Annotated in this window: 52 protein-coding genes and 1 tRNA gene (1 of these 53 cut by a window edge); 19 read left to right on the top strand and 34 right to left on the bottom strand. The window is 69.5% G+C overall.

Going from position 1 to position 55984, the window contains the following annotated elements:
- The 3 genes in view from MKK88_RS28925 to MKK88_RS28915 are tightly spaced (at most 2 nt apart) and all read left to right on the top strand, a layout consistent with a single transcriptional unit that may run on beyond the window.
- Window positions 1–217 carry the 3' portion of an ABC transporter permease gene (locus MKK88_RS28925; protein WP_244006062.1) on the top strand. It extends 578 nt beyond the left edge of the window, so the window shows 217 of its 795 coding nt (coding positions 579–795); the start codon falls outside the window, past its left edge; the stop codon is at window positions 215–217.
- Complete coding sequence (locus MKK88_RS28920) at window positions 214–1293, top strand: ABC transporter ATP-binding protein (protein ID WP_244006056.1); 1080 nt, start codon at window positions 214–216, stop codon at window positions 1291–1293. The genes MKK88_RS28925 and MKK88_RS28920 overlap by 4 nt, the downstream gene beginning before the upstream one ends.
- A gap of 2 nt (window positions 1294–1295) precedes the next feature.
- Window positions 1296–2153: a phosphodiesterase gene (locus tag MKK88_RS28915; protein WP_244006054.1), complete on the top strand. Its 858-nt coding sequence runs from the start codon at window positions 1296–1298 to the stop codon at window positions 2151–2153.
- 307 nt (window positions 2154–2460) lie between these two features.
- Here the strand turns inward: MKK88_RS28915 and MKK88_RS28910 are convergent.
- The 4 genes from MKK88_RS28910 to MKK88_RS28895 all read right to left on the bottom strand — a co-directional run bounded on the left by MKK88_RS28910 (window position 2461) and on the right by MKK88_RS28895 (window position 6700).
- Window positions 2461–2535: transfer RNA gene (locus MKK88_RS28910), tRNA-Gln, on the bottom strand.
- Window positions 2536–2595: 60 nt separating this feature from the next.
- A complete protein-coding gene (locus MKK88_RS28905; RefSeq protein ID WP_244006259.1) occupies window positions 2596–4173 on the bottom strand; it encodes an aldehyde dehydrogenase (NADP(+)) in 1578 nt (525 codons plus the stop codon).
- Window positions 4174–4222: 49 nt separating this feature from the next.
- Window positions 4223–5893, bottom strand: coding sequence for a thiamine pyrophosphate-binding protein (locus MKK88_RS28900; RefSeq protein WP_244006052.1), 1671 nt, complete (start codon window positions 5891–5893; stop codon window positions 4223–4225).
- A gap of 117 nt (window positions 5894–6010) precedes the next feature.
- Window positions 6011–6700: a GntR family transcriptional regulator gene (locus MKK88_RS28895; protein WP_244006051.1), complete on the bottom strand. Its 690-nt coding sequence runs from the start codon at window positions 6698–6700 to the stop codon at window positions 6011–6013.
- Window positions 6701–6879: 179 nt separating this feature from the next.
- Here MKK88_RS28895 and MKK88_RS28890 point away from each other — a divergent pair, with 179 nt between their 5' ends.
- The 6 genes from MKK88_RS28890 to MKK88_RS28865 all read left to right on the top strand — a co-directional run bounded on the left by MKK88_RS28890 (window position 6880) and on the right by MKK88_RS28865 (window position 12553).
- Window positions 6880–7599, top strand: a complete 720-nt coding sequence (locus MKK88_RS28890; protein ID WP_244006049.1) for a ribonuclease activity regulator RraA — start codon at window positions 6880–6882, stop codon at window positions 7597–7599.
- Window positions 7600–7653: 54 nt separating this feature from the next.
- On the top strand, window positions 7654–9000 hold the full coding sequence (locus MKK88_RS28885; protein ID WP_244006042.1) for an MFS transporter: 1347 nt from the start codon (window positions 7654–7656) through the stop codon (window positions 8998–9000).
- Window positions 9001–9016: 16 nt separating this feature from the next.
- Window positions 9017–10747 (top strand): L-arabinonate dehydratase, encoded by a 1731-nt coding sequence (gene araD, locus MKK88_RS28880; RefSeq protein WP_244006041.1) that lies wholly within the window; start codon window positions 9017–9019, stop codon window positions 10745–10747.
- Window positions 10748–10788: 41 nt separating this feature from the next.
- A complete protein-coding gene (locus MKK88_RS28875; RefSeq protein WP_244006039.1) occupies window positions 10789–11793 on the top strand; it encodes an SMP-30/gluconolactonase/LRE family protein in 1005 nt (334 codons plus the stop codon).
- A 131-nt stretch (window positions 11794–11924) separates the two neighbouring features.
- The gene (locus tag MKK88_RS28870) at window positions 11925–12212 is read left to right on the top strand and encodes a DUF6516 family protein (RefSeq protein ID WP_244006038.1); all 288 of its coding nucleotides are present in this window, start codon (window positions 11925–11927) and stop codon (window positions 12210–12212) included.
- The gene (locus tag MKK88_RS28865; protein ID WP_244006036.1) at window positions 12209–12553 is read left to right on the top strand and encodes a helix-turn-helix domain-containing protein; all 345 of its coding nucleotides are present in this window, start codon (window positions 12209–12211) and stop codon (window positions 12551–12553) included. The genes MKK88_RS28870 and MKK88_RS28865 overlap by 4 nt, the downstream gene beginning before the upstream one ends.
- Window positions 12554–12682: 129 nt before the next feature.
- Here MKK88_RS28865 and metH read toward each other — a convergent pair whose 3' ends face one another.
- The 8 genes from metH to MKK88_RS28825 all read right to left on the bottom strand — a co-directional run bounded on the left by metH (window position 12683) and on the right by MKK88_RS28825 (window position 24385).
- Window positions 12683–16435: a methionine synthase gene (gene metH, locus MKK88_RS28860; RefSeq protein ID WP_244006257.1), complete on the bottom strand. Its 3753-nt coding sequence runs from the start codon at window positions 16433–16435 to the stop codon at window positions 12683–12685.
- 170 nt (window positions 16436–16605) lie between these two features.
- On the bottom strand, window positions 16606–16803 hold the full coding sequence (locus MKK88_RS28855) for a hypothetical protein (protein WP_244006034.1): 198 nt from the start codon (window positions 16801–16803) through the stop codon (window positions 16606–16608).
- A 97-nt stretch (window positions 16804–16900) separates the two neighbouring features.
- Window positions 16901–17821, bottom strand: a complete 921-nt coding sequence (gene metF, locus MKK88_RS28850) for a methylenetetrahydrofolate reductase [NAD(P)H] (protein WP_244006032.1) — start codon at window positions 17819–17821, stop codon at window positions 16901–16903.
- 45 nt (window positions 17822–17866) lie between these two features.
- Window positions 17867–18877, bottom strand: a complete 1011-nt coding sequence (locus MKK88_RS28845) for an ArsR/SmtB family transcription factor (protein WP_244006021.1) — start codon at window positions 18875–18877, stop codon at window positions 17867–17869.
- A 175-nt stretch (window positions 18878–19052) separates the two neighbouring features.
- The gene (locus tag MKK88_RS28840) at window positions 19053–19949 is read right to left on the bottom strand and encodes a bestrophin family protein (RefSeq protein ID WP_244006015.1); all 897 of its coding nucleotides are present in this window, start codon (window positions 19947–19949) and stop codon (window positions 19053–19055) included.
- 100 nt (window positions 19950–20049) lie between these two features.
- Window positions 20050–21807: a hydrogenase maturation protein gene (locus MKK88_RS28835; protein ID WP_244006013.1), complete on the bottom strand. Its 1758-nt coding sequence runs from the start codon at window positions 21805–21807 to the stop codon at window positions 20050–20052.
- Window positions 21808–22085: 278 nt separating this feature from the next.
- Entirely contained in the window at window positions 22086–23012 is a 927-nt protein-coding gene (locus MKK88_RS28830; protein ID WP_244006011.1) for an ROK family protein, read from the bottom strand.
- Window positions 23012–24385: a dicarboxylate/amino acid:cation symporter gene (locus tag MKK88_RS28825; protein WP_244006005.1), complete on the bottom strand. Its 1374-nt coding sequence runs from the start codon at window positions 24383–24385 to the stop codon at window positions 23012–23014. Before MKK88_RS28825 ends, MKK88_RS28830 begins: the two co-directional genes overlap by 1 nt.
- 248 nt (window positions 24386–24633) lie before the next feature.
- Here MKK88_RS28825 and MKK88_RS28820 point away from each other — a divergent pair, with 248 nt between their 5' ends.
- On the top strand, window positions 24634–25062 hold the full coding sequence (locus tag MKK88_RS28820; RefSeq protein ID WP_244006003.1) for a L,D-transpeptidase: 429 nt from the start codon (window positions 24634–24636) through the stop codon (window positions 25060–25062).
- Window positions 25063–25176: 114 nt separating this feature from the next.
- Here the strand turns inward: MKK88_RS28820 and MKK88_RS28815 are convergent, their stop codons facing one another.
- The 3 genes from MKK88_RS28815 to MKK88_RS28805 all read right to left on the bottom strand — a co-directional run bounded on the left by MKK88_RS28815 (window position 25177) and on the right by MKK88_RS28805 (window position 28174).
- The gene (locus MKK88_RS28815; protein ID WP_244006001.1) at window positions 25177–26181 is read right to left on the bottom strand and encodes a hypothetical protein; all 1005 of its coding nucleotides are present in this window, start codon (window positions 26179–26181) and stop codon (window positions 25177–25179) included.
- A gap of 320 nt (window positions 26182–26501) precedes the next feature.
- Window positions 26502–26912, bottom strand: a complete 411-nt coding sequence (gene msrB / locus MKK88_RS28810; RefSeq protein WP_244005995.1) for a peptide-methionine (R)-S-oxide reductase MsrB — start codon at window positions 26910–26912, stop codon at window positions 26502–26504.
- A 68-nt stretch (window positions 26913–26980) separates the two neighbouring features.
- Window positions 26981–28174, bottom strand: coding sequence for a YihY/virulence factor BrkB family protein (locus MKK88_RS28805; RefSeq protein WP_244005989.1), 1194 nt, complete (start codon window positions 28172–28174; stop codon window positions 26981–26983).
- Window positions 28175–28302: 128 nt separating this feature from the next.
- On the opposite strand from MKK88_RS28805, the gene MKK88_RS28800 reads away from it, so the two are divergent.
- The 3 genes from MKK88_RS28800 to MKK88_RS28790 all read left to right on the top strand — a co-directional run bounded on the left by MKK88_RS28800 (window position 28303) and on the right by MKK88_RS28790 (window position 30308).
- Window positions 28303–29376, top strand: a complete 1074-nt coding sequence (locus tag MKK88_RS28800; RefSeq protein WP_244005983.1) for a UV damage endonuclease UvsE — start codon at window positions 28303–28305, stop codon at window positions 29374–29376.
- A 46-nt stretch (window positions 29377–29422) separates the two neighbouring features.
- Complete coding sequence (locus MKK88_RS28795; RefSeq protein WP_244005981.1) at window positions 29423–29977, top strand: RBBP9/YdeN family alpha/beta hydrolase; 555 nt, start codon at window positions 29423–29425, stop codon at window positions 29975–29977.
- A gap of 106 nt (window positions 29978–30083) precedes the next feature.
- On the top strand, window positions 30084–30308 hold the full coding sequence (locus tag MKK88_RS28790; RefSeq protein WP_244005979.1) for a hypothetical protein: 225 nt from the start codon (window positions 30084–30086) through the stop codon (window positions 30306–30308).
- A 3-nt stretch (window positions 30309–30311) separates the two neighbouring features.
- Here MKK88_RS28790 and MKK88_RS28785 read toward each other — a convergent pair whose 3' ends face one another.
- The 8 genes from MKK88_RS28785 to MKK88_RS28750 form a co-directional block, all read right to left on the bottom strand.
- Window positions 30312–31337 (bottom strand): YcjF family protein, encoded by a 1026-nt coding sequence (locus tag MKK88_RS28785; RefSeq protein ID WP_244005977.1) that lies wholly within the window; start codon window positions 31335–31337, stop codon window positions 30312–30314.
- Between the two features lie 31 nt (window positions 31338–31368).
- Window positions 31369–32814, bottom strand: a complete 1446-nt coding sequence (locus MKK88_RS28780) for a YcjX family protein (protein WP_244005975.1) — start codon at window positions 32812–32814, stop codon at window positions 31369–31371.
- A gap of 85 nt (window positions 32815–32899) precedes the next feature.
- On the bottom strand, window positions 32900–34015 hold the full coding sequence (locus MKK88_RS28775; protein ID WP_244005974.1) for a hypothetical protein: 1116 nt from the start codon (window positions 34013–34015) through the stop codon (window positions 32900–32902).
- A 148-nt stretch (window positions 34016–34163) separates the two neighbouring features.
- Entirely contained in the window at window positions 34164–34952 is a 789-nt protein-coding gene (hisN, locus tag MKK88_RS28770; protein ID WP_244005972.1) for a histidinol-phosphatase, read from the bottom strand.
- Window positions 34953–35059: 107 nt separating this feature from the next.
- Window positions 35060–37129, bottom strand: a complete 2070-nt coding sequence (locus MKK88_RS28765) for an AI-2E family transporter (RefSeq protein WP_244005965.1) — start codon at window positions 37127–37129, stop codon at window positions 35060–35062.
- 113 nt (window positions 37130–37242) lie between these two features.
- Window positions 37243–38697 carry an MmgE/PrpD family protein gene (locus MKK88_RS28760; protein ID WP_244005963.1) on the bottom strand — a complete coding sequence of 485 codons (1455 nt, stop codon included), beginning with the start codon at window positions 38695–38697 and terminating at the stop codon, window positions 37243–37245.
- Between the two features lie 115 nt (window positions 38698–38812).
- Window positions 38813–40105, bottom strand: coding sequence for a nicotinate phosphoribosyltransferase (gene pncB / locus MKK88_RS28755; RefSeq protein ID WP_244005961.1), 1293 nt, complete (start codon window positions 40103–40105; stop codon window positions 38813–38815).
- Between the two features lie 122 nt (window positions 40106–40227).
- Window positions 40228–40731, bottom strand: a complete 504-nt coding sequence (locus MKK88_RS28750) for a pyridoxamine 5'-phosphate oxidase family protein (RefSeq protein ID WP_244005960.1) — start codon at window positions 40729–40731, stop codon at window positions 40228–40230.
- A gap of 147 nt (window positions 40732–40878) precedes the next feature.
- On the opposite strand from MKK88_RS28750, the gene MKK88_RS28745 reads away from it, so the two are divergent.
- On the top strand, window positions 40879–41169 hold the full coding sequence (locus MKK88_RS28745) for a hypothetical protein (protein ID WP_409566726.1): 291 nt from the start codon (window positions 40879–40881) through the stop codon (window positions 41167–41169).
- An 11-nt stretch (window positions 41170–41180) separates the two neighbouring features.
- On the opposite strand, the gene MKK88_RS28740 is transcribed toward MKK88_RS28745, so the two are convergent.
- Together MKK88_RS28740 and MKK88_RS28735 are read right to left on the bottom strand one after the other, a co-directional pair.
- Window positions 41181–41705 carry a GNAT family N-acetyltransferase gene (locus tag MKK88_RS28740; protein ID WP_244005956.1) on the bottom strand — a complete coding sequence of 175 codons (525 nt, stop codon included), beginning with the start codon at window positions 41703–41705 and terminating at the stop codon, window positions 41181–41183.
- A complete protein-coding gene (locus MKK88_RS28735; RefSeq protein ID WP_244005936.1) occupies window positions 41702–42019 on the bottom strand; it encodes a DUF1778 domain-containing protein in 318 nt (105 codons plus the stop codon). The genes MKK88_RS28740 and MKK88_RS28735 overlap by 4 nt, the downstream gene beginning before the upstream one ends.
- A 168-nt stretch (window positions 42020–42187) precedes the next feature.
- Between MKK88_RS28735 and apbC the strand changes: the two genes are divergently transcribed.
- A complete protein-coding gene (apbC, locus tag MKK88_RS28730; protein WP_244005934.1) occupies window positions 42188–43336 on the top strand; it encodes an iron-sulfur cluster carrier protein ApbC in 1149 nt (382 codons plus the stop codon).
- Window positions 43337–43340: 4 nt separating this feature from the next.
- A complete protein-coding gene (gene mobA / locus MKK88_RS28725) occupies window positions 43341–43943 on the top strand; it encodes a molybdenum cofactor guanylyltransferase MobA (protein ID WP_244005932.1) in 603 nt (200 codons plus the stop codon).
- Window positions 43944–44076: 133 nt separating this feature from the next.
- Here mobA and MKK88_RS28720 read toward each other — a convergent pair whose 3' ends face one another.
- From MKK88_RS28720 to MKK88_RS28695, 6 genes are all read right to left on the bottom strand, one after another.
- Entirely contained in the window at window positions 44077–44535 is a 459-nt protein-coding gene (locus tag MKK88_RS28720) for a peptidylprolyl isomerase (RefSeq protein WP_244005931.1), read from the bottom strand.
- Between the two features lie 78 nt (window positions 44536–44613).
- Window positions 44614–45111, bottom strand: a complete 498-nt coding sequence (locus MKK88_RS28715; RefSeq protein WP_244005929.1) for a hypothetical protein — start codon at window positions 45109–45111, stop codon at window positions 44614–44616.
- Window positions 45112–45118: 7 nt separating this feature from the next.
- On the bottom strand, window positions 45119–45667 hold the full coding sequence (locus MKK88_RS28710) for a peptidylprolyl isomerase (RefSeq protein WP_244005927.1): 549 nt from the start codon (window positions 45665–45667) through the stop codon (window positions 45119–45121).
- Between the two features lie 18 nt (window positions 45668–45685).
- Entirely contained in the window at window positions 45686–46189 is a 504-nt protein-coding gene (coaD, locus tag MKK88_RS28705; protein ID WP_244005925.1) for a pantetheine-phosphate adenylyltransferase, read from the bottom strand.
- Window positions 46190–46238: 49 nt separating this feature from the next.
- Entirely contained in the window at window positions 46239–48986 is a 2748-nt protein-coding gene (gene gyrA, locus MKK88_RS28700) for a DNA gyrase subunit A (RefSeq protein WP_244005923.1), read from the bottom strand.
- 190 nt (window positions 48987–49176) lie between these two features.
- Window positions 49177–49527, bottom strand: a complete 351-nt coding sequence (locus MKK88_RS28695; RefSeq protein ID WP_244005921.1) for a hypothetical protein — start codon at window positions 49525–49527, stop codon at window positions 49177–49179.
- A gap of 215 nt (window positions 49528–49742) precedes the next feature.
- On the opposite strand from MKK88_RS28695, the gene MKK88_RS28690 reads away from it, so the two are divergent.
- Window positions 49743–50603 (top strand): S49 family peptidase, encoded by an 861-nt coding sequence (locus MKK88_RS28690; RefSeq protein WP_244005919.1) that lies wholly within the window; start codon window positions 49743–49745, stop codon window positions 50601–50603.
- 363 nt (window positions 50604–50966) lie between these two features.
- Here the strand turns inward: MKK88_RS28690 and MKK88_RS28685 are convergent, their stop codons facing one another.
- Window positions 50967–52685: a methyl-accepting chemotaxis protein gene (locus MKK88_RS28685; protein WP_244005917.1), complete on the bottom strand. Its 1719-nt coding sequence runs from the start codon at window positions 52683–52685 to the stop codon at window positions 50967–50969.
- A 96-nt stretch (window positions 52686–52781) separates the two neighbouring features.
- Window positions 52782–53651, bottom strand: a complete 870-nt coding sequence (locus MKK88_RS28680) for an NAD(P)-dependent oxidoreductase (protein WP_244005915.1) — start codon at window positions 53649–53651, stop codon at window positions 52782–52784.
- Window positions 53652–53761: 110 nt separating this feature from the next.
- Here MKK88_RS28680 and MKK88_RS28675 point away from each other — a divergent pair, with 110 nt between their 5' ends.
- Window positions 53762–54796, top strand: a complete 1035-nt coding sequence (locus MKK88_RS28675) for a P1 family peptidase (protein ID WP_244005912.1) — start codon at window positions 53762–53764, stop codon at window positions 54794–54796.
- Between the two features lie 17 nt (window positions 54797–54813).
- Here the strand turns inward: MKK88_RS28675 and MKK88_RS28670 are convergent, their stop codons facing one another.
- Window positions 54814–55152, bottom strand: coding sequence for a hypothetical protein (locus MKK88_RS28670; RefSeq protein WP_244005910.1), 339 nt, complete (start codon window positions 55150–55152; stop codon window positions 54814–54816).
- 105 nt (window positions 55153–55257) lie between these two features.
- On the opposite strand from MKK88_RS28670, the gene MKK88_RS28665 reads away from it, so the two are divergent.
- Window positions 55258–55542: a hypothetical protein gene (locus MKK88_RS28665; RefSeq protein WP_244005908.1), complete on the top strand. Its 285-nt coding sequence runs from the start codon at window positions 55258–55260 to the stop codon at window positions 55540–55542.
- Window positions 55543–55984 lie beyond the last annotated feature (442 nt).

Here is a 55984-nt window from a genome sequence, read left to right as displayed (position 1 = left end):
CACCGTGGTGACGCTCTCCGTCGGCGAGTTCAACCTGACCTGGATGATGCACACCCCGATGACCAAGACCCTGCCGGTCGGTCTCGCGGACGCCTACGCGTCGATGCGCCTGGAGATCGCCTCGGCCTACACCCTCGTCTTCCTCGTGATGATCGTTCCCCCGCTCGTCGGCCTGCAGATGGTCGCGGGCCCCAGACGCGAGCGCCTCGGACCATGACCCTCACGGCGAACGCCGCCCCTCCGCGCGGTGCGGCCATCACGGCGCGCGGCCTCAGCAAGTCCTTCCACGGCACCACCGTCCTGCACCCGACCGACCTGCACGTCCCGGCCGGCGAGATTCTGGTGCTGCTCGGGCCCTCCGGCTGCGGGAAGACCACCCTCCTCCGCCTGATCGCCGGGCTCGAGCGGCCGGACGGGCCGGACATGCTCCGGTTCGACGGGGAGGACGTCTCCGCGCTACCGATCGAACGGCGCAATGTCGGGATGGTGTTCCAGTCATACGCCCTGTTCCCGAACATGACGGTCGCCGAGAACGTGGCCTACGGCCTGAGAGTGCGCGGGATGCCCTCGGCCGAGCGAAAAGCGGAGGCCGCGCGCCTGCTCGCGCTGGTCGGCCTCGAGGAGCACGCCGGCAAGCGGATCACGGCGATCTCCGGCGGGCAACGGCAGCGTTGCGCGCTCGCCCGCGCGCTCGCGATCAAGCCGCGCGTCCTTCTCCTCGACGAGCCCCTGGCGGCCCTCGACGCGGTGCTGCGGGAGCGGCTCCGGGCCGAGATCGGCTTGCTGCTGCGGGAGTTCGGCATCACGGCCGTCTACGTGACGCACGATCAGGCCGAGGCGATGGCCATCGGCGACCGGATCGCCGTCATGCAGGCGGGCAGGATCGCGCAGATCGACCGGCCGGAGGTCATCTATCACCGGCCCCGGAACGATTTCGTCGCCGATTTCGTCGGCACGATGAACCGCCTCGCCGGCCCGGTCCGCGAGGGCCGCCTCATCCTCGACGGGGGTGATGAGACACGGGCGGACCTGCCGGCCGGTGGGCCGGACCGACCGGCGATCCTCTGCTTCCGCCCCGAGGCGGCGCGCCCCCACGCCGGGCCGGGCGAGGAGGCCATCCGCGCCCGCATCACCGCCACCACCTTCTTCGGCGCGACACAGCGGCTCCTCGTGGAGGTGGCCGGGCAGCCGTTGCGCCTCGATCTGCCCTCCGGGCTGGCCTTCAGCCCCGGCCAGCTCGCCGCCTTCACCATCGAGGGCGCTGCGCTCCTGGAATTCCCGCGGACCGTCTGACCATGCTCATCGCCCAGATCTCCGACCTCCATATCCGGCCGCGTGGGGCGCTCGCTTACGGTGTCTCGGCGACGAACCTGTTCGCCGAGCACGCGATCCATGCGCTGCTGCGCCTTGCGCCGCGGCCGGATTGCGTGCTCGTCAGCGGCGACCTCACCGATTGCGGCCTGGACGAGGAATACGCCCTCCTCCAGGAACTGTTCGCCCGGCTGCCGATGCCGGTCTTCGCCGTGCCCGGCAACCACGACCGGCGGGAGCCCTTCCGCCGCACCTTCGCCGGAGGCGGCTACCTGCCTGCGGCGGGCTACCTCAACTTCACGGTGGACCGGGGGCCCGTCCGGATCGTCGGCCTCGACAGTCTCGTGGCGGGCGAGAGCCATGGCGCGCTCGCCCCCGAGACACTGGATTTTCTCGATTCGGCCCTGGCGGCCCGGCCGGAGGCGCCAACCCTGGTGATGCTGCACCACCCGCCCTTCGCGACCGGCATCGGCCACATGGATGCCCTGCGCCTCTTCGACGGTGCGGCCGAACTCGGCACCCTCGTCGCGCGGCATCCCCAGATCGCGCGGATCCTGTGCGGCCACGTCCACCGCTCGATCCAGACCGTGTTCGGCGGGCGCACCTGCCAGATTGCCCCCTCGGTTGCCCACCAGGTCGCCCTGGACCTGCGGCCCGACGCCCCCTCGTGCTTCGTGCTGGAGCCGCCGGGCTTCCTGCTCCACGCCGTGACGGATGGCGCCGTCGTCACCCATGCCGCGACGGTCGATCGTGCCCCGGGGCCGTTCCCGTTCATCTTGCCGGCCGATTACCCTGGCCAAGCCCGTCGAGCCGAGCCGGACGCAGGGGCGATCCGACCCTGATCCCGGGGTCCATCCTCGCGGAGGGCGGACGGATCGGGCGTGGCGACTGGGTCAATAGCGTCAGAGCCGCTCCCGCCATCCGAGCTAAAGACGCCGACAGGGGACCGGCCATACGCGTCGGATCGGGCGGCGCCAACGGGCATCATCCTCGCGCCGCGCATCGGTATGGGGTGGCAGCTATATGACGCGCCATGCACTGCCTGCGGCCGCCTGTGACGGCGATCATGGCAGCGGGTTGAAGCAACGACCCGATCCACCAGGATGGCGGATTCGGAACGCGAGCCTTGTCAGTGATGCACGGAGAATTTGGCTGGGGCGCCAGGATTCGAACCTGGGAATGGCGGTACCAAAAACCGCTGCCTTACCACTTGGCGACGCCCCAAGACACGCGGTCGCTGTCTAGACGGCGGCGCCCCGCCTGACAAGCGGTTCGCCGGGCGCCTCAGCGGTGTTCCAACACACCGTCGATCCGGCGGGGCAAGCCCAGCGGATTATCCCCCTGGAGCGCGGGCGGCAGCAGCGCATCCGGGACGTCCTGATAGCTCACCGGGCGCAGGAACCGGTCGATCGCGAGGCTGCCCACCGAGGTCGTGCGCCCGTCCGAGGTCGCCGGATAGGGGCCACCATGCACCATGGCGTGCGCAACCTCGACGCCCGTGCCGAATCCATCCACCAGGATGCGGCCGACCCGCCGCTCCAGGAGGGGCAGCAGGGCGCGCGCATCCGCGTGATCGGCCGGGGCGAGGTGGAGCGAGGCGGTGAGCTGGCCCTCCAGATGCTGCAGCACCGCGCGCATCGCCGCGAGATCCGGGCAGCGGACGACCAGCGCCGAGGCGCCGAACATCTCCTCCTGCAGGGCGGGATCCGCCAGGAAGGCTTCGGCCTCCGTGGCGAACAGGGCGGCGCGCCCCTGGGTCGCCGTGCCCTCCGGCCCTTCCGCCAGCAGGGTGACGGCGTTGTGATCCGCGACCCGGGCGACGCCCTCGCGATAGGCCCGCTTGATGCCCGGGGTCAGCATGGTGGCGGCCGCACTCTCCTTGAGCGCCGCCGTGGCGGTCTCCAGGAAGGCGTCGAGGCCCGGTCCGGGCTGGGCCAGGATCAGGCCGGGATTGGTGCAGAACTGGCCCGCGCCCAGGGTCAGCGAGGCCGCAAAGGCCCTTCCGATCGCCGCACCGCGTTCGGCAAGAGCGCCGGGGAATAGGAGAACCGGGTTGATGCTGCTCATCTCGGCATAGACCGGGATCGGGTGCGGGCGCCCGGCGGCGATCGCCATCAGGGCCGTGCCGCCCCGTCGCGAGCCGGTGAAGCCTACGGCGGCGATCCGGGGATCGGCCACCAGCGCCTGCCCGATCGACTGGCCGGCATCGAACAGCAGGGAGAAGACCCCCGCCGGCAGGCCGCAGGACGCGACCGCTTTCTGGATCGCGCGCCCGACCAGCTCCGAGGTGCCGGGATGGGCCGGGTGCGCCTTGACGATCACCGGGCAGCCCGCCGCCAGCGCCGAGGCGGTGTCGCCCCCCGCCACCGAGAAGGCCAGTGGGAAGTTCGAGGCCCCGAACACCGCCACCGGCCCGACCGCGATGCGCCGCAGGCGCAGGTCCGGGCGCGGCAGGGGCTTGCGGTCCGGCAAAGCCGGGTCGATGCGGGCCTCCACGGCGCTGCCCTCGCGCACCACGCCGGCGAACAGGCGGAGCTGCCCGGCGGTGCGGGCGCGCTCGCCCTCGATCCGCGGGCGTGGCAGCCCGGTCTCCGCCATGCAGCGGGTGACGAGTTCGTCGCCGATCTCGAGGAGGTTGGCCGCGATCGCTTCGAGGAAGCGGGCCCGATTCTCCGGATCGGTCTCGCGGTAGGTGTCGAAGGCTGCCTCCGCCAGGGCGCAGGCCCGGTCGAGATCGGCGCGGCTGGCGCCCGGGAAATCGGGCTCCAGGGCCGTGCCGGTGGCCGCTTCCACGGCCCGGAAGGAAGCTTCGGTGCCGCGCCGGGCCTCGGCGCCGATCAGGTTCTCGCCGCGCAGGGTCATCGCGTGGTCCATCGGCTGGTCCTCTTCGTCTCGCTGCGGGGCCGGCGGATCAGGTCCGCTGCGCCGCCTGGGCCTTCTCGCGGATCGCCGCGAGGGTCATGGTCGGGGTGAGCGCCTCAGGGTCGACGCGGCAATGGATCAGCGCCGGCAGGTTTGAGCCGAGGCTGCGCTCGAAGGCGGGGGCGAAATCCTCGGTGCGTTCGACGGTCTCGCCATGCCCGCCGCAGGCCCGGGCGAGGGCCGCGAAATCGGGATTGCGCAATTCGGTTGCCGAGACCCGGCCGGGATACTCGCGCTCCTGGTGCATCCGGATCGTGCCGTACATGCCGTTGTCGAGGACAACCACCACGATGGGCACGTCGTACTGCACGGCGGTGGCGAATTCCTGCACCGTCATCATCACGTCGCCGTCGCCGGCGAGGGCCACGACGATCCGCTCGGGGTGGCTGCGCTTGGCCATCACGGCGGCCGGCAGGCCGTAGCCCATGGAGCCCGACGTCGGCGCGAGCTGCGTGCCGAAGGCGCGGAACCGGTAGTAGCGGTGGATCCAGGTGGCGAAGTTGCCGGCGCCGTTGCAGATCACCGCGTCCGGCGGCAGACGCTCGCGCAGCCACGTGATCGCCTGACCGTACTGGAACGCCCCCGGCTTCGGCTCCGGCGTCTCCGACCACGCGCGGTAGGCGGCGTGGGCCGCGGCGGCACGGCCCGAACCGGTCGGCGCGAAATCCGGCAGGGCCGCGCAGAACGCCGCCGGGCTCGCCTGGATCGCCAGGGTCGGCTGGTAGACCCGGCCGAGTTCCGCCGGGTCAGGGTGGACATGGACCAGCGGCAGGCCGGGATCAGGGATGCCGAGCAGGCCGTAGGATTGCGCCGGCATCTCGGACAGGCGCCCGCCCACCATGAGCAGCAGGTCGGATTCCTTGATCCGGGCGAGGAGGGCCGGGTTCGGGCCGATCCCCAATTCGCCGGCGAAGTTCGGGTGGTCGGCGGGGAAGAGCTGCGCCCGCCGGAACGAGACCGCCACCGGCACGTCGTGGCGCTCCGCCCAGGCGGCGAAACCCGCGCAGGTCTCTCCGCTCCAGCGCGAGCCGCCGAGCAGCGCCACCGGGCGCCGCGCCTCCGCCAGCATGGAGCGCAGGCGCTCCGCGTCGGCCTGGGACGGGGCGGGCTCGGCAGGCTCTACTCGAGGGGCGTCGCCAACCGCCGCCACGTCGTCCAGCATGTCCTCCGGAAGGGCGATCACGACCGGGCCGGGCCGGCCCTGCATCGCCACCCGGAAGGCCCGGGCGAGGATCTCCGGGATGCGGGCCGCATCGTCGATCTCCACGGCCCATTTGGCGACGCCGCCGAACATCTGGCGGTAATCGATCTCCTGGAACGCCTCGCGGTCGCGCATGCCCCGGGCGATCTGCCCGACGAACAGGATCATCGGCGTCGAATCCTGGCGGGCGATATGGATGCCCGCCGACGCGTTGGTGGCGCCGGGGCCGCGCGTGACCATGCAGATCCCCGGGCGTCCGGTCAGCTTGCCGGCGGCCTCCGCCATGATGGCGGCACCGCCCTCCTGCCGGCAGACCAGCACGTCGATGCCGCTGTCGCGCAGGGCGTCGAGGACCGCGAGGTAGCTCTCGCCGGGGATACAGGTGACGCGCTCGATCCCCTGCGCGAGCAGCTGGTCGACGAGAATCCGCGCGCCGGTGCGTGGGGGCAATCCGCTCAAGCCGTCCTCCCTGGCGATCCCGCCGTGCGGCCCTTGGCCGTAAAGGCCCATGATCCGGTTTGAGATACCGGTGATATCTCAGTTGAGGATAGTAGCCCGCGGGTCGCCGTCAACCTGTCAGACGAGCGGCCGGCGGTCGAGGGCCCTGCGCGTCATCTGATCGAGAAAGTCGAACAGGGTCCCGATACTGGCAACCGCCGTCTCGGCGTCGCGCGCCACCACGCCGGCCACGATGCCCGCGTGGATCCGGGCGCAGTCGAGGAAGCTCGCGGTCGGCTCGTAGGTGTACCAGAAGCGCCGGGACTGGGCGTGGAGCGCCGCCATGGTGCTGGTCAGCGTGGCGTTGTGGGCGGCGTTGACCATCGCCTCGTGCAGCACACGCTTGGTCCGGAAATAGGTCTCCCGGTCCCGGGCCCCGGCGGCGGTGAGCAGCCCGGCAACGCCCTTTCCCAGGGCGGCGAGATCCTGGTCCGTGCCGCGCGCGATCACGCAGCGCGCCACCGTCTCGTCCAGGGGGCGCCGGACCTCGAGGAGTTCGAGGTGCGTGATGATGTCGACGGGCGTGACGAGGACGCCGCGGCGCGGATGAACCTCGACGAAGCCGATGGACTTCAGCCGGGCCAGCGCCTCGCGGACCGGTGTGCGGCCGAGTGCCAGTTCCTCGCCGAGCTCGCCCTCTGACACCATCGCGCCGGGGGCGAGGCGGCGGCTGATGATCATCTGCTCGATGGCGTCGTAGGCGGTCTCCGCGAGGGAGCGCGGCCGTTCCGCCACGGTGAGGCCATTCAGGCCCGATCCTGCCGACACAAGTTTCGCTCCAGACAATAGACGCGCCGCGGGCTTCAAGACTTGTCTGACGCCAGACCGAGGCATTGACAATGGCGAGGAACCGCGTGCTACTCAACCCCTGAGATATCAGTCGGCGCTCACGCCGGTTCCTGGGAGCCGTGCAGAGGAGCGACACGGCCACCAGGGAGGATGAGCGGATGTCGGGCCTGTCGCAGGAGACGCGCGCCAAGCTGAAGACCGTCAGCACGGCGACGCTGATGACCGCCCTGTACAAGCGCGGCTTCCGCAATCAGATGATCCAGGGCGTCCTGCCCCTGAAGAAGGGTGGCCCCGTCATGGTTGGCGAGGCCTTCACGCTCCGCTACATGCCGGCCCGCGAGGACTTGAACCCGATCACCGTGTTCCGCGACCGGGCGCATCCGCAGCGCAAGGCCGTGGAGGAATGCCCGCCCGGGGCCGTGTTCGTGATCGACAGCCGCAAGGATGCCCGCGCCGCCTCCGCGGGCTCGATCCTGGCGACGCGGCTGATGGTACGCGGCTGCGCCGGCCTCGTGACCGACGGCGGGTTCCGCGATGCCGACGAGATCGCCGCCCTCGACATGCCGAGCTACCACGCCCGCCCCTCGGCGCCGACCAACCTCACCATCCATCAGGCGATCGACATCAACGTGCCGATCGGCTGCGGCGACGCCCCGGTCTTCCCGGGCGACGTGATCGTGGGCGACGGCGACGGCGTGGCGGTGATCCCTGCCCATATCGCCGACGCGATCGCCGACGAGGCGGTCGAGATGACGGCCTACGAGGATTTCGTCACCGAGGAGGTCCGCAAGGGCCGCTCGATCCTCGGCCTCTACCCGGCGACCGACGAGCAGAGCCTCGCCGACTTCGCCGCGTGGCGGACGCAGACCGGCCGCTGAGCGCAGACCCCGTTCGCGGGCGCAGACAGGCACGATCAGAACAAGGAGGGCGCCATGGCGGCGGGCATTCCAGCGGTCGCGGCATCGCCGGAGATCGAGCGGCGGACCATTTCCAGGGTCTCGTGGCGGCTCCTGCCGCTGATCGTGGTGGTCTATTTCGTCGCCTACATGGACCGGACGAATGTCGGCTTCGCCTCCTTCGGGCTGAACCGGGAGTTCGGCTTCTCGGCGACGCTCTACGGCTGGGGCGCGGGCATTTTCTTCCTCGGCTACTTCCTCTTCGAGGTGCCGAGCAACGTGCTCTTGGAGCGCACCGGGGCGCGGATCTGGATCGCCCGGATCATGATCACCTGGGGGCTGATCGCGGGCGGCATGGCGTTCATCGCCGGGCCGATCAGCTTCCTGGCGATGCGCTTCCTGCTCGGCGTCGCGGAGGCCGGGTTCTTCCCGGGCATGATCCTGTACTTCACCTACTGGTTCCCGCGGAAATACCGGGCCCGGGTGGTGGCGGCCCTGTTCCTGGCGGTGCCGGGTTCGAACGCCCTGACGGCGGTGATCTCCGGGGCGCTGCTCCAGCTCGACGGGGTGCTCGGCTTCCACGGCTGGCAATGGCTGTTCATGGTCGAGGCGGTGCCCGCGATCATCCTCGCCTTCGTGGTTCTCGCGATGATGACCGACCGGCCCGCCAAGGCGACATGGCTCGCCGAGGACGAGCGCCGCTGGCTGGAGGACACGCTGGAGGCCGAGCGCCGCAGCACCGTGAAGGCGCATGGCCACTTCACACTCAGGCAGGCGCTGACCGATTCCCGGGTCCTGACCCTGGCGGGGATCTACTTCACCATTGTCACCGCGACCTACGGGATCACCTTCTTCCTGCCGCCGATCCTCAAGAGCCTGAAGCTCACCGACTGGCAGACCGGACTCGCGACCGCGGTCCCGTACATCGTCGGCACCATCGGCATGGTCTCGTGGAGCTGGTCCTCGGACCGGCGCAACGAGCGGCGCTGGCACTTCGTCATCGCGGCGATCGTGGCCGCCATCGGGTTGATCGCCTCAGGTCCGCTGCTCGGCAGCCTCTGGGCGCTCGTGGCGATGTCGGTGGCGACGGTGGGGCTCTACGGCACCAAGCCGGCCTTCTGGCCCCTGCCGGCGGAGTTCCTGTCGGGATCCGCGGCGGCCGGCGGCATCGCGCTGATCAACTCGATCGGCAATCTCGGCGGCTTCGTCGGCCCCTACGTCCTGGGCTGGCTGAAAGACACCACCGGCACCTACGAGGCCGGCCTGTACTTCCTGGCGGGCTGCGCCCTCGCCTCGGCGGCCCTCGCCTTCGCGACGATCCGCGGGCAGGCTACCGCCGTTGACACGGCCGGCGCGGTCCGCCCCGCCCGCCCGAACGCGTGAGACCGGAGAGATCGCGATGACCGCCCACAGAAAGACCCTGGGCGAGCTGCGCAGCCAGCGCTGGTTCGGCGCCACCGACCTGCGCAGCTTCGGCCATCGCTCGCGCATGCTCCAGATGGGCTACGAGCGCGCCGACTTCAGCGACAAGCCGGTGGTCGGCATCATCAACACCTGGAGCGACATCAACCCCTGCCACCAGCACTTCAAGGCCCGGGTCGAGCACGTGAAGCGCGGCGTCTGGCAGGCGGGGGGCTTCCCGATCGAGCTGCCGGCGCTGTCGCTGTCCGAAAACTTCGTGAAGCCAACCACGATGCTCTACCGCAACCTGCTGGCCATGGAGGTGGAGGAGCTGCTGCGCCAGCACCCCGTGGACGGGGCGGTGCTGATGGGGGGCTGCGACAAGACCACGCCCGGCACCGTGATGGGCGGCATCTCGATGAATCTGCCGATGATCTTCCTCCCGGCCGGGCCGATGATGCGCGGCCATTCCGGCGGGACGATCCTCGGCTCGGGCTCCGACGTGTGGAAGTACTGGGCCGAGAAGGAAGCCGGGAATATCACCACCCAGGAGTGGAACGACATGGAGGCGGGCATCGCCCGCTCGGCCGGCACCTGCATGACCATGGGCACCGCCTCGACCATGACGTCGATCGCGGAGGCGATGGGGCTCACCCTGCCGGGCGCGGCCTCGATCCCGGCGGCGGATGCCGACCATCCCCGCATGGCCGGCGCCTGCGGCCGGCGGATCGTCGAGATGATCTGGGAGGACCTGAAGCCCTCCGACATCCTCGACCGGCGCTCCGTCGAGAACGCGCTGGTGGTCCACAACGCGCTCGCCGGCTCCACCAACGCGATGATCCACCTCGTCGCCATGGCGGGCCGGGCCGGCATCCCGGTCAAACTCACCGAGTTCGACGACTTCGCTCAGAAGGTGCCGGTGATCGCGAACCTCCGGCCCTCCGGCCAGTGGCTGATGGAGGATTTCCACATCGCGGGCGGGATCCGGGCGCTGATGGCGCGGCTCACCCCCCTCCTCCACCTCGACGCCCGCGCGGTCAGTGGGGGCACGATCGGCGACGGGCTCGCCGGCATCCGGGTCTACAACGACGACGTGATCCGCCCGCTGGACCAGCCGATCGTCGCCATGGGCGGCACCGCGATCCTCTACGGCAACCTCGCCCCCGACGGCTGCGTGATCAAGCCGCCGGCCGCCGACCCGCGCTTCCTCCGGCACACCGGCCCGGCTTTGGTGTTCGACGATTACGATTCCATGAGCGCCGCGGTGAACGACCTCGACCTCGACGTGACGCCCGACCACGTGATGATCCTGCGCAATGCCGGCCCGATCGGCGGCCCCGGCATGCCGGAATGGGGCATGCTGCCGATCCCGAAGGTGCTGCTGAAGCAGGGCGTGCGCGACATGGTCCGCATCTCGGACGCGCGGATGAGCGGCACGAGCTACGGCGCCTGCATCCTCCACGTCTCGCCGGAATCGGCGGCCGGCGGGCCACTCGCGGCCGTGCGCAACGACGATCTCATCACGATCGACGTGCCCGGGCGTCGCATCCACCTCCATCTCGACGATGCCGCGATCGCCGAGCGCGTGAAGGCGTTCCGCCCGCCGGACCGGGCCTATCCGCGGGGCTACAACCGACTCTTCGCCCAGCACGTGCGGCAGGCCCATGAGGGCTGCGACTTCGATTTCCTCGAGGGGGCGGGTGGCATACCCGAACCCGAGATCCACTAACCGGCGCGACACGACGCCGGGCGTATCCCCAGGGAGAACACATGGCGATGATCGCACGCAGGGGGCTGCTCGCCGGGGCAGCCCTCATCGGTGCCGCGCGGGCGGCAGGGGCGGGCTGGGAGCCGTCGCAGCGGGTGCCGGACCCGGCTGTTGAAATCCTTGATCCGGCCTTCGCCAAGTACCGCCTCGCCTCCGCCACTGTGGAGCGTGTCGCCACCGGCTTCCGCTGGGCCGAGGGGCCGGTCTGGTTCGGCGATATGGGATCGCTGCTGTTCAGCGACGTGGTCAACGACCGGATCATGAAGTGGGAGGAGGCCTCGGGCACGCTGTCGGTGTTCCGCAAGCCGTCGAACTACGCCAACGGCAACACCCGCGACCGGCAGGGGCGGCTGATCACCTGCCAGCACACGACGCGCAGCGTCACCCGCACCGAGCACGACGGGTCCATCACCACGCTGATGGACCGGTTCGACGGCAAGCCGCTGAACTCGCCGAACGACGTGGTCTGCCACTCCGACGGCGCGATCTGGTTCACCGACCCGGCCTTCGGACCGAACCCGCACGAGTCGATGGCGGCGCCTGAGCTTCCGGGCAACATCTATCGGATCGATCCGAGGACCGGGCAGGCCGGCGTCGCGGTCGAGGGCGTGGCGGGGCCGAACGGGCTTTGCTTCTCGCCGGACGAAACGAAGCTCTACGTCATCGAGGCCCGCGCGAAGCCCAACCGCCTGATCCGCGTCTACGACGTGGTCGAGAACGGCACCAGGACCGCCAACGGCCGTGTCTTCTTTGACGCCGGCACCGGCACGCCGGATGGGTTCCGGGTCGATGTCGACGGCAATCTCTGGTGCGGCTGGGGGATGAGCGAGGCCGAGGACGGGGTGCTGGTGCTCTCGCCGCAGGCCATGCCGATCGGCCGGATCCGCCTGCCCGAGCGCTGCGCCAACCTGTGCTTCGGCGGGCGCAACCGCAACCTGCTGCTGATGGCGGCGACGCACTCGGTCTACGCGCTGTACGTGAACACGCGGGGCGCGGGGACCTGCTGAAAGCGGTCTTTCACGAGCCGGATCGTACATACCCCCACGAGCGGCGAGAAACACACGATCGCCGTCACACGCACTTCATCGCGTGTTGGTGATCTTGCCAACATGCGCGTCCGGTAGCATCCTGTCCCGTCATGAAGGCCGAGCTGCTGCTCAGGGAGAGGATCGCGATCATCCCTGAGCGGTCGTTTGCCGAACTCGTGGTCTGGAACGTGCCGACACCCGTCCGCGAAAGTGCTCACGGCTTCAAATACCGGCTCGCGTTCGTCGTCGATGGCGTGTGCGTGCTCCGCTACGACAACGAAGCCGGAAAGGGCGACCATAAGCATATTGGAGGACTGGAGATCCCCTATCGCTTCACCAGCCCCGAGACCCTGCTGGCCGATTTCTGGGCCGATGTCGAACCCTGGAGACAGCCATGAGGACCGTCACGATCGGCGTCTCTTCAATCGAGGAAACCAGCGCCCGCGCCCTGGCGGCGTTCCGGGGCGAGATGCAGGGCGCATTCATCTCCTTCCCCACCGTCGAGGGCTTGTGGACGGTGCTGACCCCCCGACGCTGGGCGCTGCTCCAAGCTCTTGCCGGCCGGGAACCCATGTCGCTGCGCGCCGTAGCGCGGTTGCTCGACCGGGACGTGAAGAACACGCATGCCGACGTGCACGCGCTCCTGAATGCCGGCATCCTCGATCGCACGGATGATGCGCGGATCGTGTTTCCCTACGATTCCGTGCATGTCGACTTCACGATCGGGAAGGCGGCTTGAAGCTCCTTCGTCCCGCCCTGTTCCCACCCGTCCTTGCGAGCGGAGCGAAGCAATCCCGGTGGCGCCACGCCGACCGATGTCGCGCTGCCCTGGGTCGCTTCGCTGCGCTCGCGATGACGGCGGTGCCCGCTACTCCGCGGCCTCCGCCAGATACCGCACCGGGTCGTAGTTCAGGATCGGCCCGAGCCAGCGCTCGACCTCGCGGACATCCATCCCCTTGCGGGCGGCGTAATCCTCGACCTGATCCCGCTCCACTTTGGCGACGCCGAAATAGTGCGCCTCCGGGTGGGCGATGTAGATCCCCGACACCGAGGAGCCCGGCCACATCGCGTAGGACTCGGTGAGCTTCACGCCGATGCGGCTCTCGGCCTTCAGCAGGTCGAACAGAGTCGTCTTCTCGGTGTGGTCGGGCTGGGACGGGTAGCCCGGGGCCGGGCGGATGCCGTCGTACTTCTCCAGCGCCAGCTCCTCGGGGGCGTAGGCCTCCCCGGCCGCGTAGCCCCAGAACTCCTTGCGCACCCGCTCGTGCATCCGTTCGGCGAAGGCCTCGGCGATGCGGTCGGCGAGCGCCTTCACGAGGATCGCCCGGTAATCGTCGTTCGCCCGCTCGAAGCGTTCGGCGATCCGCACCTCCTCCAGGCCTGCCGTGACCACGAAGCCGCCGACGTAATCGGCAATGCCGGTCTCGGAAGGCGCCACGAAGTCCGACAGGCAGGTGTTCGACCGCCCATCGCGCTTGGAGAGCTGCTGGCGCAACCCGTGGAAGGTGGCGAGACGCTCCGACCGGCTCTCGCCGGTGTAGAGCACGATGTCGTCGCCGACGCTGTTGGCTGGCCAGAAGCCGATCACCGCCTTCGGGTTGAACCAGCGCTCCGCCACGATCTGCTTCAGCATCTCCTGCGCGTCCTCGTAGAGGGCGCGGGCGGCCGGGCCCTGCTCGGGATCGTCCAGAATTGCCGGGAAGCGGCCCTTGAACTCGTAGGTCTGCAGGAACGGCGTCCAGTCGATGTAGGGGACGAGGTCGGCGACCTCGTAGGAGCCGTAGATCCTTGTGCCGGTGAAAGTCGGCTTGGCCGGCTGGTAGCCCGACCAGTCGATCTTGAAGGCGTTGGTCCGCGCCTTGGCGAGCGGCAGCCGCTGCTTGTCGAGTTCCGAGCGCTTGTGGGCGTCGGCGACCTTGGCGTACTCGGCCCGGACCTTCTCGATCGTGGGCCCACGGGTCTCCTTCGAGATCAGGCTCGACACCACGCCGACTGCACGGCTCGCGTCGGTGACGTAGACCGCCTGACCCTTGGCGTAGGCCGGGTGGATCTTCACCGCCGTGTGGACGCGGCTCGTGGTGGCGCCGCCGATCAGCAGCGGCACGTCGAACCCTTCGCGCTCCAACTCGCCCGCCACATGGACCATCTCGTCGAGGGACGGGGTGATCAGGCCGGACAGGCCGACGATGTCGACCTGCTCGCGCTTGGCGGTTTCCAAGATCTTGGCGGCCGGCACCATCACGCCGAGATCGATGATCTCGTAATTGTTGCAGGCCAGCACGACGCCGACGATGTTCTTGCCGATATCGTGGACATCGCCCTTCACGGTGGCCATCAGCACCTTGCCGGCGGCCTGGCGCTTGCCGTCGCCGCCGTTGGCGCGCTTCTCCTCCTCCATGAAGGGCTCGAGATAGGCCACCGCCTGCTTCATCACGCGGGCGGACTTCACCACCTGCGGCAGGAACATTTTTCCTGAGCCGAACAGGTCGCCGACCACGTTCATGCCGGCCATCAGCGGGCCCTCGATGACGTGGAGCGGGCGCTCCACGCCCTGACGGGCCTCCTCGGTATCGGCCACGATGTACTCGGTGATGCCGTTGACCAGGGCGTGCTCGATGCGCTTCGCGACCGGGGCCTCGCGCCAGGACAGGTCGGCGGTCTTGGCCTGCGCCGAGGCGCCGGTCTTGAACCGCTCGGCCGCCTCCAGCAGGCGTTCCGTGGAATCGTCGCGCCGGTTGAGGACCACGTCCTCGCACAGCGCGCGCAGCTCCGCCGGGATCTCGTCGTAGACGGCGAGCTGGCCGGCATTGACGATGCCCATGTCCATGCCAGCCTTGATGCAGTGGAACAGGAACACCGCATGCATCGCCTCGCGCACCGGCTCGTTGCCACGGAACGCGAAGCTGAGATTCGAGACGCCCCCCGAGATGTGGGCGTGCGGCAGGGTCTCGCGGATCGTGCGGGTCGCCTCGATGAAGGCCACGCCATACGGGTTGTGCTCTTCGATACCGGTGGCGACCGCGAAGATGTTCGGATCGAAGATGATGTCCTCGGGTGGGAAGCCGACCTGCTCGGTCAGGATCCGGTAGGCCTTGGTGCAGATCTCGACCTTACGCTCGTAGGAATCCGCCTGCCCCTGCTCGTCGAAGGCCATCACCACCACCGCGGCCCCGTAGGAGCGGCAGACCTTGGCGGCCTCGATGAATTTCTCCTCGCCCTCCTTCATGGAGATCGAGTTCACGATCGGCTTGCCCTGGATGCACTTCAGCCCGGCCTCGATCACCTCGAACTTCGAGGAATCGACCATCACGGGCACCCGGGCGATGTCGGGCTCGGCGGCGACGAGGTTCAGGAACTCGACCATCGCCTTCTGCGAGTCGAGCAAGCCCTCGTCCATGTTGACATCGATCACCTGGGCGCCGGCCGCCACCTGATCGCGGGCGACGTCGAGCGCCGCCGCGTAGTCGCCGTTGGTGATGAGCTTGCGGAACTTGGCCGAGCCGGTGACGTTCGTGCGCTCGCCCACGTTCACGAACGGAATTTCCGGCGTGAGCACGAAGGGCTCGAGGCCCGACAGCCGCATCAGGCGGGGGATCTCGGGGATCGGCCGCGGCGCCTTGCCGGCGACCGCCTCCGCGATGGCGCGGATGTGGTCCGGCGTGGTGCCGCAGCAGCCGCCGACCATGTTGACGAGGCCGGATTCGGCGAACTCGCCGACCAGCTTGCCCATCGCCTCCGGGCTCTCGTCGTAGAGGCCGAACTCGTTCGGCAGGCCGGCATTCGGGTAGGCGCAGACCAGCGTGTCGCAGATCCGCGACAGCTCGGCGATGTGGCCGCGCATCTCGCGGGCGCCGAGGGCGCAGTTGAGGCCGAAGGTCAGCGGCTCGGAATGGCGCAGGGAGTGCCAGAAGGCCGCCGGGGTCTGGCCCGACAGGGTGCGGCCCGAGAGATCCGTGATCGTCCCGGAGATCTGGATCGGCAGCCGGATGCCGGTCTCGTCAAAGACCTGCCACGCCGCCGCCACCGCGGCCTTGGCGTTGAGCGTGTCGAAGATGGTCTCGATCAGGATCAGCTCGGCGCCGCCGTCGATCAGGCCGCGGACCTGCTCGACATAGGCCTGCTTCACCTGATCGAAGGTGACGGCCCGGAAGCCCGGGTTGTTCACGTCCGGCGAGATCGACAGGGTGCGGTTCGTCGGGCCGATGGCGCCGGCCACGAAGCGGCGGCGGCCGTCCTTCTCCTCGGCGAGCTTGGCGGCCTCCCGGGCGAGCCGCGCGCCCTCGGCGTTCAGCTCGTGGATGATCGGCTCCATGCCGTAATCGGCCTGGGCGATGGTGGTGCCCGAGAAGGTGTTGGTCTCGCAGACGTCGGCGCCGGCCAGGAAATAGTCGAGGTGGATCTGCCGGATCGCGTCGGGCTGGGTCAGGATCAGCAGGTCGTTGTTGCCCTTCTGGTCGTGGCCGTGATCCTTGAACCGGTCGCCGCGAAAGTCCTCTTCCGAGTACTTGAGCCGCTGGATCACGGTACCCATCGCCCCGTCGAGGACGAGGATCTTCTCCGCCGCGCGCTGGCGCAGGGCCTTGGCGATCTCGGTGCCGTCGACGGGGGCAAAAGCGGTCATCATGCGTCCTGTCAGATCACCTCATCCTGAGGTGCCGGAGCGAAGCGGAGGCCTCGCAGGAGGCCTCCAGATATTTCGGTGTTCCCTGGAGCCCTCCTTCGAGGCCGCTGGCGCGGCACCTCAGGATGAGGTGGAGGGTGGGATGTTCGGGTGTTACGGGTCGGCTGCGGTCAGCCAGCCGTTTCCAGTGCTGTGAGCTGCTTCTCGATCGCGGTGAGGCGTTCTTCGACCCTTGCTGCGGCGTAGCGGCCAAGGACCGATTCGCCGTTCACCGCTTCTTGCAGATCGTCGAACCGACGCTCCAACCGGTCGAAGCGCGCATCGACAGCTTCGAAACGCCGGCGGACATCAGCAAAGCTCGTCTGCATTTCGGTCCTCATCTCCCGAAGAGCGGAAGAACCTGATCCTGCGGCTCGGCCATCGCGAAAAACCCCCTGCCGCGCCCGAACCGGGCGCAGCCTGAATTTAAGCCGCCGCCTTCGCGGCCGCCAGCTTCGGCGCCTGGGCGCGCAGGCCGAGCAAGTGGCAGATCGCGTAGACGAGATCCGAGCGGTTCATCGAGTAGAAGTGGAAGTCGTTGACCCCCTCATCCACCAAGTCGAGCACCTGCTCGGCCGCCACCGCGGCGGCCACGAGACGGCGGGTCTCCTTGTCGTCGTCGAGCCCCTCGAAGCGGGCGGCCAGCCAATACGGCACCGAGGCGCCGGTGCGGCGGGCGAAATTCGCCGCCTGCTTGAAGTTCTGCACCGGCAGGATGCCCGGGATGATCGGGATCGTGATCCCGGCCGCCCGGACCTTCTCCAGGTAGCGCAGATAGATCTCGTTCTCGAAGAAGAACTGGGTGATCGCCTGATCGGCCCCGGCATCGACCTTGGCCTTCAGGGCGTCGATGTCGGCATCGAGCGAGGCCGCCTCGGGGTGCTTCTCGGGATAGGCCGAGACCGAGACCTTGAAGTCGCCGATCCGCTTGATCCCCTCGACCAGCTCGGCGGTCGAGGCGTAGCCCTCCGGATGCGGCCGGTAGGCATGGCCGACGCCCTCGGCCGGGTCGCCGCGCAAAGCCACGATGTGGCGCACGCCCGCATCCCAGTAGGACTGGACCACCGCGTCGATCTCCTCGCGGGAGGCGTCCACACAGGTGAGGTGGGCCGCGGGCTTCAGGCTGGTCTCGCGGACCATCCGGGCGACCGTGTTGTGGGTGCGCTCGCGGGTCGAGCCGCCGGCGCCGTAGGTCACCGAGACGAAGCTCGGCTGCAGCGGCGCGAGGCGCTCGATCGAGGCCCAGAGGATTTTTTCCATCTCGTCTGTCTTCGGCGGGAAGAACTCGATCGAGACGCGGATCGGGTGGTAGCCGTCGCGGCTGGCGCGGTGGGTGGAGCGGCGCATCAATCTCGTCCTCTCTATCGGTCAGTTCAGACGATGGGTTTGGCCTCAGGCGACGGCGCGCTGGGGCTGTTCGGTGATGGTGTCGGCGAGCCCGTCCTGAGCCAGCCAGAGGGTGACGGTGAGCTGCCCCGCTTCGCGGGGCGCCAGATCGCGGGTGGCGATTGTCTCAAGTCCGGCCTCGGCGAGCCAGCCGGAGACCTGATCGGCCGAGAATCCGAGTCGCCGGTGGGCCTGGCCGGTCCGTAGGAATTCCAGCTCGTGGGGTGCGAAATCCACCACCAGCAACCGGCCCCCCGGCGCCACGAGCCGCGCGGCGCCGCGCAGGGCCCGGGCCGGATCGTCGAGGTAGTGCAGCACCTGATGCACCACCACGAGGTCGAAACTCGCCCGGGCAAACGGCGGCGCATGGATGTCGCCCTGCCGCAGATCGACCCGCGACAGGCCCTGCCGTTCCAGGTTGGCCCGGGCGACCGACAGCATCGCGTGGCTCGAATCGAGTCCGGTGGCGCGGGCCGCGCGCGGCGCTAGCAGGCCGAGCATCCGGCCGGTGCCGGTGCCGAGATCGATCAGGCTGCCGATCGGGCGGTCGCCCAGCGCATCGAGCACCGCCGCCTCGACGACCGTCTCGCAGATGTGCAGGGAGCGCAGCTCGTCCCATTTGGGCGCAAGCCGCGCGAAGAAGGTCTGGGCCGTCTCGGCCCGCTGCGCCCGCACGGCGTCGAGCCGGGCGCGATCCTCCGAAAGGGGCGGCGCAGTCCGATCAAGACCCGACAGGAGCGGATCGGCCAGCCCGGCGCGGGCTTCGGCCAGCCGAAAGAACGCCCAGGCGCCCTCCCGGTGACGCTCCACGAGGCCGGCCTCCACCAGCAGCTTGAGATGGCGCGAAATCCGCGGCTGCGACTGGCCGAGGATGTCGGTGAGGTCGGAGACCGACAGCTCCCCCTCGACGAGCAGCGCCAGGATGCGCAGGCGCGTCTCCTCCGCGGCTGCGCGCAGGACGCCCAGGGCCTCCGGAAAGGGAATCGATCCCGCCTCTCGCTCGGCTTCGATAGACATAAAGATATGTTTATGTGCGTTTCACGCCGGGCGCAAGCGCGAAACGCCATGGTTTCGAAAGGTCCGAGACCTTTCGCGGGTGCAGGGTGGAACCCTGCTGGGTTCGGGCGAAGCCCGATATCGGGGCCCTGCCTCGACACCCCGCCAAAGGGCTCGCCCTTTGGGAACCCGAGAACTACCGCAACCAGTAGCCGTCCGGACGCAGAGGCTCCGGCATCGGCTCGCCGAGTGCGTGGTGGACGATCCGGTCGACCGTGCGGACCATGGCGTCGAGGGGCAGGTCGTTCGGCTCGGTGCCGAAGGGTTCCTCCAGCTCGTCGCCGAGGGCGTCGAGGCCGAAGAACGTGTAGGCGACGAGCGCCACCACCATCGGCGTTCCCCAGCCCAGGGAGCCGGCCAGACCCACCGGCAGGAGCAGGCAGTAGAGCCACGCAGTCCGGTAGACGAGCAGCGTGTAGGCGAAGGGCAACGGCGTATTGGCGAGGCGCTCGCAGGCGGTGTGGACCCCCGACAGGGCCTCGATCCGCGCCTCCAGGAGCCCGAACTGGATGTCGGTGAGCCGGCCGGCGCGCATGGAAGTGGCGAGGTCGCGGGTCATGGCGGCGAGCACCGCGTCGGTGGCGTTGGGGCCGGACAGGTCCGATCCGGGGGCTTTCCCGTCCACGGCCGCAGCCTCGTCGAGGGCGCGCAGGCGGGCGCGCAGGCCATGCGCGAAGGCCGAGAGCCGCCGGAGCTGGGGCGCTGCGTCCGGGTCGGGCAACAAAGCCGGCAGGACGCGGGCAAGGTTGCGCACCTCGCCGATCAGGCTGCCCCAGTGCTTCCGGGCCTCCCACCAGCGCTCGTAGCAGGCGTTGTTGCGGAAGCTCAGGAAGATCGAGAGCGCGAGTCCCACCACCGTGAACGGTGTCACCCCCGCGCTGACCGGGAAGAAGGCGGGCCAATGCGCCTCCGCCCACACCACCGCGCAGGACACCAGGACGATGCCGACGAGCTTCGGGGCCACCCGCGGCAGGATCGAGCCCCGCAGGGTGAACAGCAGGGTCAGCAGGTTGGGCCGGGTGCGGACGATCATGGGGTATCGGAGCTGAGGCGTGGCCCTCCTGCCCCGCCCCTCCCGCGCCCGCAAGGCCGCCGGTCCAACACGTCTGCGTCAGAGCGGGCGGCCGGATGCCTCAGAAGCCCACGGCCTCCGGCGGCCGGCAGAGGTCGGAGCGGGTCGGCGGCGCGCTTCCCGCCGCCTCCGCCGTGCCGGCGAGCAGGCGGACGGAGGCCGGCGACCAGCAGGCGGGGCGCTTGAACACGAAGGCGTTGCGCGCCCGGTGGTAGGGGGACTCCGGCTGGAAGAAGTTCCGGTACATCTGCGTCAGCTCCGCACGCCGATACTGCGCCAGCGGGCGCTGTATCTCATCGGCTTCGCGCACCGCCTGTTTGCGCGCGATGATCGCGGCGTGATCCTGCGCCTGCGCGACGGCGCAGGCCTGCACGGCCAGATCGAACCCTTCGGCGGCGATCACCCGGTCGGCGAGGCCGATTTCCGCGGCCCGGCGGGCGCTGATCGGCAGGCAGCCTTCCGTCAGCGCGACGGCGCGCTCCCACCCGACCCGGCGGGGCAGCAGATAGGTCCAGTATTCCGAACCGTAGAGCCAGCCCATGTTGCGGTAATGCGGGTTGAGCACCACGCCCTCGCGGACCAGCACGACATCGGCGGCGAGCGGAAGAATCGCGCCGCCGGCGCCGACATTGCGACCGACCGCCGCCACCACGACCGTGTCGGTCGCCAGGATGATTGCGCGGATCAGGTCGTCCATGGCCACGATGTTGGCCCAGGATTCCGCGGCGGCATCCGTGCTCGCCTCGATTTGGTTGAGGTGGATGCCGTTCGACCAGAGATCGTCACCGCCGGCGAGCACGATGACCTTGGGCGAATGCGCCCGCGCCTGCTCGAACGCCGTCCGGAGCTTGCGGCACTGGGCGGTGCTCATTGCGCCGTTGTGGAAGTCGAAGCGCAGGCGGATGATGTCGCCCTGGCGCTCGGTCCGCACCTCCTCGACCGGGTTTGGATAGGCCAGCTCCGCCGCTGGGGCGATCACCGCCAGGTCCGCGGGAAGCGCGTCGCCCAGAACCTGTACGGCGTCGAGTTTGATGCCACCCTCCTGCTTCGGCTTCAGGCGGCCGATCCACACCGCACCGTCCACCGTCGCCCGGCAGATCGCCCCGCTCTCGGACCGGGCGATCACCGCGCCCGGCTCGCCCCGCAGGCGCGGCTCGGCGCAGGCCGCATGCAGGTAGACCGGCCGGCCGTAGAGCTCGTCGAGGACGCCCGGCACCCCGTCGGCCGCGTGGATGCGCGCCAGGATCTCGGCCGTCTCGTGCCGACTCCAGTCGATGCGGCGGTCCGCCTGCTTCATCGACGGTCGCAGCCGGCCCAACGCCGTGGGGGCCGCGTAGTCGAGCGGCCGCGGGCGGAAGCCGGGGTTTTCGAGATTGGCCAGCGCCTCCCACAGGCAGGCCACGGCGCCGTCGATCACCTCGCGGCGGTAGATACTGCTCTTGGGCGCTTGGCGCAGCGGGAAGGTCCGCGTCGCCCAGATCGGGCCGGCATCCATGTCGGCCTCGGCCTGCAGCAGGGTCACGCCCCAGACGTCCCACCGCTCCTGCAGGGCCCAGTCGAGTGCCGAGGGGCCGCGGTCACCTTCGATCCCCGGATGGACGATCAGCGTGAGGTAGGAGCGCCACAATCGCTCCGGGATCGCCCGGGTGAGGAACGGGGCGATGGTCAGATCCGGGCGGAACGTCGCGAATGCGTCAGTGAGCCGATCCTCGTCGCCACCAAAGATCTCGACAGCCACCTCGTGGCCGGCATCCGAGAGTTCGACAAAGAACCTCTGCGTCATGCTGTTGAACGCCGAGGAGACAAGAAGCACGCGCATCAGAATATCCGACCTGAATTTGGCTGTAGCCAAACCTATCTCGGACGTCTTCCCGGTAATTTATTGTATTTCTAATGTACAATTGGCATATCTTCGAGTTAGATCCGGAAAAATACATACCGAATCGATCGAAGTGTCAACGTCAAGCGAACCTAAGCTGTGCGTTGACTTCGATCAAGGTGTCGAGGGCGGAGCGGATCTTCGCGCGGATGGCTCCGACAGATCGTTCCGGCCGCGCGGGGGCGCTCGGAGGGCCGGTTTCCGCTGTGGAGGAGGCGTCAGGCCGGGTCCGCGTCCCACAGCCAGGCCGCGCCGCGCACGCCCGAGGCGTCGCCGTGCAGGCTCGCCCGGACCGGCGTGTCGAAGGCGTCGGAGAAGACGTGGGGGGCAATCGCCGCGTGCAGGCCTGCGATCAGCTCCGGGATCCGCGACAGGCCGCCGCCGATCACGATCACGTCCGGGTCGAGCAGATTGACCACCTGCGCGGCCGCGCGCCCGAGCCGGTCGAGATGGGCGGCGAGCGTCGCCCGTGCCTCTGGCGCGCCGGACCGGGCGGCGGATACGATCGCCTCGGCGGTCAGGTCGCCACCGTGCCGCCGGGCGTGGTCCGCTGCGAGGCCCGGGCCGGACAACCACGTCTCGATGCAGCCGTGGCGACCGCAATAGCAGGATGCGCCGGGCCGCTCGTCGTCCCGGGCTCCCGGCAGCGGGCCGTGACCCCACTCGCCCGCGATGCCGTTGCGGCCCGTCAGCGCGCGCCCATCGATGGCGATGCCCGATCCGACGCCGGTGCCGAGGATCACCGCCCACACGACGCGTGCCCCCGCGCCCGCGCCGTCGATCGCCTCGGAGACGGCGAGGCAGTTGGCGTCGTTCTCGATCCGCAGCGGCCGCTCAAGGCGCAGCGCGAGATCCGCCGCGAACGGATGCCCGTTGAGCCAATGGGAATTGGCGTTGCGCACGAGGCCGGTCGCCGGGGACAGGCTCCCCGGCATGCCGATACCGACCGTACAGGGCGTGCCCGCGGCGGCTTCCAGGTGCAGGACCAAGCCCGCCACCGCCTCGATCGTGGCTCGATAATCGCCGCGGGGGGCCGCCGTCCGGGCCTCCGCCAGCGTCGCCCCGGTCCGGTCGAGGACGATCCCGGCAATCTTGGTGCCGCCGAGATCGATGCCGAGGCGCGCCCGCAGCGTTGGCGCCGCCATCACTCGGCGGCGGCCACCTTGCCGTCCGTCGCCATCGGCTGCGGCGACTGGTCGGTGATGTGGGTGCCGATGGAGACCGGGTGGGCCATCACCTCGTTGAGCTTGGCCACGTCGAGCTCGCCCTCCCAGCGGCTGACCACCACGCAGGCCACGCCGTTGCCCACGAGGTTGGTGAGCGCGCGGCACTCGGACATGAACTTGTCGATGCCGAGGACCAGGGTCATGGCGGCCACCGGCACCGGGCTGTTGGGGATCGCCGAGAGGGTCGCCGCCAGGGTGATGAAGCCCGCGCCGGTGACGCCCGAGGCGCCCTTCGAAGTCAGCATCGCCACCAGGATGATGGTCGCGTACTGGCTGATCGTCAGATCCGCGCCCACCGCCTGCGCCAGGAACAGCGTGGCCAGCGTCATGTAGATGTTGGTGCCGTCGAGGTTGAACGAGTAGCCCGTGGGCACCACGAGGCCGACCACCGAATCCGAGGCGCCGAGGCGGCGCATCTTGGTCATGAGCTGCGGCAGCACCGTCTCGGAGGACGATGTGCCGACCACGATCAGCAACTCGTCCTTGATGTAGGCCAGGAAGCGCAGGATCGAGAACCCGGCGACCCGGGCGATCGCGCCGAGCACCACCACCACGAACAGGATCGCGGTGACGTAGAAGGTGCCGACCAGCCATGCGAGGTCGTAGACCTTCTGGATGCCGTACTCGCCGATGGTGAACGCCATGGCGCCGAAGGCACCGATCGGGGCGAGCTTCACGACGATGCCGATGATCCGGAAGAAGATCTGGCCGGCGGTGTCGATCGCGTGGTTCACGGACGCGGCCCGGTCGCCGAGACCCGTCACGACGACGCCGGTGAGGATCGAGATCAGCAGCACCTGGAGCAGGTCGCCGGTGGCGAAGGGATCTAGGAAGCTCTTGGGGATGATCGCCAGGATGTGGGCGACCGTGGAATCGGCCGCCGCCTTGTTGGCGTAGCTCGCCACCTTGCTGGCGTCGAGCTTCGACGGGTCGGCATTGAAGCCGGCGCCGGGCCGAATGACCTCGCCGACCAGGACGCCGATCAGCAGCGCCACGGTGGAGACCACCTCGAAGTAGACCAGCGCCTTGAGGCCGACACGGCCGACCTTCTTCAGGTCGCCGATCGACGCGATGCCGTGCACGATGGTGCAGAAGATGATCGGCGCGATCATCATCTTGATCAGGCCGATGAAGGCGTCGCCGAGCCACTTCATCGCCTTGCCGGCGGCTGGGTCGTACCACCCGAGCAGGACACCGAGCGCGATGGCGATCAGGACCTGAATGTAGAGAACTTTGTACCAGGGCTCGCGGGGCGCCGCGGCCGGACTCGTCGCGTGGATTGCCTGTGCCATGTCCTATCCGTGCGACTGCCGCGCACCCTCCCGATGTGCCGGCACGCTAGCGGCTATCGTCCGGCGCCTCAACGGCAGCTCGGTAATCTACCGGGAACCAACCGTGACAAAAACCTGTCGATCCCCGCGCTGAAGTACTTCTCCCGCCCGATAATCGCGCTCATCCCTAGAACCGCGGCTCAGTTTTCCATCGCCGCCGGATTTCGCCGTCCGCCGCACGGCTTTCGCAGGCATTCCGGAGATTTTCCGTGGCTGTACGTCATTGGGCTGGGAGCGCATTGCTCGGCGGTCTGCTGGCCTGTTCCCTGTCCGCCCCGGCCACGGCCGGCGTCGTCGCACAGATCGATCAGGGGCGCCAGCGGATGCGCGTCTTCGTCGACGGCTATCCCGCCTATGACTGGCCTGTCTCCACCGCCCGGCGCGGCTACAGCACGCCCAACGGCCGGTTCCGGGTCGGGCTGATGGCGCCGATGTGGCGCTCGCACAAGTATCACGGCTCGCCGATGCCGCACGCGATGTTCTTCCGCGGCGGCTACGCCATCCACGGAACCTACGCGACGGGCGCCCTCGGGCGCCGGGCGAGCCACGGCTGCATCCGGCTCTCGCCCGGCCACGCGGCTGCCCTGTTCAGCCTCGCCCGCAACCGCGGCGGCGCGGCGGTGGTGATCCGCAATTGACGACGCTCGGTGAGGACACCTGAACGAGGCATCCGTCCGCATGGGAAGGGCCGCGGTGCGTCATGCGCCGCGGCCCGTGTCTCGCGCTTCGCGCCGATCTGGCCGGTGCGACCCTCAGGTCTGCTGCTGGCTGCGGCGGGGGCGTACGGTCCAGCGCTCGAACATCGAGCCCGGATCCTCGCCCTTCCCATCCTTGCCCTCGGCCCCGTGCTCCGGCTGCTGATGGATCGCCGCGCCGAGCGCCTGCGACAGGCTTTCGATCACGTCGTCGATCCGGGTGTCGCCGTGCAGGGAATCCGGGGCACTGGCCTGCGCCGCCGGGGCTTCCTGATGAACGGGCTGCGGAGCCGGCTCCGGTGCGGGGGGCGGCGCCTCCGGCTCGACATGAGGCTCGGGCTCCGGCTCGACGTGCTCCGCGGCGACGGGGGCGGCCTCGACGGGCTCCGGCGCGGGCGGCGCCACCGGCGCGGCGGGGACGGGCGGAGCCGCGACGGGCTGCGGAGCCGGGGGCGGCGCCACGATACGGCGCATCGCGCCGAGCGCACCCTCGTCCGCCTCCGCGGACCGGGCGCTGCTGCCATAGCGGCCGAAGCCGAAGCGCGGCTCGATCAGGTCAAGCACGGCGTCCAAGGCCGCGTTGCTCAGGGGGACCTCCTCCTGGGCCGGTACACCCTGGATCGCCAGGGATTGCCGCTCGAAAGCCGGCTCGCCGCTGACCTCACGCCCGAACCAGCTCGGTGTCGGGAAGCCGGCCGCATCGCCGTCGTTGTCGAAGGCGACGCTGATGAGGTCCAGGCTGCCGGGGGTGACGTAACGGTCGATGGCGATCTCGCGCCCGCCGATCGTCATCGTGGTGCGGTCGTAGGCGGCTTTGCCGGGGCAGACGTCGAGGAGCGCGTCGCCATGGGCGCGCGGCACGTCGGTGCGTTCCTCGACCAGGATGCCGTCCGGACCCTTGTTCACCAGCACCAGCTGGCATTGCTGCCCGTCGACCCGCACGAAGGAGGACCGGCCGCCCTGCGGCGCGAAATGCCCCTCGGTGATGCGGGCGCCGCCGCGCTCCTTGCGGATCAGGCGGACCAGGGATGGGGCGACCAGAAATCGGCGAACGGTGCTCATGGATTCAATACCCCTCCCGCTTGGTCGGCGGCGCGCCGAGCCGGCGGACACCCTTCGGATCGCCGGCCCGGACGCGAGGAGGCAAGTGGAACGGCTTCACGCGGCGTATAAGCGGAACCGCAACGCCGTATTGGACCGTACCCAACCACTTCCGTCGCCGAACTCCAGGCAGCGACAACATGAGAGAATAAAGCGCTAAGCAAAAACGTGCCGAAATCAAGACCGATCCGGGGACAGGACTCGGTCGCCGCCCGCCCTGTCCCCGCAATCCCGCCTTTGCGCCCAACTTTCGCATCCCAGGTTAAAGGGACGCTGTCGCCTCAGCCGGCCGGCTCGAAATTCATCGCGGCGCCGTTCATGCAGTAGCGCAGGCCGGTGGGCGCGGGCCCATCGTCGAAGACGTGGCCGAGATGGCCCTGGCAGCGGGCGCAATGCACCTCCGTCCGCACCATCCAGTGGCTGCGATCCACGGTGGTCGCCACGGCGCCCTCGATCGGCTCGAAGAAGCTCGGCCAGCCGGTGCCGGACTCGAACTTGGTGCCCTGCTCGAACAGCGGCTGGCCGCAGCCCGCGCAGGTGAAGGTGCCGGGGCGCTTCTCGGCCAGCAGGCAGCTCGTGCCGGCCCGCTCGGTGCCGTGCTCGCGCAGGACCCGGTACTGCTCCGGCGTGAGGGACTCGCGCCACTCGGTGTCGCTGCGGGCATCGGGGTTGGTGATCGGCGTATCCGCCATGGCAATCTCCCTTGTCGCACCGTCATATAGGTGCAAGCCGGAATATTCGGCAGTCCTGCCGCTTACGGTCAGGCTGCCGCACCCACCGTGTCGGCCATGCGCGCCCGCCGCTGCCCGATCGGCAGGGGCGCCCCCGTGGTGGTGTCGTGCCCGGTCTGGTGCTCCAGCTCGGCGTTGATCTCGCCGCCGAGCAGCACGATCGTGGAGGAGATCCAGATCCAGGTCATGAAGCCGATGACGGCGCCGAGCGAGCCATAGGTCTCGTTGTAGGTGCCGAAATTGGCGACGTACCAAGAGAACAGCAGCGAGGCGGCGAGCCAGAGCAGCCCCGCCACGACGCTGCCGACCCCGACCCAGCGCCAGCGGGCGTGCTCCCGGCTCGGGCCGAACCGGTAGAGGACCGAAAGACCGCCGAGCAGCACGATCAGGATCGCCGGCCAGCGCAGGGCCGCCAGGAGCCACGCGGTCGAGCCAAGCCCGAAGAAGTTCAGCATCACCGGCACCACGACGATGGCGTTGAGTGCGATGATGATGAACAGCAGCGCCCCGATCGTGAAGGTCAGTGAGCGGAGGTTGAGCCAGAAGAAGTTGCGCTTCTCCTCCTCCTCGTAGACCACGTTCAGCGCGTCGAACATCGCCTTCATGGCGGCGTTGGCGCTCCAGATCGACAGCAGCAGGCTGGAGAAGAACGTCACGCTTAAGGAGCCGCTGCCCTTGGCGGCGATGCGTTTCACCTGATCGCCGATCAGCTCGACCGCCCCGGAGGGCAGCACCGCGTGGAGCTGCGCGAGGTGATCGTTGATGACGGTCACGTCCGCGAACAGACCGTAGCACGTCACCAGCGCGGCGATCGCCGGGAACAGCGACAGGAGGGTGTAGAAGGTGACCCCCGCGGCGACCGCCAGGACCCGATCCTTGTTGAATTCCAGGTAGACCCGGACCGCGATGTCCTTCCAGCCGGCCCGCGTCATTTCGGACGGGGTCGCGGCGGCGCGGCCGCGCTCGGGCTGTGTCGCCACGGTGAGCTGGGCGGCGCGGCCGGAGACCGAGCGCGCGCCCGGTGATACGCCCTTCCGCGCTTTCTCGATGGCGCGTTCCGCGCGCGGGGACGCGGGTTCGTCCATCGGCTCAGCGGCCGCCTGCGGCACCGGCTCACCCCGCCGGGCCGCAGCCAGGGTGACCAGGGCCGACCCGAGCATCAGAATCCACAGGATCGAGCCTGTTTCAGACGGTCCGGTCGAACGCGAGGGCGGCGGGGTCATGGGTCGAGACGGGCCGTGCGCGCGGAACTGCCGCGCTCACGGGGCCCAACGTCGGCGCGCCGCTGCCGTTCCGCCAATCTTCGCCCTTCCCGCTGGGACGCAAACGCTTCACGCGCGTTGTGCGTCTTATGGTCGATCAGCCCCGCCTCGGTTTCTGCTGCAAGTTCATCCTGGACGAGCCGCCCGGCACGCATGCCACGCTCAAGGCGGAGCGTGAGGCGACGCTCCATATGAACCTGACCAGCGTGACGATGGCCTATCTCACCAAGCTGGAACCGGCAGCCCGTCACGCGAAGCTCTCCGGCCTCGTGGCGCACAACCTCGATGCGCTCGCCCGGCAGATCGCCTGGGTCGGCGCCCGCCCGCCCCTGGAGCGGCTGCTGCGCATGGCGAGCAACGTCCTGCCGGGCTACACCCATCCGATCGCGCAGGCGATCTATGCTGAGCCCGAGATGGTGGCTCTGGTCGATCGCGGCCTCGCGGAGGCCGGTACCCTGGCGCGCAGGCTCGGGGTGCGGCTGAGCTTCCACCCCGGCCCGTTCTGCCTGCTGGCGAGCCGCAATCCGGCGGCCATCGCCAACGGGCTGTCGGAACTCGACTACCACGCCGAGATCTTCGACCGGATGGGCTATGGCGGCGGCTGGCACCCGCACGGCGCCCATATCAACATCCATGTCGGCGCCGGCGACCCTGGCGTCGAGGGTTTCCGCGAGACCCTGCCCAAGGCGAGCCAGGTGGCGCGCGACCTCATCACGGTGGAGAACGACGAGAACGTGTTCGGCCTCGACGCCGTGCTGCAGCTCGCCGACATCGTCCCGGTGGTGCTCGATCTGCACCACCACTGGGTTCAGAGCGGCGGCGAATATCTCGAACCCAACGAGCCCCGCATCGTCCGGGTGAAGGACTCCTGGCGCGGGGTCCGGCCGATCGCCCATATCAGCGTGTCCCGCGAAGCGGTGATCGCGGATTCCGATCCGGAGGCCCTGCCCGACTTCCCGGCCCTGCGCGCGGCGGGCCACGCGGTCCGGGACCTCGCCGCCCATTCCGACCTGATGTGGAACCGGGCGGTGAACGACCTCGTGGCCCGCCACTTGGTCTGGGCGGATTTCGAGATCGAGGCCAAGGCGAAGAACCGGGCCTCGATGCAGATTGCCGCCCACATCGCCGCGCTTGAGCAGGCCGCGCCGATCGCCGCCGAATGACGAGACGGTCTCGACGCCTCGGCCCGACCGCTTTAGGCAATCCCGCATGAAGACGGCCGATTGCGACATCCTGATCGTCCCGGGCCTCGGGGGTTCGGAGGAGGACCATTGGCAGGCCCGATGGGCTGGGCGCCTCGCCACGGCGCGCGTGGTCGCGCAGGACGACTGGCACGCACCGACGCCCGAGGCGTGGTGCGGCCGGATCGCCGAGGCGGTCGCGGCCGCGACCCGGCCGGTGATCCTGATCGCCCACAGCCTCGGGGTGGTGGCGAGCGTCGAGGCCGTGCCGCTGCTCCCCGCGGGCGTGGTGCGCGGCGCCCTGTTGGTTTCCATGCCCGACGTGGAGGAGGCACCAGGCCTGCCCGATTCGGTGCGGGCCTTCGCGCCGGTACCCCGGGACCCCCTGCCCTTTCCGTCGCTGCTCGTCGCCAGCCGGACGGATCCCTATTGTGCCTACGACCGCGCCAACGACTTCGCCCATGCCTGGGGTTCGCTGACCGTCGACGCCGGCGAGTCCGGCCACATCAACGTGGCGAGCGGGCACGGGCCGTGGCCTGAGGGGCTGATGCGGCTCGCGGGGTTCTTGAAGGGCCTTCAGTAACCCGGCGGGTGTGTCACGGGCCGTGTTAACGCGTCGTTTACCACCACCCCCCTTCAGTGGGGGCCGCGGGCGGTCCTTCGGCCCGAAGCCGCTCCGGGAGAGAATCGTGACGCGCAAAGAGCTTCTGGAACGACTCGAGGCGGTCCAAACCGCCCTTGGACCCCGGGCCCAGGCGAACTTCAACAGCTCCCTGTTCAACGACGTGGCGCTGCTCAAGCGCATCGAGGCCTTCGAGGCGAAGGTCGGCGAGGTCGAGAAGCCCAAGGTCGCCGACTATACCGGCAACATGTTCTCCCGCATCGCCAACCGCCGGGCCGCGGGCGCCAAGTAGCCCTTATTTCGATTCGGTCTCGGCCGCGCGCAGCAGCTCCCCGGCGACGTCGGCGAGCCGGGGCGGCGCTTCCCGCACGAAGGGGAGCGGCCGGCAGACGTTGAGGGCCGCGAGCCCGAACCGGGCGGTCATCAGCCCGTTGAGCACCCCCTCCCCCAGCTTGGCCGAGATCCGGGCCGCGATCCCGAGGCCCAGCACCTGCTGCATCACGCTCTCGCCGACCGCCATTCCGCCGGTGACGGTGAGATGCGCCACGGCCGCGCGCGCCAGCCGCAGGAAGCCGAGGAAGCCGGGCCGCCCGCCGTAGATCGCCGCGATCCGGCGCAGGAGCCGCACGGCGGCGAAGACCACGAAGGCCACGTCCACGATCGCCCGCGGGCTGAGCGCCGTCACCGCCGAGACCTGCTTGGCCGACGCCGCGATGGCGTTGCGGGCCTGCCGGTCGAGACCGGACAGCAATTCGTGCTCGGCGAGCCCGATCCGGTCGTCCACGTCGAGGATCGCGTCGGCGGCGGCGTCGATCCGGGCGCGGCCCGCCGAGAGGCTGTCGCGGTCGGCGTAGAAGGCCGAGAGCGCCTGCACCACCGCCTGCGCGCCGGTGTGGTCGCGGGTGCTCAGGGCATCGACGGCGGATTGGCGCAGGCGCTCGATCTTCCGCTCCCGCCGCAGGCCGGCGAGTTCCCGCACGACGATCGCCAGCAGCGCCAGGGCGGCGAGGCCGAGCAGCGCGAGCGCCACCCAGCCGAGCCAGGGCGCGGCCTGGAACAGGTCGGCGATCATCCGCTCGATCGAGAGGCCGATCCCGAGCGAGACGAGGCCGCCCATCGCCGACAGGAACAGCGCCCCCCAGGGCGAGCGGCGCTTGGGCGCCACCGGCACTGCGACGCCGTCGGCGGCATCGACGATCTCGAAGGGCTCCTCGACGATCCGGGTCTGCGGCCCGGGGGAGAGGGGCGTGGTGGTCACGCTCGCGTTCGACGGCGGCTCCGGCGTGATCCGGAAGGCGCGGGGTTTCTGGCCCGAGGTCATGGAGGAGGGCTCCGCAGACTCACAGACATCGTCATGCCAGCTTGTCCCCGATCAGGAACTGCATCGCCCGGTCGAGCCGGATCTGCGGCAGATGCCCCGGGCGGCCGAGGCCGTCAGACCGCACGAGCGGCGGGCGGAAGCGGGGGAAGCGCAGGGAGCCGGGCTCCACCGCCCCCTCCAGCACGGCTTCGGCGCGGGCGGGCAGTTCCCCCGGGAAGATCGCGGCCTCGCTGTTGCCGTCGAACACCTCGTCGCCCACCACTTCGCCGGCCTCCGGCGTGCCGGCGACCGCCCGAAGGATCTCCGCGCCGTCGTGGACGGTGGTCTCCCGGGTGGCCCGTACGGAGGCCAGAGCCACGGTGCCGACCCGGGCGCCCGCGGCCTCCGTCCGCCGCATGGCCCGCGACACGAGGAGCCGCAGCAGGGCGTCGAGCCGGTCGTGACTCGTCTGGTGGAGGTGATCGGCCTTGGTGGCGGCGAACAGCACCCGGTCGGCCCGGGGGGCAAACAGCCGCGACAGCACCGTGTTGCGGCCGATATTGAGGCTGAGCAGAACCGCGTCCAGCGCCTCCTCCAGCTCGGCAAGCGCGGTCGGGCCAGCATCCACCGCCGAGAGCACATCGACCAGCACGATCTGCCGGTCGACCCGCTGGAAATGGTCGCGGAAGAACGGGGTGACGACCTTGCTCTTGTAGGCCTCGAAGCGCCGCTCCATCAGCCCGGCGAGGCTGTCGGGGGCGATGCTCTCGGGGAGGCGATCGAGGGGCGCGAAGGTCAGCGCCGGCGAGCCCGCGAGGTCGCCCGGCATCAGGAACCGCCCCGGGGGCGTCGTCGCCACCGATTCCGGCCCGGCCCGGAGTCCTTCGAGGTAGAGCTTGAACGCGTCGCTCGCCCTCTCGGCCGCGATCTCGTCGAGGGGGCCGCTCGGGTCGAACCCCTTCAGCGCGTCGAGCCAGGGGGCTGCCACCGCGGCGCGGCCGGGGCGGCGGGTGCCGTTGATCGTGGCGCGCGACCACGCCGTGTAGCTGGTCTCGATCAGCGCGAGGTCGAGCAGCCATTCGCCGGGATAATCGACCACGTCGAGCATCAGGGTCGCCGGGCCGGTGCGCCAGCCGGCGGCGCGCTCGTAGGCGATCTCCAGGCGGAACTGGCTGATCCGGTCGGTGGAGCGCGGCCAGCGCCTTGCTTCGGTCAGCGTCCCGAAATGCTCCTCGAAGGGGAAGCGCGGGACGTCGTCGTCCGGCTGCGGCACCAGCTTGGCGCGGCGCAAGCGGCCCTCCTGCGCGGGCGCGAAGGCCGGCAGGGCGTGGGTCTCCACCAGGTGGTGGATCAGCGCCGTCGTGAACACGGTCTTGCCCGAGCGCGCGAGCCCGGTGACCCCGAGCCGGAGCGTCGGCTGGATCAGCAGGTCGTGCGAGGCTTCGGCGAAGGCTTTGACGGCCGAGCCGGCGCGTGCGGCAAGGTCGGTCAGGGGCACGGGCGGGCTCGTCGTGAGGGAAAAGGCGGGGCAGAGGTGGCGCGGCAGAGGTGGCGCGCCTTGGGCCGAACCGCAAGGCTTGTCGTTACGGCGGCGTGCCTCCGGCGGCCGGCGTCGGCGGTCTCAGCCGGGCGATCGCCCCCGCGACGAGGTCGGGGCCGGCCCGGAGGGTCCCGAGTTCCACCGCCGACATCGCCAGCATCACCGGCGCGAGGTTGGCGCGCGGGACGCCGTCCGGACCGAACAGGTCGAGGTCGTCGCCGGGTTTCAGGCCGACGCTGCCGCTGATCCGGGCGGCATAGGCCTGGATGCGGGTCTCGTCGCCCGTGCAGAGCGGGGCCGGCAGGCGCAGGTCGAGGACCGGAAGGCCCGCCGCGATGGCGGGCAGGAGCGCAGATTCGGCAACCATCCGGTCGGCGCTCGGCACCCGGCCGTCCGCCTTCCGGTCGAGGAGCGCCGACGGATCGGCGACGCTCCGGGCCGGGCGCATGGAGGGGGTGATATCGGACGCGATGTCGGGCACGGATCGGAGCGCTGCGACGTGTGGAACGGTCGGGCGTCGGGCGGACCGGCCGGCCATGCGGGCGAGCGGCGACCACGGCTGCACGCGCAGGGCCGCCCGACCCCGGGGTGCGCCGCCGGGGCGATGTTTCGCGAGGAAGCGCGCGCGCAGCGTCCGTCCCAGACCCCGGGGTGCCAATGCCGTCGTCACGGCCGGCGCTTTCACTCCACCGCCCGCTTGCGCGGACGCCATCCGGCACTCGGCCGGCGCCCAGCGGCGCACGATGGCGAGGGCCGTATGCCGGTTATAGTCGCGGTAGTAGCGCCGCAGCAGGCTCGCCGCCGCGTCGGCCCCGTCATCCAGGGTGGCGAAGGCGGTGTGGCCCTCCGCATCGGCGCCAATCTCGCCGGGCCAGCGGGCCGACTTGATGCACCAGCCGTTGTTCAGCCGCACGCAGCGGGCGACGTAGGGCGGATCCTGCGCCAGCGAGGCCGTGAGGGCGAGGGCGCGGGGCGTAAGTTGCGCGCCGGTCTGGGCGTGCCAGTTGGAGACGGAGCGGGTTGCGGGGTCGAAACGCGGAGCCGGTTCGGTGGCGACGGCGACCACCGGGACTGTCGGTGGGATGCGCAGGAGGCCCTCCACGCGCGCCGCTGCGGGTGGCATCAGGCTGGTCAGCAGGACGAGGGCGTTCAGCAGCACGCGGATCGGCCCTGAAGGCTTTGGGCAGGCGCGGCGTCATCCCGCCCCCCTCTGCGGGGGAGGGTGTAGAGGCGGCGCGTGTCATCCGCGTGCGCGTTCATGCCTCCCGCCGCAATGCCGGCGCGCGATACAGCCAGCCGCCCCACCCTCACGGGTTCAGCACCCTCAGCGCGGCCGCGTGCAGCCGCGGATCGCCGGCCGCCACGACCCGGCCGCCCCCGGCCGCCGAGCCGCCGTCCCAGGCCGTGACCCGCCCCCCGGCCCCCTCGATGATCGGGATCAGCGCGACGATATCGTAGGGTTTCAGCCCCGCCTCCACCACCAGATCGATCTGGCCCGCAGCCAGCATGCAATAGGCGTAGCAATCGGCGCCGTAGCGGGACATCCGCACCTGCCCCTCCAGCGCCCGGAAGCGCTCGGTCTCTTCGCCGGCCGCGAACAGGCGCGGATCCGTCGTGGCCAGAATCGCCTGACCGAGATCGGCCGACCGGCGGGTGAGCAGCGTACGCTCGCCCGCGGGGCCGCGCAGCCGGGCGCTCTTCCCGTCGCCGGTGAAGCGCTCGCCGAGATAGGGCTGGTGCATCATCCCGCGCACCGGGACGCCATTGCGGGTCAGGCCGATCAGGGTGCCCCAGGTCGGCAGACCCGCGATGAAGGAGCGGGTGCCGTCGATCGGATCGAGGACCCAGACGCATTCGGCGTCGGTGCGTTCCGAGCCGAACTCCTCGCCGAGGATGCCGTGGGCCGGAAAGGTCTGGCCGATCATCGTGCGCAGCACGACCTCGGCGGCCCGGTCGGCCTCGGTGACGGGATCGAACGGCGCGCCGCTGCGCGCCTTGTCGTCGAGGCCGAACTGGGCGCGGAAGAACGGGAGGATCGCCCGCCCGGAGGCGTCTGCGAGATCGTCCAGGAACCGCCCGAGTTCGACGACGCTCATCGGATCACTTCCTTGTTCATCTGCAGCCGGCCTGATCGCCCGGTCGATGCCCGACGAAACCGGTGCGTCCCCCCGGCCGTCAAGTCCCTGGGGCCGGAACGGTGGCATCATACGCCGGCCGTGGCGCGCGCGTTCTGGGCGGCGCCACCAGTCTGTGGATCGCTGGCCGCTTCGGCCTCCGGGATCGCCGGGTTCTGCGCGGCGGCCAGGACGGCCTCCACCATCGCCCGGAGCGAGGCGGCTTGCGCGTCGGCGCCGGCCGATCGCTCCGCGCCGGACGCGGCACGTGCGTCATCCCCGGCGAGCCAGAGGCCGAGCAGGACCGGAACGCCGGGCATCCGCGCCCTCAGGCGCCGAATCAGGCGGCGCAGGTGGGTCGGCTCGCCGTCGAGCGCCAGGGAGACGACGCAGGTCATTTGAGCCGGGCCAGGCTCGAAGCGCCCGATCCGCGCCGCCGACGCCTCGGCGAACGGCACCGTGCGGGCGCCGATCCCGCGCTTCTCCAGGATCTGGGCCAGGATGGCGGCGGCGGCCTCGTCGAGGAAGCCGCGCCCGGAGATGCAGAGCACCGCCCCCTGCCGCGTCCAGGCCGCCGCGAGGCCGTCCGGCGCCGGGCCCATCGGCAGGGGACTGCAGGCGCTCTCACCGCCGCCACCCCCCTGCCCGGCCGTCTCCGCGACCGTGTCGCTCCGCTCGGCGAGATCCGCGATCAGCTCGCCCAGAGCGGTGCGCATCGCCCCTTTCTGCTTGGCGGTCAGCACACCCCGGGCGGCGTCCCGGGCGGCGAGTTCGAGCGCCTTGAGGACAACCTCATCGTAGTAGGACGAGAGCGCGCATTGCTGCAGGATCAGCTCGGCATGGCCCAGCACCTCCTCGGAATCGCCCGCGAGGATCCGCTGGTAGAAGTTCTGTACGGGGGTCAGCGCCGGCCGGTCGCCGAACAGCACGTCGAGGAACTCGAGGTACTCCACGTGGCGGCCAAGCACCACGAGACAGACGGTGAGCGGCGTCGACAGCAGCAGGCCGACGGGACCCCACAGCCAGGTCCAGAACAGGGCCGAGACCAGCACCGCGAAGGGCGAGAGTCCGGTCGACTGGCCGTAGAAGATCGGCTCGAACACCTGGCCGGTGAGCGGCTCCAGCACGACGAACAGGATCGCCACCGCGATCATCATGTTCCAGCCGGGATCGACCGCGGCGGCGAGCGCCATCGGCAGGATCGCCGACAGGACCGCGCCGAGGTAGGGCACGAAGCGCATCACGGCCGAGAAAATCGCCCAGAGCACCGGGTTCGGCACCCCGATGACGTAGAGGCCGGTGCCGATGACGACCCCGAAGGCCGCGTTGAGGGCGAGCTGGACCACGAAGTAGCGACTCAGCCGGCGTGCCGCGTCGTCCATCGCCACGGTGGTGCGATGCAGGTCGCTGGAGCCCGCGAGCCGGATCATGCGGTCGCGCAGATCCTCCCGCTGCATCAGCACGAACAGCAGCACCACGAACACGATGCCCACGGTGGCGAGCGGATGCATCACCGGCGCGAGCACGGTGGAGAGCATCTCCAGCGGTCCCGGCGGGGTCGAGGCCACCTCGACCACCACGGGTTTTTGCTGTGGGTGAGCCTGGTCCGGCGCCCGCGGCGGTAAGGCGGCCTGTCCTTCCGCGCCGCCCGCCTCTTTGCCGGCCTCCTTACTCGCCTCCTTGCTTGCTTCCTTGCCGCCATCATGGAGCGCCCGGCCGATATTGGCCACGTACCCGGTGATGTGCCCGACGGGCGAGTCGCGCAGGCCGTTGATCTTGCGCTCGATCGTGGACCGGTAACGCGGGACATCCCCAGCGAGATCGGCCGCCTGGATGCCGATCAGGGTCGCGAGCGCCGCCACGATGCCGAGGGTCAGGAGGACGCTGACGCCGACCGCCACCACCCGCGGCAGCCGCAGCCGCCGCAGGCGGTTGACCAGCGGCGTCAGCACAAACGACAGGAGCAGCGCGATCGCGATCGGGATGAAGATATCGCGGCCGAAATACAGGGCCGCGATGATCGTGGCGCCGACCACCACCGGCGAGGCCATCGCGGCCCGAGGGGTCTCGGCAGCGGCGACGCGCGTCGGACGGGGCGGGATCAAAGCCGTGCCCAGCCGCGCCGCCGGTTCACCCCCGACCGGGGTTCTCGTTGCCATGCCGCGATCCGCGCCCCGAACGCCACAGGCGGGCGCCCGTGGGGTCGGACGGGGCCGCGCGCTCTGGGAACGGCATGGCCCCCGAAAACGATCCCGCAGGTTTCTTCGAGCGCTTACGCCCCCTGCACGCCGGCCCGCATCACGTCGCCCGCATCCTTCAGCTCGGGTAGGGACCAGCAGAGCTGCATCACCCGCTTGGCCTGCCCGTCCGGCAGCACGCCCGCGGCGAGGTCCGTAAATTTGGCCTCGAGCTGCGCGTCGGACATCGGCTTCTCGACGCTGCCGATCGCGTGCTCGATGTGGCGGTGGAAGGTCCGCCCGTCGTTCAGCGTCACGGTCATGTCGACCTGCGCGGGGTCGATGCCGGGGGTGACCACCGGCATCACCTTCTGGCGGAGCGCCACCACGCGTGGGTCGTTCACCGCCCGGTCGCTGAACTGTTTCTCGCCGCCCGCCCCCTCCACGAAGGCCACCGCGGCGGCGTGGTAGATGCTGAACTTGCCCTCCAGCCCGGTCCTGGGCGCGGTCTTGCCGGTCAGTTCCAGCACCAGCGGATGAACCTTGAGGGCGACTTGGCGGATGTCCTCCGGCTTGACGTGATCCTCGTCGCGGATCTGGATCGCGGCGTCGATCGTCGGGTGCATGACGATCCCGCAGGCGAAGGGCTTGTAGGTGTTGAGCTGCGCCTCGTAGCGGGTGCCGAGGCCGTCGGTGATCTGCGACCAGTCCTGCTTGGTAGAGATCGTGTTGGCCCAGCCGCGCTTGGCCTCGATCATCCCGTCCGACGAGGTGAAGCCCTTGGCGGCCAGGATCGCGGCGAACAGGCCGTTGGAGGCGGCCCGGCCCGGGTTGAAGCTCTTGTTCATGGAACCGAACGATTCGCGCAGGCCCACCGGCTGGGAGGCCGCGAGGCCCAGCGCGTAGACCATCTGCTGCTCGGTGAGCCCCATCAGCTTGCCGGCGGCGGCAGCCGATCCGAACACGCCCGCGGTGCCGGTGATGTGCCAGCCGGCATCGTAGTGGTTCGGATAGACGGCGTTGCCGATCCGGCACTCGGTCTCGATCCCCACCACCAGGGCGTCGAGGAAATCCTTGCCGGAGATCGGCTTCATCCCGGCATAGGCCAGGATCGCCGAGGCGACCGGGCCGGCCGGGTGGATGATCGTCTTCAGGTGGGTGTCGTCAAAATCGAAGATGTGGCTCGACACGCCGTTGATGAAGGCGGCGTTCATGATGTCGAACCGCTCGGTCCGGCCGAACAAACCGGCCTGCGGCGGCCCCGAGAAGGGCTGCAGGGCCGAGACCGCCACGTCCACGGTCTCGTGGTGCGAGCCGCCGATCGCCACGCCGACCCAGTTCAGGAAGCTGCGCACGCCCTCGCGGCGAACCGCCTCCGGCAGGGTGTCGTAGGACGAGCCGAGGATCCACTGCGCGAGAATCTTCGTGACGGGCGGCGGTGCCGGCTTGGCGGCGGGCTTCGCGGCTTCGGCGGCCTGTCCGGCCTGCAGGGTGGGCGTCGTCAGGGCGAGCCCAGCGGCCCCGATCAGCGAGCGGCGATTCATCGACATGGCGTTCTCCCGGACGGGGCCGCCCAAAGACGGCTCCGATTGCCGGGCATGATAATGTATTCAATCGCCGGCCGTCAGCCCGCGTGTTTCACCACAGCGGGTCTGACACCGGACCTCACACCACCACGGGTAGGGCCTCCTGGTCGCCCACGCCGAACACCCGCCGGTAGCGGGCGACCTCCTCGGCCGGCCCCTGCGCCTTCGTGGGATTGTCGGAGAGCTTCACGGTCGGTCGTCCGTTCGCCTCCGTGACCTTGCAGACGATCGAGACCGGATCGAGCTTGCCGCCCGGCATGAGGCCGCGGAAATCGTTGGTCAGCAGCGTGCCCCAGCCGTAGCCGATGCGCATCCGCCCGTGGAACCGGGCATGGATGCGCTCGATCTCGTCGATGTCGAGCCCGTCGGAGAAGATCGCGAGTTTTTCGCGCGGGTCGCGCCCGCGCTCCTGCCAGAACCGGATCGCCTCCTCGCCGCCCTCGATCGGGTCCTTGGAATCGATGCGGATCCCGGTCCAGTCGCTGACCCAGTCGGGGGCCTTCGCCAGGAAGCCCGTGGTGCCATAGGCGTCGGGCAGGACGACCAGCAGGTTGCCGCCATAATCCTCCTGCCAGTCGGCCAGCACCCGGTAGGGCGCGGCGGCGAGCGCCGCATCGTCCTCGGCCAGCGCCGCGTAGACCATCGGCAGCTCGTGGGCGTTGGTGCCCACCGGCTCGACCTCCTGCCGGGCGGCGATCAGGCAGTTCGAGGTGCCGAGGAACGCCCCGTCCAACCCCTCCGCCATCGCCTGCACGCACCAATCCTGCCAGAGGAAGCCATGGCGGCGCCGGGTGCCAAAATCCGCCACCGACAGGTCCGGCAGCTTCTGCAGCCGCTGGATCTTCTCCCAGACCCGGGTCATGGCCCGGGCGTAGAGCACCTGAAGCTCGAGCTTGCCCATGCCGCGCAGCACAGCCCGCGCCCGCAACTCGTTGAGGATGGCCAGCGCCGGCACCTCCCACATCGTGGTCTCGACCCAGGGGCCGTGGAAGGTCAGCTCGTACTGGCCGTCATGGACGGCGAGCTCGTATTCGGGGAGCCGGAAGTTCTCGAACCAGCTCACGAATTCCGGCCCGAGGATCCGTCCCTGGCCGCGGAAGACGTTGCCGCGCAGCCACGTGACCTCGCCCTTGCTGAGGCGCAGCGTCCGGGCATGGTCGAGCTGCTCCCGCAGGAGTTCGGCATCGACCTCGTCGGCGATGCGGATCCGGTGCGTCCGGTTGGTGATGCCGAAGGTGGCGCGGATGTCCGGGTGCCGGCGCAGGATCGATTGCGCCATCAGGAGCTTGTAGAAATCGGTGTCCAGCAGCGACCGCACGATCGGATCGATGCGGAAGCTATGATCGTAGACCCGCTTGGCCAGATCGAGCATTCTTTTGGGACCCTGCCGCGCCTTGGTGACGCAGAGCGCATGCCGGGCCCGGCCCCGTCAAGAAGACGGGCGGCCCCCGATGGAGACCGCCCGCGGAAACACCGTGACCTGAAACCGGAGGCTCAGGCCAGATCGACCTTCTTGGTCTCGGTCTTCGGGCTCTCGCCGGTGAGCGAGGCCTTCACGTAGCCGTAGAGGTGCAGCATCGTGCTGTTCGGGCTGTCCCAGTACTCGCCCTTCTCCGGATGGACGCGGATCAGCGCGACCTCGGGATCGTTCTTGCCGTTGGGGAACCAGGTCTTCAGGCTCTCATTCCACTTGGCGTCGATGATCGACTGGTCGCGGACGATCTCGGCCTTGCCCGCCACCGAGACGTAGGTCTGGCTCGACGGGTCGGAATAGGCGAGGTTGATCTGGTTGTCCTTGCTGATCTCGGCCGTCTTGGGCGAGTGCAGCTTGGTGAAGAACCACAGGTCGCCGTTCTCGTCGGCGTCGTTGTTCCACATCGGGCGGCTGTTGAGCGTCCCGTCGGAATCGACGGTGGTCATCATGGCGATCTTCACGTCCTTGATGAGCTCGAACAGCTTCTTCGCGCCCTCGTGGTCGCGGTGGTTGCCCTGATGCATGAATCTTGTCTCCTGATCGTCGGTCCGGGCGGTGTGTCCCGCCGGGCGCGGATGCGCTCCGGAGGGGTCCCCGCCGGAAGGGTGCCCCGACAACGGATCAATCTCCCGTTGGTTCAGCTTGCGCGTGCGGAGATAGAGGTTTGGATGATGCCGTCAGGGCTGGGGCGGCGGGCCGCCGTGTTGCTGGCAATCGGTGCGCTCACCCTCTCGGTTCTGCCGGCGGGGGCCGAGGTACGGTTCGGCCCCGGCGTGCGCATCGGGGGCCACGACTTTTCCAATCGCCGCTACGGCAGCGTCCATATTGAGCGCGTGAAGCGGCTGCGCGGTCCCCTCGGCTGCCGGCACGTCCGCCACGGTATGTACCGACGCGGCGACGGGACCGTCGTGCGGGGGCCGATGGAGGAATGCAATCTGATCGCGAAGCCGCCGGATCAGTAGCGATCGGTTCGCTAAGAGCCTGTCCGTCCGAACAGCGCCTCGATCTCAGCCATTGGCTTGAAGAGCCGGTTCGGCAGATCGGGCAAGCGCAGGAACTCGTGTTGCTCGTAGAACTGGGCTGCGGCGGCGTCCTTCGCATCGACGATCACCGCCAGAGAGGCCGTCTCACTTCTGAGGCAGCGCCGCAGCGCGTCAAGAAGGAGCATTGTACCGAAACCCTCACCGCGTCGCCCTTCATCGACCGCCAACCGGCCGAGCAGCGTCGCGGGCAGCACGGGATAGCGCGGCAGTTTCCTGACAAGGGCTTCTGGCAGATCGGCCGCCTGGATTGCAGTGTTCGAGAGCGTGTAGAAGCCGATCACCGCAGGCGACGGTGGCTCCAACAAAACGTAAGGCGCCGCCACACGGCGCCGCGCGTCCTGTCCGGCCTGCACACGGAGGTAACGGTCCAGCGCCTCGACGCCGCAGGCGAAGCAGGATCGGTCGTGCTGCGCCGGGTCGAGGACGGTGATGACCGGCTTCGCCGTGCCGCTCACGGTTTGCTGTCGCCCATCCGCGTCTTGAAAGCGGTGACCCGCTTCCGCATGGGCTGGCTCGGCTCGCGGGGCTGGAGCAAGGCTTCTACGAAGGCACGAGAATCCCGCGCACTCAGCTCGATCATCGCGTGCTCAGCGATCGTGCGCTTGGCAGCATCCTGGACGCTGGACAGGACAAAATCCGTGAGGCTGCGCCCTTCGAGCGCGGCGGCGCGTGTGATCAACGCCTTCTGTTCGGCCGTGATGCGGGTTTCAAGCCGTTCGCCGCGGCGTCTGGGCGTCCGCCCGCCATCCTGTCGTTCCGCGTTTGCCATTGCCGCTCCCGTCGTACAGCCAAATGTACGGCCAGAAGCCGGCCTTTACCAGCGGCTGTCGCTTCGTTTGCCAACCGCCTCCGATGTGAATCGCGGTTCGGGTCTGGTGTTCTGGGCCGGCTTGGTTACATGCACGGGCATACCTGCTTGCCCCGGTGGAGAACGATTTTGGCGATCACCCGTGACGACGTGCTGAAGGCGCTCGCCGACGTCACCGTCGATGCCGCCGGCACCACCCTGCCCGGCTCGGGCCGGCTCTCCCAGGTTGTGGTCGATCCGAACAGCCGCGTGATGTTCTCGATCTTGGTCGATCCCAGCGAGGCCGAGCGGTTCGAGCCGGTGCGGCGCCAGGCCGAGGGCCGCGTCCTGCAGATGCCGGGCGTCTCAGGGGTCTTCGCGAGCCTGACCTCCGAGCGGAACCAGAGCCATCCGGCCCAGAGCAGCGCCGCTCCGCGCCCCGTGAGCCCGCCGCCGGTCGCCCCGCCGCGGCCCGGCGCGCCGCCGAACCAGGGCCCGCAGATCGCGGGCGTGCGCCACATCGTGGCGGTCGCCTCCGGCAAGGGCGGCGTCGGCAAGTCCACCACGGCCTGCAACCTCGCTTTGGCGCTTCAGGCGCAGGGACTGAAGGTCGGCCTCCTCGACGCCGACATCTATGGCCCGTCCGTGCCGAAGCTGTTCGGCCTCTCGGGCAAGCCGACCGTCGTCGACAACAAGGCCATGGAGCCGATGGTCGGCTACGGGCTCAAGGTCATGTCGATCGGCTTCCTGATCGAGCCCGAGACGGCGATGATCTGGCGCGGCCCGATGGTGCAATCGGCGATCACCCAGATGCTGCGCGACGTGCTCTGGGGCGAGCTCGATGTGCTCCTCGTCGACATGCCGCCCGGCACTGGCGACGCGCAGCTCACCATGGCGCAGGCGACGCCGCTCTCGGGTGCCGTGATCGTCTCGACACCGCAGGACCTCGCGCTGATCGACGCGCGGCGCGGCGTGACCATGTTCAAGAAGGTCGCTGTGCCGATCCTCGGCGTGATCGAGAACATGGCGACCTTCGTCTGCCCGAATTGCGGCCACGTCTCGCACATCTTCGGGCATGGCGGCGCGCGGATCGAGGCGCAGCGCCTCGGCGTGCCGTTCCTCGGCGAGGTGCCGCTCGACATGACGATCCGCGAGACCTCGGATAATGGCCAGCCCGTGGTGGCGACCGATCCGGATGGACCGCACGCCAAGGTCTATCGCGACATCGCCGCCCAGCTCTGGGCGAACCTGTCCGGCGCGCCGGCCGGGCGGACGGCGCCGAAGATCGTGTTCGAGTAAGGCCATGGCGCCGTCGCCGGTCCTGGGCCTGATCCTGGCCGGCGGGCAGGCGCGGCGGATGGGCGGGGGCGACAAGCCCCTGCTGCGGCTCGGCGGCCGGACCCTGCTGGAGCGGGTGGTCGAAAGGCTCGGACCGCAATGCGGGGCCGGGCTGGCGCTGAGCGCCAACGGCGACCCGGCGCGGTTCTCCGGGTTTCCGGGGCCGATCCTGCCGGATCCGCTACCGGATCAGCCGGGGCCGCTGGCTGGGATCCTCGCCGGGCTTGAGTATGCCGCGGCTCTTGGCATCGGGCGCGTGGTCAGCGTGTCGGGGGACGCGCCGTTCCTTCCGGACGATTTGGTGGCGCGGCTCCACGCTGTCGCATCGGAAACCAGTATCGCCCTCGCGGCCTCGGGGGAGCGGCAGCACTTCACGATCGCGCTCTGGCCGACGGCCCTGCGCCATGCGCTTTGGGATTATCTCGAACGCGGAGAGCGGCGCGTCGGCGCCTTCATCGCGTCTCACGGGGCAGCGGTGGCGTCGTGGCCGGTGGAGCGGCTGGACCCGTTCCTCAACATCAACGCGCCGGAGGATCTGGCCGCGGCGGAAGTGCTCGACCAAGACTGATACAATTCCGCCGTCATCACGAGCGAAGCGAAGTGACCCAGGGCAGCGGGACATTGGGATATGTCGCGCTGACTGGATTGCTTCGCTCCGCTCGCACAGACGGCGGAGCCGAAGCCGTTTACCGTGGCCGGTCTCAGGCCGCCGCGACCGTCGCCTTCACGATCTTGTCCGGGGAGCGCGGCGGCTCGCCCTTGTTGATCGTGTCGACCACATCCATGCCTTCCACGACCTTGCCCCACACCGTGTACTGCTTGTCGAGGAAGCGGGCGTCGTCGAAGCAGATGAAGAACTGCGAGTTCGCCGAGTGCGGGAAATTGGTCCGCGCCATCGAGCAGGTGCCGCGCACATGCGGCTCGGCGTTGAACTCGGCCTTCAGGTCCGGCAGGTCGGAGCCGCCCGAGCCGGTGCCGGTCGGGTCGCCCGTCTGGGCCATGAAGCCGTCGATCACCCGGTGGAACGGCACGCCGTCGTAGAAGCCCTGCGATGCCAGCGTCTTGATACGCTCAACGTGGCCCGGGGCGAGGTCGGGGCGCAGCGCGATCACGACGCGGCCCTTGGTGGTCTCAAGCACGATGGTTTCGTTGTCGGCCATGTCTTTAGTCCTTCCGGTTGAGGAGAAAGTAGGGGCGCGCGCCGGATCCGGCCAGCGCCCGAACGGGGTCGCCCGCGCTCAGGCTGGCGGGCGATAGACGAAGCGCAGCGCCACCGGGCGGCCCGCGATCGCCCGGCCGAGGCCCGCCGTGATGTGGGCGGGGGTGCAGCGCGCCAGGGCATCGAGCGTGCCACGCACCAGGGTCCCGCGCCGGTCGCCCGCGACGCCCGCCGCGTAGGTGATGCGCGGCGGGCCGATCAGGCTGCCGTCGCGCCGGAGGGCGAAGCGCGTGGTGATCTCGATGGCGTCGGCCCCGGCGCTCGGACGGCCGAGCCCGGCCGGCACCTGCCAGCAGGCGGCGAGCGCCGGATAGAGTTCGGCCAGGGTGTCGGCGGGCTTCGTCGCCATCCGCGACACCGGCACCACGATCGTGGCGCGCAGCGTCTGCGGCAGGCTCAAGGGATAGCCGCCACCGGGCTCGAAGGCGTAGCCGTAGAACGGGCTGCCCTCATAGGTCTGGGCATGCGCCGGACCCAGGGTCAACAGGAGGATCGCGGCGGCACGCCTGCCCGGCATGCGGCCGCTACTTGGCCTTCTCGGCCAGCGTCATGCTGACGATCTTGTCCGGGTCCTGCACCGTGCCGCCCGGCGCGCCGGGGGCAGCCTTCTTGATCTTGTCCAGCACGTCGAGCCCGTCGGTGACGTTGCCCACGATCGTGTACTGGCCGTTCAGGTTCGGCGCATCGGCGAGGCAGATGAAGAACTGCGAATTGGCCGAGTTCGGATCCTGCGAGCGGGCCATGCCGACCGTGCCGCGGCGGAACTGGGCCGATTGCGAGAACTCCGCCGGGATGTTGGGCAGGCTAGAGCCGCCGGTGCCGTTGCCCTTCGGGTCACCGGTCTGCGCCATGAAGCCGTCGATGACCCGGTGGAACTTCAGGCCGTTGTAGAAGCCCTGTGACACCAGCGTCTTGATCTGCTTGACATGCTTGGGCGCCAGTTCCGGCCGCAGCTCGATGGTGATCCGGCCATCCTTGGTCTGAAGATAGACCGTGTTGGCGTCGGCGGCCTGGGCCACATTGGCGGTGCCGAGCGTGAGGGCGAGCGCGAGGAGGGCGTGGCGTCGGTTCATCGAAGTCCTTTCAGGTGATCAGGAATGGGCGGCGAAGCGCTGCCGCAGGCGCGCCGCGACGGAAGCGGGCACGAAGGGCGAGACATCCCCGCCCATGCCGGCGATCTGGCGCACCAGCGTCGCGGTGATCGGGCGTGCCTGGATTGAGGCGGGCAGGAACACGGTCTGCACCTCCGGCGCCATGGCGCCGTTCATCCCGGCGAGCTGCATCTCGTAGTCGAGATCCGTGCCGTCGCGCAGGCCGCGGATGAAGATCGCGGCGCCGCAGCGCCGGGCGGCCGAGACCGCGAGGTCGTCGAAGGTGACGATCTCCAGGGATGCCCCCTCCTCCGCCGCCACCGGCCCGCAGGTCTCGGTGAGGAGCGCTGCGCGTTCCTCGGCGGAGAACAGCGGCGCCTTGCCGGGATGGACGCCGATGGCAATCACAAGGCGGTCCACCAGCCGGCAGGCTTGGCGGACCACGTCGAGATGGCCGTTCGTGACCGGATCGAACGAGCCGGCGTAGAGGGCAGTGCGGGTCATCGCGCCCCGACCTAGAGCATTTTCGCGCCGGACGGAACCGGCTGAGGCCTCAGGCCTCCTCGCCGCCCTCCGGGGGCCCTTCCGCGCCCCCCTCGGCGGCGCCCTCGTCCTCGCCCTCGATGTGCTCCACCGAGACGACCTTCTCGTCCTTGGCGGTGTTGAACACCGTCACGCCCTGCGAGGCACGGCCGACGATGCGGATGTCGTCCACCGGGACGCGGATCAGCTGTCCGCCATCGGTGACCAGCATGATCTGGTCCGAGGCCTCCACGGGGAAGGACGCCACGAGGCTGCCGTTGCGGGCATTGACCCGCATCGCCGTGATGCCCTTTCCGCCGCGTCCCGAAGTCCGGTACTCGAAGGACGAGGAGCGCTTGCCGTAGCCCCGCTCCGACAGGGTGAGCACGTATTGCTCGGCCCCGCCCATCTCGTTGTAGCGGTCGAGCGAGATCGCCGCCGCCTCGGCGCCGTCCTCGGCCTCCGCGTCGCCATTTTCCTCCGCCTCGCCGGTCACGGCGCGGCGCATCTTCAGGTAGCCGGCGCGCTCCTCGGCCGTGGCGTCGAAGGCGTTCAGGATGGTCATCGAAATGACCTTGTCGTCCTTGGCGAGCTGGATGCCGCGCACACCGGTCGAGTCGCGGCCCTTGAACACGCGCACATCCTCCACGGGGAAGCGGATGCACTGGCCCAGAGCCGTGGTCAGCAGCACGTTCTGGTCCGGCCGGCAGATCTCGACATGGACGATGTGGTCGCCCGGATCGAGCTTCATGGCGATCTTGCCGTTGCGATTGACCGTGGTGAAGTCCGACAGCTTGTTGCGCCGGACATTGCCGCTGGCCGTTGCGAACATCACGTCCAGCGTCTCCCAGGACGCCTCGTCCTCCGGCAGTGGCATGATCGTGGTGATGCGCTCGGAGGTGTCCTGCAATTGCAGGATGTTGACCAGCGCCTTGCCCCGGGCGTTCGGCGCGGCCATCGGCAGGCGCCAGACCTTCTCCTTGTAAGCCTGGCCCTGGCTGGAGAAGAACAGCACCGGCGTGTGGGTGTTGGCCACGAACAGGCGGGTGACGAAATCCTCGTCGCGGGTCGCCATGCCGGAGCGGCCCTTGCCCCCGCGGCGCTGGGCCCGGTAGGTCGAGAGCGGCACGCGCTTGACGTAGCCGGCATGCGACACGGTCACCACCATGTCCTCGCGGGCGATCAGATCCTCGTCGTCGACGCTGCCGTCGTAATCGACGATCTCGGTCTTGCGCGGGGTGGCGAATTGCTCGCGGACCTCGATCAGCTCCTGCTTCACGATGGTCTGGATGCGCACCCGCGAGCGCAGGATGTCGAGATAGTCGGCAATCTCGTCGGCCAGCGTCTTCAGCTCGTCGCCGACCTCGTCGCGACCGAGTGCCGTGAGGCGCTGCAGGCGCAGGTCGAGGATGGCGCGGGCCTGGGTCTCGGACAGGCGGTAGGTCCCGTCCTCGGCGACCCGGTGGCGCGGGTCATCGACCAGGGCGATCAGCGGCGCGATGTCGTGGGCCGGCCAGTCACGGGCCATCAGGGCCTCGCGGGCCGTGTTCGGGTCCGGCGAGGTCCGGATCAGGCGGATCACCTCGTCGATATTGGCGACCGCGATGGCGAGGCCGCACAAGACGTGGGCGCGTTCGCGGGCCTTGCCGAGGAGGAACTTGGTCCGGCGGGAGACGACCTCCTCGCGGAAGTCGACGAAGGCCTCGAGCAGGTCCTTCAGGTTCATCAATTCGGGGCGGCCGCCGTTCAGCGCCACCATGTTGCAACCGAAGGAGGATTGCAGCGGCGTGAACCTGTAGAGCTGGTTCAGCACCACATCCGCCATGGCGTCGCGCTTGATCTCGACGACGATGCGCATGCCGGTCCGGTCGGATTCGTCGCGCAGGTCGGAGATGCCCTCGACGCGCTTCTCCTTCACCAGCTCGGCGATCTTCTCGACCAAGGTTGCCTTGTTCACCTGATAGGGGATCTCGGTGAAGATCAGCGCCTCGCGCTCCTTGCGCAACTCCTCGACATGGGAGGTGGCCCGCATGATCACCGAGCCGCGGCCGGTGGCGTAGGCCTGCCGGGTGCCGGCGCGGCCGAGGATCCGGCCGCCGGTCGGGAAGTCCGGGCCGGGGACGATCTCGGTGAGCTGCTCGATGGTCAGGCCCGGATCATCGATCAGCGCCACGCAGGCGTCGATCAGCTCGCCCAGATTGTGCGGCGGGATGTTGGTCGCCATGCCGACCGCGATGCCGCCGGCGCCGTTGGCCAGGAGGTTCGGGAACCGGGCCGGAAGAACCTTCGGCTCCTCGCGCGATTCGTCGTAGTTCGGCTGGAAATCGACGGTGTTCTTGTCGATGTCGGCGAGCAGCGCCGTGGCGGGCTTGGCCAGCCGCGATTCGGTGTAGCGCATGGCGGCCGGCGGATCGCCGTCCACCGAGCCGAAATTGCCCTGCCCGTCGATGAGCATCAGGCGCATGGAGAAGTCCTGCGCCATCCGCACCAAGGCGTCGTAGATCGATTGGTCGCCGTGCGGGTGGTAGAGACCGATCACGTCGCCGACGATGCGCGCCGACTTGACGTATTTCCGCTCGGGCAGATGGCCCGACTCGAAGGCGGAATAGAGGATGCGCCGGTGCACCGGCTTGAGCCCGTCGCGCGCGTCGGGAAGCGCCCGGCTCACGATCACGCTCATCGCGTAATCGAGGTAGGAGCGGCGCATCTCGTCGGTGATGGAGACGGGGCGGATGTCGCTGGCGGGCGGGGCTGCGCCAGTCGGATCGTTCTCGGCCAAGTCGGTTTCCGTTCTGAAGCCCGGACGGGCGGTGCTCTCGGCCGCTCCAGGCTGGCGCGCGATGCGCCGGAACGGCCTCTCGGAAGAGCAGTGATATCAGACGGTTAAATAAGGTTTTCCGAGGCCGTTCGCAAGCGCGCCGACTGGCCCGCGACCCGGCCGGAAAAGGCAGGGCCGCGGGTCGCTCGGCTCAGTAGAACGTGAGACGCCGCTGGCCCGCCGGACGGCCGTGGGACGCATAGGGCCGCGCCGCGTGGTGGCGGTGCCCGAAGTGCCGGCGCGCGAAGTGCCGGTGTCCGTAGTGGTGGCGGTACCCGTGGTGACGGTGGTGCCAGTGATGGCGGCGGTGGTGCCAGTGGCGCCGGTAGTGATGACGCCGGTGCCAATGGCGCCGGTAGTGCCAGCGGGCGAGCTGCACCACGGGGGCGGGCGCCGCGGCCTCGGCGGTCACGGGGACCGGAAGGGGCGCCGCGCGGGCGGGCGCGCCCGCCAACCCGCCGATCAGCGCGGCCAGGAGGACCAGGATAGGCCAGGGTCGCATCGTCTCTCTCCCGTGTTGGCGCCCGGATAGCCCTGCGGATCCGGGTCGGTGCGACAGCTGCACCACGCGCAGGAACGGCCAAGGTCGGCAAACGGTTCGGTCCGCGAGACTGCGCAGACGCACCACCCTTGCTTGGGGTTAAGGAACGCCCAGTTTCCGGTAGACCCAGCCGGGCCGTTCCCTCTTCGATCTCCAGACGAGCCGCGTAAGATCCCATGGCGTTCGCGTTGTCCGATTCCCTCCGCACCCTCCTGCCGCGCCGCTTCCGCGACCGCCGCCCGCGGGTCGCCGTAGTCCGACTCTCGGGGACGATCGGAGCGGTCTCACCGATCCGCCCGGGTCTCTCGATCGGCGGTGTGGCTGGCAGCCTGGAGCGGGCCTTCGGGATGCCTGGGGTCAAGGCGGTGGCCCTCGTGATCAACTCGCCGGGGGGCTCGCCCGCGCAGTCGCACCTGATTCACCGCCGGATCCGGGCGCTGGCCGCGGAGAAGAGCCTGCCGGTGATCGCCTTCGTGGAGGATGTCGCGGCCTCGGGCGGCTACATGATCGCCTGCGCGGCCGACGAGATCGTCGCCGACCCGACTTCGATCATCGGCTCGATCGGCGTGGTCTCGGCGGGGTTCGGCTTTCACGGTCTGTTGGAGAAGCTCGGCGTCGAGCGGCGGGTGCACACCCAGGGCGAGGCCAAGTCGATGCTCGACCCGTTCCGCCCGGAGGACCCGGCGGACGTGGAGCGGCTGAAGCGGATTCAGGCGGACGTGCAGGACCTGTTCACGGGCCTCGTCACGGCGCGGCGCCCGACGCTGTCGAAGGGCGAAAACCTGTTCACCGGCGCGGTCTGGACCGGCCGGCAGGCGCTGCCCCTCGGCCTCGTCGATGCGCTGGGCGACGTGCGCACGGTGATGCGGGCCCGCTTCGGCGAGAAGGTGGACCTCCGGCTCGTTGCCGAGGCGCGGGGCGGGTTTCTGTCCCGCCTGCTGCGCCGGGGCGGCGCGCCGGGCGGGATCAGCGACCTTGCCGAAGGCGCGCTGGCGGCCGTCGAGGAGCGCGCCGCCTTCGCCCGGTTCGGGCTCTGAAGCGCGGGCTGCCGCTTTAGAAAGACGACGCGCCCGGGTCGCACGCACCGACGATGTTCACCGTCGCCGGCGGACGCTGCCGCTGGCGACAGGGCGCGACAGCCCTCCCTCTCCCGTGCGGGAAAGGGTTGGGGTGAGGGACGAGAACGCTCAGAATAGGGCACGGAGTCGACGCGCCGGCAGGTTGCGCCTTCACTGGGGGGACCTGATCCCTCACCCTGTCCCCCTCCCGCACGGGAGAGGGGACCCGCGGTCAATCCTGATGCCGTCCCGTTGAAGCGGATGTGTGAACCCCACAAGCTCCGTATGGGGGAAGGGCGCAGGCCGGTCCGCTTCCGCCTGCACCCTTTCGAAACGTAGGCGTCAGGCCGCGACCTGCGCCAGGAAGCGCTCGATCTCGCCCTCCAGCTCGGCCGCCACGGTATCGACCGTCTGGGCCGCCTCGGTGACGGTGGCGGCCATCCGGGCGGAGCGCCGGGCGGCGCCCGCCACCGTGGACAGGCCGCTGGCGATCGCCTCCGTGGCGCCAGCCGTCTCGGCGACGTTGCGGGAGATCTCGGCGGTGGCCGCGCTCTGGGCGCTCACCGAGGCGGCGATGCCGCCCGTGGTCATGCTGACCGCGCGCATCCGCTCGCCCATCCGGCCGATCGCCGCCACGGTGGCCGCGGTGGAATTCTGGACGCCGGCGATCTGGCCGGAGATCTCCTGGGTGGCCTTGGCGGTCTGCTCGGCGAGCGCCTTCACCTCGGAGGCCACCACGGCGAAGCCGCGTCCAGCCGTTCCGGCGCGGGCTGCCTCGATCGTGGCGTTGAGCGCCAGCAGGTTGGTCTGCTCGGCGATCTGCCGGATCAGGCCGACCACGGTGCCGATGCGGCCGGTGGCCTCGGCGAGGCCGCCGATCTCGGCATTCATCGCGTCCGAATCCGCGCTGGCCGTCGCCACCAGGGCCTCGGCCTGATTGAGCTGCCCGCCGATCTCGCTGATCGAGGCGGAGAGCTCCTCGGCGGCGCTCGCCACGGTCTGGACGCTCGCCGAAGTCTCGTGCGAGCCCCGCTCGGTCTCGGCGACCGCGCCCTCGGCCTCGGCGGAACTCGCCGCCATCTCGCCGGCTCGGTCGCGCATCGAGCCCGTGCTGGCGGTGAGCGCGCCCTTCAGCACGACGACCTGTCCACGGAACGCCTCGATGGCGTGGTCGAGATTGGCGCGGCGCCGCGCCTCGTCGGCGGCGCCGGCGCTCTGCAGGCCTTCGAGTTCCCGCGTCCGCAGGCCGGTCCCGCGCAGCACCTCGACCGACCGGGCCACCGCGCCGATCTCGTTGCCGCGCTCGGCATGGGGGATCGGCGTCTCGAGATCGCCGGCCGCCAGACCCTCGATCCGGGCCGCAATCGTAGAGAAGGGCCGGAACAGGCGCGCCGCCGCGAAGCCTACGAGCGCGCAGACCAGCGCCGCGATGATCAGCGCCGCGATGCCGAGGCTCGTCATCGTCTGCGCGTGGGCATCGAAATACATCTCGATCGGCAGGCCGACGAACAGCAGGCCGTTCACCGCCCCGACGGAATCGAAGGTGGGCTGGTAGACCGTGTAGTAGCGGCGCCCGAACAGCATCGCCGGACCCTCGTAGGTCTTGCCGGCGCGCACGGCGGCCTGGGCCGGGCTGTCGGGGGCGAGCGCGGTGCCGATCGCGCGGGCGCCGTCCTCGCGGCGGACCGTCGTCTGGCGGCGTACGAAGCTGTCGGTCGCGGCCTCGAAGCTGAAGACCGTGGCCGTCCCCCCCGAATAGGCGACGGCGTTGTCCACCACGGCCGCGTCCGCGAAGCCCGACAGGCTCGGCGCGACGACCCTGGCGACCCGGGTGCCGGACAGCTCCGTGGTCGCGCCCGAAACGCGCTCGGCCAGAACCAGGGCGAGCGTGCGCAGGTTGCGCTCGCCGTTGGTGCGCTGGCGATCCTCCATCTGCGACCACGTCTGCCGCGACACGGTGATCGAGATAGCGCCCGCGGTGAGGGACACCGCGAGCATCGCCAAGAGGATCACCTTCGTGGACAGGGACATCGCGCGTAGCGAGACGAGTCGTCGAAACATGTGCTGGTATCCGCGTCTGAAGACGCCCAGACACTGTAACGTTTATTTGAACGGAGTCTTAAATTTCGCATTAAGGCTGCAGCATTCATGCTCGGCTCAACCCTGACCTGCACGCCGTGCGGCGACGCGGGCGAGCGCCGCGAGGTCCTTCTCGCCATCGCCATGGCTGATCGCCTCGATCAGGCCGTCGCGCAGGACGCTGGCGAAGGGCATCGGCACGCCCGCGCCCTCGGCGGCCTGGAGGGCGAGCCGCACGTCCTTGGCGCCGAGCTTGAGGATGAAGCCCGGGGGCTCGTAGCGGTTCTGGGCGATCGAGGCGCCGTAGCCCTTGTAGACCGGCGAGGCGAACAGGGTGTTGGTCATCAGGTCGAGGAAGTCGGCGCCCGGCACGCCGTGGCCCTCGGTCAGGCTGCAGGCCTCCGCCATGGCCTCGATGGCCGAGATCAGCATGAAGTTGCCGGCGAGCTTGACGGCGTTCGCCCGCACCGGATCCGCGCCGAACCGCCAGGTCCTGGCGCCCATGGCGTCGAGCAGCGGGGCGGCGCGGTCGATTTGGTCGGTCGCGCCGGCCGCCACGATGTTGAGCTTGCCCGCCTCGGCCACGTCCGGCCGGCCGAAGACCGGCGCCGAGATGTAGGGGACGCCTGCGCGTTCATGGACGGCCGCGAGCTGCTTCGCCAGGGCCACCGAGATCGTGCTCATGCCGACATGCACGCCCGGGCGCTTTGCCCGGTCGAGCAGGCCGCCGGCCACGATCACGGCCTCGAGCGCCGCGTCGTCGGCCAGCATGGTGATGACGGCGTCGCCCGCGAAGGCCTCCGCGGCGCTGCCCACCGGCGTCACCCCCGCGATGCCCTTCGCGGCCTCCGGCGAGCGGTTCCAGGCGCGGACCGTGTGGCCTTCGCGCGCGAGGCTGGCGGCCATGGCCCGGCCCATCCGCCCCATTCCGATGAATCCGACGTCCATGGCGTGCTCCTCGATCCGGTCTGCCGCTTGACCAACCGGAGAACCCGATTGGGCGGTCCGCGGCGCCTGCGGGCATTTGCGTCGATCGCCCGGCGTGGCAAGCTCCGCCGATGCTGCGCAATTGCATCACGGATATTCCCGGGCTGCGGGTCGGCCACGCGAGCGATCTGCGGATCGCCAGCGGCGTCACCGCGGTCCTGTTCGACGCGCCGGTGATCGCCTCGGTGGACGTGCGGGGCGGCGGACCGGGGACCCGGGAGACCGACCTGCTCGATCCCGAGCGCACCGTGGAGCGGATCGACGCCCTGGTGCTGTCGGGGGGCTCGGCCTTCGGGCTCGACGCGGCGGCGGGCGTGACGGCGTGGCTCGCCGAGGCCGGACGCGGCTTCTCCGTCGGCGGGATGCGGGTGCCGATCGTGCCCGGGGCGATCCTGTTCGATCTGCTCAACGGCGGCGACAAGGCATGGGGCCGCTACCCGCCCTACCGCGAACTCGGCTTCCAGGCTGCCGCGGCGGCCGCCGAGGATTTCGATCTGGGCTCCGTGGGGGCCGGGACCGGCGCGCGCACCGGGCGGCTCAAGGGCGGGATCGGCTCGGCCTCCGCGCTGGTGGCGGGCACGGGGTTCCGGGTCGGGGCGCTCGTGGCGGTGAACGCCTTCGGCAACGCGACGATCGGCGACGGGCGGCATTTCTGGGCTGCGCCCTTCGAGGAGGGAGACGAGTTCGGCGGCCTGGGCTCACCGGCCCGGGTGCCGGCCGACGCCCTCGCCTTCCCGGCCCGGGCGCTGCCGGGCGCCGCCACGACGCTCGCCGTGGTGGCGACCGACGCAGGCCTGACCAAGGCCCAGTGCCGCCGCCTCGCGGTGGCGGCCCAGGACGGCCTCGCCCGGGCCCTCGTGCCGGCCCATACGCCGCTCGACGGCGATCTGGTGTTTGCCGCAGCCACCGGCGCCGTGCCGCTAGCCGAGCCGGTGGCGGATCTCGCGCGTCTGGGTGATGCCGCCGCGCGGGTACTGGCCCGGGCGGTGGCACGCGGGGTGTTTTCTGCCGCAAGTTTGCCGGGGCAGGCGGTGGGGGCGCCTTTATCGTGGACGGGCTTGCCGCCGGCTTGGGATGACGTGTTTCGAGGACAAGGTACGAAATGATTTGAGCGCCGGTATTATTAGCTCGGCGCCAGGAAGAACGACTTATCTGGCTCGAATCTTATTACCTTACCCTCAAATTTGTCATAAAATTCAGGTGTCGTAAAAAAAACAACCTCATGCCCGGAAAGTATTTGAATGCCATGTTCAATTTTACCTCTATCTGAGATTCCATAGAAGCTTATGACCACGTGACCCCAGGATTTTCCATCATTTAGCACAGTCCTGCCCCAGCCAATCATCAAGACGTCAGATTTATCACTAAATTTGTTATCCCATTGACGGCGGATGTTTGCGATTTCTGCCCATGCCTCTGGCGAAATAGTGAAGTTAATTGGGAGATATGGCTCTGTTTGCATGACTTACCGTCCTTCGAAATTATCGTTCAACAAGACGCCATGTCTAACTGCGGCGGATGGCACGAAAGGTGAGCATCCAAGATTTGTCATGCCTTCGACCATGACGTGCCCGAAATCAAATTTGTAAACACAATCATATCCGATTTTTCTTGGGATCTGCGCGACAAGCGTTCCGAAACTATAATTCTCTGCAACGCGTTGGGTGTCGGCTCCCACGCGATGTGTATCAGGATCGGAAGTATTTCCGCTCCATCGACCACCCTCGCGCTGGCCAGCTGGCACGCGCGGCTGGTTTGGATCGAAGTATTTAAGAGCTATTCTGAGCCGATTGAGCTTTACGACTACACTCGCGGCTGCAAGATCATACCGAATTTTGTCCAGTTGCAATGATTCTCTTCCGTTCCGCATCGCGAGGCCTCCTGTTCTCGCCACGGTTATAGGAATTTTAGCATAAATCAAGGTAGCATCGCTGGTCGCCCGACGACGGCGATTTATTGAAAATCAGGTGGAAAATCAATGTAAAATCCAAAATATTGATAGTTGTACTATAGTCGGATAATACTAACGGTAAATCGCACAAAAATTCAAATAATAATTGAGTTCTCGCTATAAGACATTTTTCTTACGGGCTTGGCTTGAGAGTGCCAGAAACGGCGCTTTTCAGGTGCCATTTCGTGGCCGCCTACTAGCACTACTTTGGCAGATTGGTTTCAGGGTGGCAGGTTGAGATCGGCGTCACAGTGCGGGCATCGCTGCGCTGGCGGCCGACTGAGGTGATCCAAGATGGCCTGCCGGATCGCCGGCATCGAGGGCTGAGGCGGCGGGCAGGCGA

The organism is Methylobacterium sp. E-005 (genome assembly GCF_022829725.1).
In the GTDB taxonomy this organism is placed as follows: Bacteria; Pseudomonadota; Alphaproteobacteria; order Rhizobiales; family Beijerinckiaceae; genus Methylobacterium.
Note: the sequence above shows the minus strand (reverse complement) of the source record. Positions and strands in the feature narration are given on the sequence as shown.

Excerpts from the sequence above, each read along its gene's own strand:
- mobA (WP_244005932.1), top strand. The coding sequence starts at position 43,341 with ATGGCGCCGTCGCCGGTCCTGGGCCTGATCCTGGCCGGCGGGCAGGCG.
- msrB (WP_244005995.1), bottom strand. The coding sequence starts at position 26,912 with ATGGCGGATACGCCGATCACCAACCCCGATGCCCGCAGCGACACCGAG.
- MKK88_RS28795 (WP_244005981.1), top strand. The coding sequence starts at position 29,423 with ATGAAGACGGCCGATTGCGACATCCTGATCGTCCCGGGCCTCGGGGGT.
- MKK88_RS28840 (WP_244006015.1), bottom strand. The coding sequence starts at position 19,949 with ATGATCGTCCGCACCCGGCCCAACCTGCTGACCCTGCTGTTCACCCTG.
- MKK88_RS28685 (WP_244005917.1), bottom strand. The coding sequence starts at position 52,685 with ATGTTTCGACGACTCGTCTCGCTACGCGCGATGTCCCTGTCCACGAAG.
- MKK88_RS28815 (WP_244006001.1), bottom strand. The coding sequence starts at position 26,181 with ATGAGCACCGTTCGCCGATTTCTGGTCGCCCCATCCCTGGTCCGCCTG.
- MKK88_RS28735 (WP_244005936.1), bottom strand. The coding sequence starts at position 42,019 with ATGGCAAACGCGGAACGACAGGATGGCGGGCGGACGCCCAGACGCCGC.
- coaD (WP_244005925.1), bottom strand. The coding sequence starts at position 46,189 with ATGACCCGCACTGCCCTCTACGCCGGCTCGTTCGATCCGGTCACGAAC.
- MKK88_RS28720 (WP_244005931.1), bottom strand. The coding sequence starts at position 44,535 with ATGGCCGACAACGAAACCATCGTGCTTGAGACCACCAAGGGCCGCGTC.
- MKK88_RS28915 (WP_244006054.1), top strand. The coding sequence starts at position 1,296 with ATGCTCATCGCCCAGATCTCCGACCTCCATATCCGGCCGCGTGGGGCG.
- MKK88_RS28800 (WP_244005983.1), top strand. The coding sequence starts at position 28,303 with ATGGTCGATCAGCCCCGCCTCGGTTTCTGCTGCAAGTTCATCCTGGAC.
- MKK88_RS28875 (WP_244006039.1), top strand. The coding sequence starts at position 10,789 with ATGGCGATGATCGCACGCAGGGGGCTGCTCGCCGGGGCAGCCCTCATC.
- MKK88_RS28690 (WP_244005919.1), top strand. The coding sequence starts at position 49,743 with ATGGCGTTCGCGTTGTCCGATTCCCTCCGCACCCTCCTGCCGCGCCGC.
- MKK88_RS28805 (WP_244005989.1), bottom strand. The coding sequence starts at position 28,174 with ATGACCCCGCCGCCCTCGCGTTCGACCGGACCGTCTGAAACAGGCTCG.
- MKK88_RS28825 (WP_244006005.1), bottom strand. The coding sequence starts at position 24,385 with ATGGCACAGGCAATCCACGCGACGAGTCCGGCCGCGGCGCCCCGCGAG.
- MKK88_RS28785 (WP_244005977.1), bottom strand. The coding sequence starts at position 31,337 with ATGACCTCGGGCCAGAAACCCCGCGCCTTCCGGATCACGCCGGAGCCG.
- araD (WP_244006041.1), top strand. The coding sequence starts at position 9,017 with ATGACCGCCCACAGAAAGACCCTGGGCGAGCTGCGCAGCCAGCGCTGG.
- MKK88_RS28680 (WP_244005915.1), bottom strand. The coding sequence starts at position 53,651 with ATGGACGTCGGATTCATCGGAATGGGGCGGATGGGCCGGGCCATGGCC.
- metF (WP_244006032.1), bottom strand. The coding sequence starts at position 17,821 with ATGCGCCGCTCCACCCACCGCGCCAGCCGCGACGGCTACCACCCGATC.
- MKK88_RS28905 (WP_244006259.1), bottom strand. The coding sequence starts at position 4,173 with ATGACCCTGCGCGGCGAGAACCTGATCGGCGCCGAGGCCCGGCGCGGC.
- MKK88_RS28845 (WP_244006021.1), bottom strand. The coding sequence starts at position 18,877 with ATGTCTATCGAAGCCGAGCGAGAGGCGGGATCGATTCCCTTTCCGGAG.
- MKK88_RS28760 (WP_244005963.1), bottom strand. The coding sequence starts at position 38,697 with ATGTCGATGAATCGCCGCTCGCTGATCGGGGCCGCTGGGCTCGCCCTG.
- MKK88_RS28765 (WP_244005965.1), bottom strand. The coding sequence starts at position 37,129 with ATGGCAACGAGAACCCCGGTCGGGGGTGAACCGGCGGCGCGGCTGGGC.
- MKK88_RS28920 (WP_244006056.1), top strand. The coding sequence starts at position 214 with ATGACCCTCACGGCGAACGCCGCCCCTCCGCGCGGTGCGGCCATCACG.
- MKK88_RS28715 (WP_244005929.1), bottom strand. The coding sequence starts at position 45,111 with ATGCCGGGCAGGCGTGCCGCCGCGATCCTCCTGTTGACCCTGGGTCCG.
- MKK88_RS28710 (WP_244005927.1), bottom strand. The coding sequence starts at position 45,667 with ATGAACCGACGCCACGCCCTCCTCGCGCTCGCCCTCACGCTCGGCACC.
- MKK88_RS28890 (WP_244006049.1), top strand. The coding sequence starts at position 6,880 with ATGTCGGGCCTGTCGCAGGAGACGCGCGCCAAGCTGAAGACCGTCAGC.
- MKK88_RS28695 (WP_244005921.1), bottom strand. The coding sequence starts at position 49,527 with ATGCGACCCTGGCCTATCCTGGTCCTCCTGGCCGCGCTGATCGGCGGG.
- MKK88_RS28670 (WP_244005910.1), bottom strand. The coding sequence starts at position 55,152 with ATGCAAACAGAGCCATATCTCCCAATTAACTTCACTATTTCGCCAGAG.
- MKK88_RS28885 (WP_244006042.1), top strand. The coding sequence starts at position 7,654 with ATGGCGGCGGGCATTCCAGCGGTCGCGGCATCGCCGGAGATCGAGCGG.
- MKK88_RS28750 (WP_244005960.1), bottom strand. The coding sequence starts at position 40,731 with ATGCATCAGGGCAACCACCGCGACCACGAGGGCGCGAAGAAGCTGTTC.
- MKK88_RS28870 (WP_244006038.1), top strand. The coding sequence starts at position 11,925 with ATGAAGGCCGAGCTGCTGCTCAGGGAGAGGATCGCGATCATCCCTGAG.
- metH (WP_244006257.1), bottom strand. The coding sequence starts at position 16,435 with ATGACCGCTTTTGCCCCCGTCGACGGCACCGAGATCGCCAAGGCCCTG.
- MKK88_RS28865 (WP_244006036.1), top strand. The coding sequence starts at position 12,209 with ATGAGGACCGTCACGATCGGCGTCTCTTCAATCGAGGAAACCAGCGCC.
- MKK88_RS28835 (WP_244006013.1), bottom strand. The coding sequence starts at position 21,807 with ATGCGCGTGCTTCTTGTCTCCTCGGCGTTCAACAGCATGACGCAGAGG.
- MKK88_RS28675 (WP_244005912.1), top strand. The coding sequence starts at position 53,762 with ATGCTGCGCAATTGCATCACGGATATTCCCGGGCTGCGGGTCGGCCAC.
- MKK88_RS28745 (WP_409566726.1), top strand. The coding sequence starts at position 40,879 with ATGCCGTCAGGGCTGGGGCGGCGGGCCGCCGTGTTGCTGGCAATCGGT.
- MKK88_RS28855 (WP_244006034.1), bottom strand. The coding sequence starts at position 16,803 with ATGCAGACGAGCTTTGCTGATGTCCGCCGGCGTTTCGAAGCTGTCGAT.
- MKK88_RS28830 (WP_244006011.1), bottom strand. The coding sequence starts at position 23,012 with ATGGCGGCGCCAACGCTGCGGGCGCGCCTCGGCATCGATCTCGGCGGC.
- hisN (WP_244005972.1), bottom strand. The coding sequence starts at position 34,952 with ATGAGCGTCGTCGAACTCGGGCGGTTCCTGGACGATCTCGCAGACGCC.
- pncB (WP_244005961.1), bottom strand. The coding sequence starts at position 40,105 with ATGCTCGATCTGGCCAAGCGGGTCTACGATCATAGCTTCCGCATCGAT.